This window comes from Streptomyces sp. NPDC057010, from assembly GCF_042673805.1.
In the GTDB taxonomy this organism is placed as follows: Bacteria; Actinomycetota; Actinomycetes; order Streptomycetales; family Streptomycetaceae; genus Streptomyces.
Window position 1 is genome coordinate 53925 of record NZ_JBHUSC010000026.1, and the last position, 41264, is coordinate 95188.

41 protein-coding genes (1 of these 41 only partly in view) are annotated in these 41264 nt (G+C 72.9%); 17 read left to right on the top strand and 24 right to left on the bottom strand.

The window, feature by feature from the left end:
- The 3 genes from ACFTXQ_RS21870 to ACFTXQ_RS21880 form a co-directional block, all read left to right on the top strand.
- A protein-coding gene (locus ACFTXQ_RS21870; RefSeq protein WP_382643162.1) for a YigZ family protein crosses the window boundary here: on the top strand, positions 1–425 show its 3' portion. 202 nt of this gene lie to the left of the window's left edge; the window shows 425 of its 627 coding nt (coding positions 203–627); the start codon falls outside the window, past its left edge; it ends in the stop codon at positions 423–425.
- An 81-nt stretch (positions 426–506) separates the two neighbouring features.
- On the top strand, positions 507–1685 hold the full coding sequence (locus ACFTXQ_RS21875; protein ID WP_382643163.1) for an exonuclease SbcCD subunit D: 1179 nt from the start codon (positions 507–509) through the stop codon (positions 1683–1685).
- On the top strand, positions 1682–4693 hold the full coding sequence (locus ACFTXQ_RS21880) for an AAA family ATPase (protein WP_382643165.1): 3012 nt from the start codon (positions 1682–1684) through the stop codon (positions 4691–4693). Before ACFTXQ_RS21875 ends, ACFTXQ_RS21880 begins: the two co-directional genes overlap by 4 nt.
- On the opposite strand, the gene ACFTXQ_RS21885 is transcribed toward ACFTXQ_RS21880, so the two are convergent.
- Complete coding sequence (locus ACFTXQ_RS21885; protein ID WP_382643167.1) at positions 4683–5129, bottom strand: Lrp/AsnC family transcriptional regulator; 447 nt, start codon at positions 5127–5129, stop codon at positions 4683–4685. The genes ACFTXQ_RS21880 and ACFTXQ_RS21885 overlap by 11 nt on opposite strands.
- A 94-nt stretch (positions 5130–5223) precedes the next feature.
- Here ACFTXQ_RS21885 and ACFTXQ_RS21890 point away from each other — a divergent pair, with 94 nt between their 5' ends.
- On the top strand, positions 5224–5736 hold the full coding sequence (locus ACFTXQ_RS21890) for a rhodanese-like domain-containing protein (RefSeq protein ID WP_382643169.1): 513 nt from the start codon (positions 5224–5226) through the stop codon (positions 5734–5736).
- A 75-nt stretch (positions 5737–5811) separates the two neighbouring features.
- On the opposite strand, the gene ACFTXQ_RS21895 is transcribed toward ACFTXQ_RS21890, so the two are convergent.
- The 4 genes from ACFTXQ_RS21895 to ACFTXQ_RS21910 form a co-directional block, all read right to left on the bottom strand.
- The gene (locus ACFTXQ_RS21895) at positions 5812–7515 is read right to left on the bottom strand and encodes a DUF885 domain-containing protein (protein WP_382643171.1); all 1704 of its coding nucleotides are present in this window, start codon (positions 7513–7515) and stop codon (positions 5812–5814) included.
- Positions 7516–7617: 102 nt separating this feature from the next.
- On the bottom strand, positions 7618–9069 hold the full coding sequence (locus ACFTXQ_RS21900; RefSeq protein ID WP_382643173.1) for a GNAT family N-acetyltransferase: 1452 nt from the start codon (positions 9067–9069) through the stop codon (positions 7618–7620).
- 108 nt (positions 9070–9177) lie between these two features.
- Positions 9178–10746 (bottom strand): alkaline phosphatase D family protein, encoded by a 1569-nt coding sequence (locus ACFTXQ_RS21905; RefSeq protein WP_382643175.1) that lies wholly within the window; start codon positions 10744–10746, stop codon positions 9178–9180.
- A 106-nt stretch (positions 10747–10852) separates the two neighbouring features.
- On the bottom strand, positions 10853–11704 hold the full coding sequence (locus ACFTXQ_RS21910; RefSeq protein WP_382643177.1) for an alpha/beta fold hydrolase: 852 nt from the start codon (positions 11702–11704) through the stop codon (positions 10853–10855).
- A 306-nt stretch (positions 11705–12010) separates the two neighbouring features.
- Between ACFTXQ_RS21910 and ACFTXQ_RS21915 the strand changes: the two genes are divergently transcribed.
- Positions 12011–12787, top strand: a complete 777-nt coding sequence (locus ACFTXQ_RS21915; protein ID WP_382643179.1) for a GntR family transcriptional regulator — start codon at positions 12011–12013, stop codon at positions 12785–12787.
- 100 nt (positions 12788–12887) lie between these two features.
- Here ACFTXQ_RS21915 and ACFTXQ_RS21920 read toward each other — a convergent pair whose 3' ends face one another.
- Positions 12888–14045: an ROK family transcriptional regulator gene (locus ACFTXQ_RS21920; RefSeq protein ID WP_382643181.1), complete on the bottom strand. Its 1158-nt coding sequence runs from the start codon at positions 14043–14045 to the stop codon at positions 12888–12890.
- A gap of 276 nt (positions 14046–14321) precedes the next feature.
- On the opposite strand from ACFTXQ_RS21920, the gene ACFTXQ_RS21925 reads away from it, so the two are divergent.
- On the top strand, positions 14322–14759 hold the full coding sequence (locus ACFTXQ_RS21925; RefSeq protein WP_382643183.1) for a hypothetical protein: 438 nt from the start codon (positions 14322–14324) through the stop codon (positions 14757–14759).
- Here the strand turns inward: ACFTXQ_RS21925 and mug are convergent.
- The 5 genes from mug to ACFTXQ_RS21950 all read right to left on the bottom strand — a co-directional run bounded on the left by mug (position 14756) and on the right by ACFTXQ_RS21950 (position 20008).
- On the bottom strand, positions 14756–15304 hold the full coding sequence (gene mug / locus ACFTXQ_RS21930; protein ID WP_382643245.1) for a G/U mismatch-specific DNA glycosylase: 549 nt from the start codon (positions 15302–15304) through the stop codon (positions 14756–14758). The genes ACFTXQ_RS21925 and mug overlap by 4 nt on opposite strands.
- Positions 15301–16734, bottom strand: coding sequence for an adenylosuccinate lyase (gene purB / locus ACFTXQ_RS21935; RefSeq protein WP_382643185.1), 1434 nt, complete (start codon positions 16732–16734; stop codon positions 15301–15303). The genes mug and purB overlap by 4 nt, the downstream gene beginning before the upstream one ends.
- Before the next feature lie 71 nt (positions 16735–16805).
- A complete protein-coding gene (locus tag ACFTXQ_RS21940; RefSeq protein WP_382643187.1) occupies positions 16806–17588 on the bottom strand; it encodes an SGNH/GDSL hydrolase family protein in 783 nt (260 codons plus the stop codon).
- Positions 17589–17645: 57 nt separating this feature from the next.
- Entirely contained in the window at positions 17646–18671 is a 1026-nt protein-coding gene (locus tag ACFTXQ_RS21945; protein ID WP_382643189.1) for a hemolysin family protein, read from the bottom strand.
- Positions 18668–20008: a hemolysin family protein gene (locus ACFTXQ_RS21950; protein WP_382643191.1), complete on the bottom strand. Its 1341-nt coding sequence runs from the start codon at positions 20006–20008 to the stop codon at positions 18668–18670. The genes ACFTXQ_RS21945 and ACFTXQ_RS21950 overlap by 4 nt, the downstream gene beginning before the upstream one ends.
- Before the next feature lie 241 nt (positions 20009–20249).
- Between ACFTXQ_RS21950 and ACFTXQ_RS21955 the strand changes: the two genes are divergently transcribed.
- Positions 20250–20708, top strand: coding sequence for a GNAT family N-acetyltransferase (locus ACFTXQ_RS21955; RefSeq protein WP_382643193.1), 459 nt, complete (start codon positions 20250–20252; stop codon positions 20706–20708).
- A 31-nt stretch (positions 20709–20739) separates the two neighbouring features.
- Here the strand turns inward: ACFTXQ_RS21955 and ACFTXQ_RS21960 are convergent, their stop codons facing one another.
- The 4 genes from ACFTXQ_RS21960 to bioB form a co-directional block, all read right to left on the bottom strand.
- Positions 20740–21396, bottom strand: a complete 657-nt coding sequence (locus ACFTXQ_RS21960; protein ID WP_382643195.1) for a class I SAM-dependent methyltransferase — start codon at positions 21394–21396, stop codon at positions 20740–20742.
- Between the two features lie 206 nt (positions 21397–21602).
- The gene (bioD, locus tag ACFTXQ_RS21965; RefSeq protein ID WP_382643197.1) at positions 21603–22364 is read right to left on the bottom strand and encodes a dethiobiotin synthase; all 762 of its coding nucleotides are present in this window, start codon (positions 22362–22364) and stop codon (positions 21603–21605) included.
- Between the two features lie 11 nt (positions 22365–22375).
- A complete protein-coding gene (locus ACFTXQ_RS21970) occupies positions 22376–23701 on the bottom strand; it encodes an adenosylmethionine--8-amino-7-oxononanoate transaminase (RefSeq protein WP_382643199.1) in 1326 nt (441 codons plus the stop codon).
- Positions 23694–24941 (bottom strand): biotin synthase BioB, encoded by a 1248-nt coding sequence (gene bioB, locus ACFTXQ_RS21975; RefSeq protein WP_382643201.1) that lies wholly within the window; start codon positions 24939–24941, stop codon positions 23694–23696. The genes ACFTXQ_RS21970 and bioB overlap by 8 nt, the downstream gene beginning before the upstream one ends.
- A 181-nt stretch (positions 24942–25122) precedes the next feature.
- On the opposite strand from bioB, the gene ACFTXQ_RS21980 reads away from it, so the two are divergent.
- Positions 25123–26295, top strand: a complete 1173-nt coding sequence (locus tag ACFTXQ_RS21980; protein WP_382643203.1) for an 8-amino-7-oxononanoate synthase — start codon at positions 25123–25125, stop codon at positions 26293–26295.
- 6 nt (positions 26296–26301) lie between these two features.
- On the opposite strand, the gene ACFTXQ_RS21985 is transcribed toward ACFTXQ_RS21980, so the two are convergent.
- Both ACFTXQ_RS21985 and ACFTXQ_RS21990 read right to left on the bottom strand, forming a co-directional pair.
- Positions 26302–26523: a DUF397 domain-containing protein gene (locus ACFTXQ_RS21985; RefSeq protein WP_382643205.1), complete on the bottom strand. Its 222-nt coding sequence runs from the start codon at positions 26521–26523 to the stop codon at positions 26302–26304.
- 12 nt (positions 26524–26535) lie between these two features.
- Positions 26536–27420, bottom strand: coding sequence for a helix-turn-helix domain-containing protein (locus ACFTXQ_RS21990; RefSeq protein ID WP_382643207.1), 885 nt, complete (start codon positions 27418–27420; stop codon positions 26536–26538).
- A gap of 197 nt (positions 27421–27617) precedes the next feature.
- Between ACFTXQ_RS21990 and ACFTXQ_RS21995 the strand changes: the two genes are divergently transcribed.
- Positions 27618–28070: an ATP-binding protein gene (locus ACFTXQ_RS21995; RefSeq protein WP_382643209.1), complete on the top strand. Its 453-nt coding sequence runs from the start codon at positions 27618–27620 to the stop codon at positions 28068–28070.
- Positions 28071–28078: 8 nt separating this feature from the next.
- Here the strand turns inward: ACFTXQ_RS21995 and ACFTXQ_RS22000 are convergent, their stop codons facing one another.
- Positions 28079–28471 carry a VOC family protein gene (locus ACFTXQ_RS22000; RefSeq protein WP_382643211.1) on the bottom strand — a complete coding sequence of 131 codons (393 nt, stop codon included), beginning with the start codon at positions 28469–28471 and terminating at the stop codon, positions 28079–28081.
- 314 nt (positions 28472–28785) lie between these two features.
- Here ACFTXQ_RS22000 and ACFTXQ_RS22005 point away from each other — a divergent pair, with 314 nt between their 5' ends.
- From ACFTXQ_RS22005 to ACFTXQ_RS22035, 7 genes are all read left to right on the top strand, one after another.
- Complete coding sequence (locus tag ACFTXQ_RS22005) at positions 28786–29088, top strand: urease subunit gamma (protein WP_382643213.1); 303 nt, start codon at positions 28786–28788, stop codon at positions 29086–29088.
- A 15-nt stretch (positions 29089–29103) separates the two neighbouring features.
- Positions 29104–29415 (top strand): urease subunit beta, encoded by a 312-nt coding sequence (locus ACFTXQ_RS22010; RefSeq protein ID WP_360869926.1) that lies wholly within the window; start codon positions 29104–29106, stop codon positions 29413–29415.
- Positions 29408–31129 (top strand): urease subunit alpha, encoded by a 1722-nt coding sequence (locus ACFTXQ_RS22015; protein WP_382643215.1) that lies wholly within the window; start codon positions 29408–29410, stop codon positions 31127–31129. The genes ACFTXQ_RS22010 and ACFTXQ_RS22015 overlap by 8 nt, the downstream gene beginning before the upstream one ends.
- On the top strand, positions 31129–31803 hold the full coding sequence (locus tag ACFTXQ_RS22020; RefSeq protein WP_382643217.1) for an urease accessory protein UreF: 675 nt from the start codon (positions 31129–31131) through the stop codon (positions 31801–31803). The genes ACFTXQ_RS22015 and ACFTXQ_RS22020 overlap by 1 nt, the downstream gene beginning before the upstream one ends.
- A gap of 44 nt (positions 31804–31847) precedes the next feature.
- Entirely contained in the window at positions 31848–32534 is a 687-nt protein-coding gene (gene ureG, locus ACFTXQ_RS22025) for an urease accessory protein UreG (RefSeq protein WP_382643219.1), read from the top strand.
- A complete protein-coding gene (locus tag ACFTXQ_RS22030) occupies positions 32531–33337 on the top strand; it encodes an urease accessory protein UreD (protein ID WP_382643221.1) in 807 nt (268 codons plus the stop codon). The genes ureG and ACFTXQ_RS22030 overlap by 4 nt, the downstream gene beginning before the upstream one ends.
- Before the next feature lie 247 nt (positions 33338–33584).
- A complete protein-coding gene (locus ACFTXQ_RS22035) occupies positions 33585–35186 on the top strand; it encodes an alpha/beta hydrolase (protein WP_382643247.1) in 1602 nt (533 codons plus the stop codon).
- A gap of 64 nt (positions 35187–35250) precedes the next feature.
- On the opposite strand, the gene ACFTXQ_RS22040 is transcribed toward ACFTXQ_RS22035, so the two are convergent.
- The 6 genes from ACFTXQ_RS22040 to ACFTXQ_RS22065 all read right to left on the bottom strand — a co-directional run bounded on the left by ACFTXQ_RS22040 (position 35251) and on the right by ACFTXQ_RS22065 (position 40521).
- Positions 35251–35961, bottom strand: coding sequence for a lysophospholipid acyltransferase family protein (locus ACFTXQ_RS22040; RefSeq protein WP_382643223.1), 711 nt, complete (start codon positions 35959–35961; stop codon positions 35251–35253).
- 87 nt (positions 35962–36048) lie between these two features.
- Complete coding sequence (locus ACFTXQ_RS22045; RefSeq protein WP_360898424.1) at positions 36049–36207, bottom strand: hypothetical protein; 159 nt, start codon at positions 36205–36207, stop codon at positions 36049–36051.
- Between the two features lie 32 nt (positions 36208–36239).
- Positions 36240–37196: a cytochrome c oxidase assembly protein gene (locus tag ACFTXQ_RS22050; RefSeq protein ID WP_382643225.1), complete on the bottom strand. Its 957-nt coding sequence runs from the start codon at positions 37194–37196 to the stop codon at positions 36240–36242.
- A gap of 89 nt (positions 37197–37285) precedes the next feature.
- Positions 37286–38311: a 6-phosphofructokinase gene (locus ACFTXQ_RS22055; RefSeq protein ID WP_382643227.1), complete on the bottom strand. Its 1026-nt coding sequence runs from the start codon at positions 38309–38311 to the stop codon at positions 37286–37288.
- A 214-nt stretch (positions 38312–38525) separates the two neighbouring features.
- Complete coding sequence (locus tag ACFTXQ_RS22060; RefSeq protein WP_382643229.1) at positions 38526–39254, bottom strand: type 1 glutamine amidotransferase; 729 nt, start codon at positions 39252–39254, stop codon at positions 38526–38528.
- A gap of 28 nt (positions 39255–39282) precedes the next feature.
- Positions 39283–40521 (bottom strand): MurT ligase domain-containing protein, encoded by a 1239-nt coding sequence (locus tag ACFTXQ_RS22065; RefSeq protein WP_382643231.1) that lies wholly within the window; start codon positions 40519–40521, stop codon positions 39283–39285.
- 123 nt (positions 40522–40644) lie between these two features.
- Between ACFTXQ_RS22065 and def the strand changes: the two genes are divergently transcribed.
- The gene (def, locus tag ACFTXQ_RS22070; RefSeq protein WP_382643233.1) at positions 40645–41199 is read left to right on the top strand and encodes a peptide deformylase; all 555 of its coding nucleotides are present in this window, start codon (positions 40645–40647) and stop codon (positions 41197–41199) included.
- Positions 41200–41264: the final 65 nt, after the last annotated feature.

Below are 41264 nucleotides of genomic sequence, written 5' to 3' on the forward strand. Positions count from 1 at the left end.
AGGCCAGCGACGACGGCGAGCCCGGCGGCACCGCCGGGGTCCCCATGCTCCAGATGCTCATGCGCCGGGACATCCGCTACGCCGTCGCCGTGGTCACCCGCTACTACGGCGGTGTGAAACTCGGCGCCGGCGGTCTGATCAGGGCCTACGGCGGGGTCGTCGGCGAGGCGCTCGACGCGCTCGGCACCGTCACCCGGCGCCGCTACCGGCTGGCCACCGTCACCGTCGACCACCAGCGGGCCGGCAAGACCCAGAACGACCTGCGCTCCACCGGCCGGACCGTGGTCGACCTGCGCTACGGCGCGCAGGTCGAGATCGAGGTGGCCCTCCCGGAGGCGGATCTGTCCGCCTTCGAGGCCTGGCTCGCCGACAGCACGGCCGGCAGCGCCACCCTCACCCTCGGCGGAGAGACCTACGCGCCCTGAGGGACGCGTTAGCGTAGAGGGGTTCAGGAACCAGCGAGCGGGGCGACCAGGGGGAGACGGCATGTGCGGCGGGGCCGGCGAGTGAAGTTCCTGCACACCTCCGACTGGCACCTCGGCCGTTCCTTCCACCGCGTGAACCTGCTCGGAGCCCAGGCCGCCTTCGTCGACCACCTCGTCGAGACCGTCCGCGAGCACGAGGTCGACGCCGTGCTCGTCGCCGGTGACATCTACGACCGGGCCGTGCCCCCGCTGCCCGCCGTCGAGCTCTACGACCGGGCCCTGCACCGGCTCGCCGAGCTCGGGGTGCCCACCGTGATGATCTCCGGGAACCACGACTCCGCCCGCCGTCTCGGCGTCGGGGCCGGGCTGATCGGCCGGGCCGGCATCCACCTCAGGACCGACCCGGCCGGCTGCGCCGACCCCGTGGTGCTGGCCGACGTACACGGCGATGTGGCGCTGTACGGGCTGCCGTACCTGGAACCGGCGCTGGTGAAGGACCAGTTCGACGCGGAGAAGGTCAGCCATGAGGCGGTGCTGGGCGCGGCCATGGACCGGATCCGGGCCGACCTGGCGACCCGCCCGCCCGGCACCCGCTCCGTCGTCCTCGCGCACGCCTTCGTCACCGGCGGACAGGCCAGCGACAGCGAACGCGACATCACCGTCGGAGGGGTCGAGGCCGTGCCCGCCGCCGTCTTCGACGGGGTGGACTACGCCGCCCTCGGCCACCTCCACGGCTGCCAGACGATCAACGAACGGGTCCGCTACTCCGGTTCCCCGCTCGCCTACTCCTTCTCGGAAGTCCACCACCGCAAGACCACGTGGCTGATCGAACTGGGCGGGGAAGGGGAGCTCGTGACCGCCGAACGGATCGACACCCCCGTACCCCGGGCCCTCGCACGGCTGCGCGGGAAGCTGGAGGACCTGCTGGAGGACCCGGCGCACACGGCGCACGAGGACGCCTGGGTCGAGGCCACCCTCACCGACGCCGTCCGCCCCGAGGACCCCATGGCCCGGCTCGCCGCCCGCTTCCCGCACACCCTCAGCCTCGCCTTCGACCCCGAGGGCCGCGAGGAGGGGACCGGCGCCTCCTACGCCCAGCGGCTCAAGGGCCGCACCGACCAGGAGATCGCCGAGGACTTCGTCGCCCACGTACGCGGCGGCGGCCTCGCGGACGAGGCCGAACGGGCCGTGCTCCAGGGCGCCTTCGACGACGTACGGGCCGAGGACGGCCGGCGGGAGACCGGGGAGGCCCGCCGATGAGGCTGCACCGGCTCCGGGTCACCGCGTTCGGGCCCTTCGCCGAACCCCAGGAGGTCGACTTCGACGCCCTGTCCGGCGCCGGGATCTTCCTCCTGCACGGGCCCACCGGCGCGGGCAAGACCTCCGTCCTCGACGCCGTCTGCTACGCCCTCTACGGCTCCGTGCCCGGCTCCCGACAGGCCCCCGGCACCAGCCTGCGCAGCGACCACGCGGCCGCCGACACCCCCACCGAGGTCACCCTCGAACTCACCGCGGGCGGCCGCCGCCTGGAGATCACCCGGCGCCCCGAACAGGACCGCCCGAAGAAGCGCGGCACGGGCACGACGAAGGACAAGGCCCAGAGCCGGCTGCGTGAGCACACCTCCGACGGCTGGCAGGCGCTCAGCCGCTCCCACCAGGAGATCGGCGAGGAGATCGAGCAGCTGCTCGGCATGAGCCGCGAGCAGTTCTGCCAGGTGGTGCTGCTGCCGCAGGGGGAGTTCGCGCGTTTCCTGCGGGCCGACGAGGCCGCCCGCGGCCGGCTGCTCGGCCGGCTCTTCGACACCCGCCGCTTCGCCGCCGTCGAGACGCTGCTCGGCGAACGCCGCCGCGCCGCCGAGGCCAAGGTGCGCGCCGGTGACGAGAAGGTGCTCCACACCGCCCAGCGGCTCGCCCAGGCCGCCGGGGACAGCGCCGACCTGCGGGCCTGGCCGCTGCCCGGGCACCAGCCCGGCGACCCCGGACTCGCCGGGGCCGTCCGGGCCTGGGCGGCCGTCGCCCGGTGCTCCGCCCGGGAGCGCCTCACCGTCGCCTCGTACGCGCTGGCCGCCGTCGAGGGCCGGTACGCCGCCGCCCGGCGGGCCGCCGAGGACGCGCGGGAGCTCGACCGCCTCCAGCGCCGCCACGCGGAGACCGCCCGCCGGGCCGCCGTGCTCGCCGGGGCGGAGCCCGAACGGGCACGCGTGCGGGAGCTGCTGGACCGGGCCCGGCGGGGCGCCCTCGTGGCCCCCGCCCTGGAACTGCGCGGCGCCGCCTCCGCGGCGCACCTGGCCGCCGCGCACGCGGAGGCCGCCGCCCGGGCCGAGCTGCCGCCCACCCTGCGGGAGGCGGGCACCGAGCAGCTGGCCGCCGTCGAGCAGCGGCTGCGCGAGGACCTCGGTGCCCTCGGCGCCGCCCACCGCTCCGAGCAGCGCAGCGCCGAGATCGGCCGCGAGCGGGCCGACCTGGAGCGCGAGGCCCGGGCCGCCGAGGAGCAGCACCGGGAATCCGCCGACTGGCTGGAGCGCTGGGACGCCACCCGGGCCGCCCTGACGGAGCGCGTCGACGCCGCCCAGCAGGCCGCGACCCTGGCCGAGCAGCTCGCGGGCAGGCTGGAACCGGCCCGGATGCACCTGAACGCCGCCCGCCGGCGAGACGAGCTGGCCGCCACCGCGGAGCGGACCGCCGGTGAACTGCTCACCGTCCGCGAGGAGTCGGCCGCCGCCCGCGAGCGGTGGCTGGAGCTCAAGGAGGCACGGCTGCGCGGCATCGCCGCCGAGCTCGCCGAGGCGCTCGTCGCGGGGGAGGCCTGCAGTGTCTGCGGTTCGGCGGAGCACCCCGCTCCGGCCCGCCCCGCGCCCGGCCACGTCGACCGCGCCGCCGAGGACGCCGCGCACGCCGTCTCCGAGCGGGCCGAGGCGGCCCGGGCCGCCGTCGAACGCCGGCTCGCCGCCGTCGAGGAGGCCCGCACCGAAGCCGCGGCCGCCGCCGGGGACGCCACCACCGCCGAACTGCTGGAACTGACCTCGGACCTCAGCTCCCGGCACGCCGCCGCCCACGCCGCCGCCGCCGGACTGCACGCCGCCCGGGAGCACCTCGCCCGCGCCGAACGGGAGCACGCCGCGCGCAGCGCCGACCGCCTCGCCGCCGCCGAGCGGGCCGCGGCCAGGGTCTCCCGCCGCGAGGCCCTGGACCGGGAACAGGCCTCGCTGGAAGCCGAGCTCGCCCTGGTCAGGGACGGCGCCCCCACCGTCGCTGCCCGCACCCGGACCCTGGAGGACCGGGTCCGGATGGTCACCGCGGCCGCCGCCTCGCTGCGCCGGGCCGAGACCACCGCCGCCCGCCTCAAGGAGGCCGACGACCAGCTCGCCGACGCCGCCTTCAGAGCCGGCTTCGACACCGTCGGGGCCGCGGCCGACGCGGTCCTGCCCGAGTACGAACGCACCGCGCTCCAACACCGGCTGGACGCCTGGCAGGCGGAGGAGGCCATGCTGGGGGACCGCCTCGCCGAGGCCGACGCCGCCGCGGCGGCAGCCCTGCCTCCGGCCGCGCCGGAGGAGGCCGAGGCGTACGCAGCCCAGGCCGCGGCGAAGCTTCGTACGGCAGGATCGGCCGTGGACGCCGCCCGGGTCCGGTGCAAGGACCTCGACGGGCTCTCCCGGCAGGCGGAGCAGGAACTGCGCGCCCTGGGCCCGCTGCGCGAGGCCTACGAGCGGGTGGCCCGGCTGGCCGGACTCACAGCCGGCACCTCCGCCGACAACGAGCGCAAGATGCGGCTGGAGGCGTACGTGCTGGCCGCGCGCCTGGAGCAGGTCGCCGCCGCGGCGACGGTACGGCTCCTGCGCATGTCCGGCGGCCGCTACACCCTGGTCCACTCCGACGCGCGGGCGAGCGGACGGGGCCGCTCCGGCCTCGGGCTGCACGTGGTCGACGCCTGGACCGGCAGCGAACGGGACACCGCCACGCTGTCGGGCGGCGAGACCTTCTTCGCCTCGCTCGCCCTCGCGCTGGGCCTGGCCGACGTGGTCACCGACGAGGCGGGCGGCATGCGGCTCGACACCCTCTTCATCGACGAGGGCTTCGGCAGCCTCGACGACCAGGCACTGGACGAGGTGCTCGACGTCCTGGACTCGCTGCGCGAGCGGGACCGCAGCGTCGGCATCGTCAGCCACGTCGCCGACCTGCGGACGCGCGTGCAGACCCAGCTGGAGATCGTCAAGCAGCGCGGTGGCTCGGTGGTGCGCCACCGCACGGCGGCGCTCACGGACTGAGCGGGCGCCGCGCGAGCGGGGAGGAGTAGACGATGCTGGTGGTCACCGGACCCAGCCCCGCGATCCGGCCCGTCACCTCCTCCAGGTGGGCCATCGAGCGGGCGGCCACCTTGAGGACGAAACAGTCGTCCCCCGTGACGTGATGGGCCTCCAGGATCTCGGAGGTGGCCTCCAGGAAGTCGTGGAACGGCTTGTAGTTGCCGTGCGGATAGCGCAGCCGCACCAGCGCCAGGATGGACTTCCCCAGCTTCTCGTGGTCGACCACGGCCGTGTAGCCGGTGATGATGCCGGCCTCCTCCAGCCGGCGGACCCGCTCGGTGACGGCGCTCGCGGACATGGACACGGTGCGGGCGAGTTCGGTGAAGCTGGCGCGGCCGTCCTGTTGGAGGGCCGCCAGGATGCGCCAGTCGGTGGCGTCGGGGGAATAACCGGTCATGGCGCAGGTCTAGCAGGGGATTCCCCGGGGGAACAAGACAAAGGCCGGGGAAAACCGCTTCACCGGGTGATCGGTAGATCGTAGATTTTGAGCCATGACGACGACGAACAACACGACCGCCCCCGCCACCGCCAACCCCGTGCTCCGCGTCCCGCCGGCCAGTCCGGCCGCGGCCGCCGCGTACTTCGGCGCCAGCCTCGCCTTCCACGCGGACGTGTCCGATGTCGCCGCCGCCTTCAAGGCCCACCGCGAGCAGGGCGCCGACCTCGGCTTCCAGCTGATCGACTCCCGCTCCACGCCCTCCTGGGACCAGGCCCACGTGCCCGGCGCCATCCACCTGCCCACCGCCCTCATCCCCGAGCAGGCCGAGCGGCTCCTCGACAAGAACGTCCCCGTGGTGACGTACTGCTGGGGCCCCGGCTGCAACGGCGGCACCCGCTCCGCCCTCGCCCTGGCCGAACTCGGCTTCCAGGTCAAGGAGATGCTCGGCGGCATCGAGTACTGGATCCGCGAGGGCTTCGAGGTCGAGACCTGGCAGGGCAGCCAGCAGCGCGCCGAGGCCGACCCGCTGACCGCGCCGACCGACTCGGACGACTGCGGCTGCTGACGTACGTACGGGCCGCTCGCTCCAGGGGAGTGCGAGCGGCCCGTCCGCTTGCCGTGAGCCGGCCGCCGGGGGCGGTCAGAGCTTCGACAGCTCGTCCACCAGGTCGTCCAGACCCAGCGAACCCTGCGACAGGGCCGCCATGTGCCAGGCCTTCAGGTCGAAGGAGTCGCCGTGCGCGGCCCGCGCGTTGTCCCGGCCCAGCAGCCAGGCGCGCTCGCCGAGCTTGTACCCGATCGCCTGCCCCGGCATCGACAGGTAGCGGGTCAGCTCACTCACCACGAAGTCCTCGGGGCGCCCGCTGTGCAGGCCGAAGAACTCCTGCGCGAGGTCCGGAGTCCACGTCTCGCCCGGGTGGAACGGCGAGTCCGCCGGGATCTCCAGGCCCAGGTGCATGCCGATGTCCACGATGACCCGCGCCGCGCGCATCATCTGGCAGTCCAGGTAACCCAGGCGCTGCTCCGCGTCCTTGAGGTAGCCCAGCTCGTCCATCAGCCGCTCCGCGTACAGGGCCCAGCCCTCGGCGTTGGCGCTGACGATGCCGACGGTGGCCTGGTAGCGCGAGAGCCGGTCCGCCACGTGCGTCCACTGCGCGAGCTGGAGGTGGTGGCCGGGAACGCCCTCGTGGTACCAGGTGGACACCAGGTCGTACACGGGGAAGCGGGTCTGCCCCATCGTGGGCAGCCAGGTGCGGCCCGGGCGGGTGAAGTCCTCCGAGGGGGAGGTGTAGTACGGGGCCGCGGCGCCGCCCGGCGGGGCGATCCGGGACTCCACCTTCCGGACGCGCTCGGCGAGTTCGAAGTGGGTGCCGTCGAGGTTCTCGATGGCCTCGTCCATGAGGCCCTGGAGCCAGGCCTGGACCTCCTCCACGCCCTCGATGTGGGTGCCGTGGTCGTCCAGGTGGCGCAGCGCCTCCCACGGGCCGGCGCCCGGCAGGATCTTCTCCGCCTCGGTCTTCATCTCGGCGAGCAGGCGGTGGTACTCCGACCAGCCGTAGGCGTACGCCTCGTCCAGGTCCAGGTCCGTACCGTTGAAGTAGCGCGACCAGCGGGCGTACCGCTCGCGGCCCACCGTGTCCGGCCTGCCCTCGACGGCCGGGGCGTAGACCGCGCTCATCCAGTCGCGCAGGGCCTTGACGGCGGCGGTGGCGCCGGCCGCAGCCTCATCCAGCTCGGAGCGCAGGGCGTCGGGGCCCGCGGAGGCGAAGTCCTGGAAGAAGGCGGGCTCTTCGTCGTCCTCGCCGGCCCAGGTGGTCAGCTGGCCGATCATGGTGGCGGTGGCGCGCGGTCCGCCGTGCAGACCGCGTTCCAGACCGAGGGAGAGGCTCTCGCGGTAGCCGTCGAACGCGGCCGGTACGGCGCGCAGCCGCTCGACGATCGCCGCCCAGTCCTCCTCGGTCTCGGCGGGGGTGAGCGTGAAGACCTCGCGGACGGAGTGCGCGGGGCTGTGGATGTTGCTGACCGCGCACAGGTCCTCGTCGGCCTCGTGGACGGCGAGTTCGGCCGTGAGGCGTTCGCGGAGCAGGCGGGCGCAGCGGCGCTCGGTGTCGCTGTCGGCGCCGGGCAGCAGCTCGGCGGCGTCGAGGCGGGCGAGGGTGGCGCGGGAGAGTTCGGCGACGGCCGCACGGCCGGCCGGTGAGAAGTCGGGGAGCTTGCCGGAGCTCTCGGCTACTCCGAGGTAGGTGCCCGTGATCGGGTCGAGGGCGATGAGGTCGTCGACGTACGCGTCGGCCACCTGGCGGGGCAGCCGGGAAGCGCTGCCGTTGTGGAGGATCTCTGACATGCGGCCATCTTCGTATGTGAGACGGGCTCGCGTCATTACTGTTTGGCGTCAGCCTGCTGACGTGGCAGGGATCGGCCCCCTCCGCCAGGTGGCCGGGCGTGTTCAGGGGCGGCGCCGCGGAGGCTGCTGGTCGAGCGGCAGCTCGTACGGGCTCTCGTAAGGGCGCTCGGCGGGGAGTTCGTACGGCAGCCGGGACCGGACCGGGGTGGCGTCCAGCCGGGCCGTGATCACCAGGGTGCCCTCCTCGATCTGGTAGTCGAGGGGCAGGCCCAGGCCGCGCATGGCCGCGACCATGCCGGTGTTGGAGGCCTGGGTGACGGCGTACACGCTGTCGCAGCCGGCCTCGACGGCCATCGAGACCAGCCGACGCAGGAGCTCGGAGCCGATGCCGCGGCGCTGCCAGTCGTCCTCGATGAGCAGCGCGACCTCGGTCTCGTCGCCGTCCCACAGCAGGTGGCCGAGGGCGACGAGCCTGCCGGAGGCGGTGGTCGCGGCGAGGGTGCGGCCGAAGCGGGGGCTCAGGAGGTGGCCGAGGTAGCGGTCGGCGTCGGCCACGGGCCCGTGGTAGCGCAGCGACAGGGTGCGCTCGGAGCAGCGGTCGTGCATCGCGCGGGCCGCGGCCTGGTCGGAGCCGTCGGCGCGGCGGACGGTGATCTCGTTGCCCTCGGGCAGTGTCAGCACGTCCTGGCTGCGCGGGACGCGGGGGCCGAGCCGCGCGTCGAGCTCCACGAGCGCGCGGGCGCGGGCGAACTCGGTCGGGGTGAAGGGCAGGTAGGGCCGCTCCACGGTGATCGCGCCGCCCGAGGGGTCGCGCAGACGCATGACGGTGGCCTCCAGGACCCCTTCGACGGGGGCGTCGGCACCGGCGTTGGGACGGCCGGAAAGAGTCGTCGCGGGGATCGAGTGGATGGTGCAGCGGCCGAGCAGCTGGCGCAGGGCGAGGGGGAGTTCGGCGGCGTCCAGGGCGGTGCGGGTGGCGAGGCCGAGGACGCGGGTCGGGGTGTCGACGAGGTCGTGGGCGTCGGCGCGCTCGATCCAGGTGCTGTGGCCGCCGGCCCCCGCGATGGCGCGGGTCAGCTCGGCGGAGGGCAGGTCCTGCGGGGCGCGGAGCAGGAACTCGTCGACGGTGCCGCCCTCCGGGAGGGGGTGGGTCTGGAGGGTGAGGATGTCGACGCCGCGGCGGGCGAGGGCGGTGCACAGCGCGGCCAGGGAGCCGGGCTCGTCACGGACGGTGGTGCGCATGCGCCACAGGGTGGTGGTCGCGGTGGCGGTGGCGGTCGCGGTGGCGCCGGTGGTGGTGGCGGCCGGGGGCGGTGTGCCCTCCGGCGGCGCATGGCTGTGGCGCCGCGCCCACCAGGTGTGGAAGGCGGCCGTGACCAGGAGTGCGACGGCCGAGGCGACCAGCAGGACCGGGCCCCTCGGACCGTGCACGACGAGATTGGCGATGCCGTCGGCGACCGCGACGGCGCAGAAGAGCGCGGCGAGTTCGACGACGTCGCGGCGCCAGTGGTGGCGGTGGGGGCGCTGGGCTGAGGCATGAATACGGTCAGTCATGCACACCACTGTGGCGCAGGGGTGTTGCGTGATCACGAACGATCTGTGACCGACTGGTTAAGTATCCATCTGGCCGGTTTCACCCGGTTTTCCGATTCGCCCCCCTGGTCACTGGCCGACTCGACCGGGCTGGAGGGTCCTGGTGAAGAGGACGCCGCCGCCCTGGCGGCGCAGCCGGACGGTGAGTTCCCCGCTGTCGCCGTCGATGTCGACCTCGCCGTAGTACGGGGGGTTCTCCGAGGGCGACATGTTGGCGACCGGGGCCGACTGGACGTACGCGGTCTGCGGGCCGAAGGTGGCGTCGAGCCGTCCGGCCGGGAAGCCGCCGGCGCCGATCGGGCCGGAGACGAACTCCCAGAACGGCGCGAAGTCGGTGAAGGCCGCCCGCTCGGGCGCGTAGTGGTTGGCTGCGGTGTAGTGGACGTCGGCAGTGAGCCAGAGGGTGCCGGTGATGCGCTGGTGCTTGATGTGGCGCAGGAGTTCGGCGATCTGGAGCTCGCGGCCCAGCGGGGCGCCGGGGTCCCCCTGGGCGACGGCCTCGAAGTTGGCCGCCCCGTCGGGGACGACGATTCCCAGCGGCATGTCGGAGGCGATCACCTTCCAGGTCGCGCGGGAACGGGAGAGCTCGCGCCTGAGCCAGGCCAGCTGCTCGGGGCCGAGGATGCCGATGGGGTCCTCGGTCCGGTCGTCCGGGGAGTTGGCGTTGCGGTAGGTGCGCATGTCGAGCACGAACACGTCGAGCAGCGGGCCGTGGCGCATCACCCGGTACATCCGGCCCTCGGCGCGGCCGCCGCGCAGGTCGGTGACGGGGAAGTACTCGCCGAAGGCCTGGCGGGCGCGGCGGGCGAGGGTGTCGACGTCCCGGACGGTGTAGCGGGGGTCGTCGATCAGCTGGCCCGGGTACCAGTTGTTGCGCACCTCGTGGTCGTCCCACTGGGCCAGGACCGGGACCTGGGCGTTGAAGTCGCGCAGGTTGCGATCGAGCAGGTTGTAGCGGAAGTTCCCGCGGAACCCGTCGAGGGTCTCGGCGACCTTCGACTTCTCCTCGGTGGTGACGTTGCGCCACAGGCTGCCGTCGAGCAGGGGCACGGAGGCCTTGATCGGGCCGTCGGCGTAGATCGTGTCCCCGCTGAAGAGGAAGAAGTCGGGGTCGCGCAGCCGCATTTCGTCGAAGACGCGGTAGCCGCCGAGGTCGGGGTTGATACCCCAGCCCTGGCCCGCCAGGTCGCCGGACCACAGGAAGCGCACGTCGCGGCGGCGGGAGACGGGCGTGGTGCGGAAGGTGCCGTGGACCGGCTCGCCCGTGCGGCGCGGGTCGTCGGGGTCGGCCAGGACGACCCGGTAGTGGATCTGCTGCCCCGGCGGGAGGTCGCGCAGGACGGTGGTGCCGGTGAAGTCGGTGGCCGGGCCGAGGAGGGGGCCGCCGTGGCGGCGTACGGCGTAGCGGAACGCCTCGCTCGGGGAGGTTTCCACGTACATCCGCGCGGGCCGGTCGGAGCGGGTCCACACCGTGGCCGCGTGGGCGCTGACCTCGCCGGACTGGACGCCCCAGAGCGCGCACGGCCGGCCGGAGCGGGCGAAGGCGGGGGCCGCGAACGCCGGAGCGGCGAGCAGCGCGGACGACAGGGCGAGGGAACCGCCGATGAGGGTCCGGCGGGTGTGCGGGTTCGATGCCATCGGTGTGTCTCCAGGGGCCGGCGAGGACGGGCCGGACCAGCGTGCAGCCGCACACCGGCCCGGCCGCGTCTGCCACGCGAACCCCGGATGAACACCCGTCAGCAGCTCATCCGGCCGGGTGGGTAGCGCTCCTCGCCGTGTCCAGGATCACCCGGGCGACGAGCGCGGGATCGTCGTTCATCGGTACGTGTCCGCAGCCCGGGAGCCGGATCAACCGGGCGCCGGGGACGGTGTGTTTGGCGCGTACGCCCTGACGGCGCAGCAGCAGCCGGTCGCGGGTTCCCCAGGCGATGGTGACCGGCAGGCCGGGCACGTCGTCGGTGAACCGTACGGAGCCGCCCGCGGCCAGGGTCTCCTCGAAGCCGGTGGCGTCGCGCAGGGCGAGGGTCTCGGCGACCACGGCGGCGGGCGAACGGCGGGCCGGGCGGGCGTAGATGGTGCCGGTGAGCGCGGTGCGGCCGGCGGCGCTGCGCGCGAGGCGGTCCACCGCGGGGCGGGGCAGTGCCTTGGCGCCGGCGCGCATCGCGAGGAGGGTGGCGAAGGCGTACCGGCGCTCGCCCTGCGTCCAGAACCCGGCGGGGGAGAGGGCGGTGACCGAGCGGACCAGGCCGCCGCGGCCCATTTCGAGCGCGAGCAGGCCGCCGAGGGAGTTGCCCGCGACGTGGGGGCGCTCGACGCCGAGCGCGGCGCAGAGCGCACCGAGCGCGGGGGCGAAGGTGCCCAGGCCGTACGGAACGCCTTCGGGCAGCGGCTCCGAGGCGCCGAAGCCGGGGAGGTCGACGGCGATCACGTCGTGCTCGGCGGCCAGGATGTCGGTCACCGGATGCCAGGCCTGGAGGTGGTGGCCGATGCCGTGCAGCAGGAGGAGCGGTTCGCCCGCGCCCTTGCGCTCGTAGGCGACGGTGGCGGTGCGCGGGCCCAGCGGCGAATCGATCGTGAAGGAGACCGTGGCGGTCATGCTGCTCCTCGTCGGGTGGACGCGTGTGAGACAGGCTGTCAGTAGTTCCCACCGTCATGATTACCGCCCGGTAGCCCTTGACTACAAGCCTTCTGGGCACGCGAGGTGCACGAGAACATCCTGTGAACGGCTTGATACGTATGCCCGATCTGCCCGACAAAGGCCCGAGCATTGGTCTTGACCAAGGGGGTGCGCCGTCCTATCGTCGCAGGGATAGTGCAGGAACCTTTAATAAACAAAGGCGCGGAACTGCCGCTGGAACACACGGCGAGTGCGGCGAGTGCAGCGATGGCAGGAGGAGTCAGGGTGGGGACCACGCAGCTCGAAACGGTGCCGGAGCCGAAGTACTGGCACCTGAAGACCGTCCTCAGCGAAGCGCTCGACCAGGACTTCGCCGTCGGTGAGGTCCTGCCCAACGAGCGTGAGCTCGCCGCCCGTTTCGGCGTCGCCCGCGCCACCCTGCGCCAGGCACTGGAGCAGTTGGAGCTCGAAGGCCGGCTCCAGCGCCGCCGCGGGGTCGGCACGACCGTCGCCCCGCCGCGCGTGGGTGTCGCCGTCGGCAGCACGCAGCACAGCTGGCCCGGCGAGGGCGTCGACGGCTGGGAGCCGGTGGACGCGGCCGAGGACCTGCCGCCGGCCGCGGTGCGCGCGCTCCTCGCCACCGGCGGCGCCGGTGCCTTCGCCGCCGACCAGCCCGTCCACATCGTGCGCCGGACCAGGATGACCCAGGGCCAGGCCGTGGCCGCCGAACTGCTCTACGTGCCCGCCGCCTCCGTGCCCGGGCTCACCGCCATCGAGGCCCCGGCCGGACCGGCCCGCGCCAAGGCCGTCCTGCGTGAACTCCAGCGGCTGGTCCTCGATGGCCAGGACCGCTCGGTGGAGCTCGGCTCCGCCCGCGCCGACGACGCCAAGGAGCTGGACCGGCTGCCCGGCGCCCCGGTCCTCCTGGTCACCACCCGGTACTTCACCGCCGCCGGCACGGCCGCGGTCTCGGTGGCCACCTACCGCGCCGACACCTGCCGCCTGACCTTCGGCGACTCCGGCGCCGTCGAGATCGCGCACGAGCCGCGCGTCGCCTCCTGACGCGGGGCGGAGCGGCCCTCCTGGTTCCGTAGTCCTTCCGGTACGGCCCGAGTCCGGCGTTCGCCGGGCGCGGGCCGTACGCGTTCGCGTTACGGTGCGGTCAGCGGCGGCGGGCCGTCACCGTCTTCTCCACCGCGAAGAGCTCTTCCTCGACGTGGTCCAGCGCCAGGCGGAGGGCGCCGGTGGCCACGGCCGCCTCGCCGAGCAGGGACAGGGCGACCTTCGGCGGGCGCAAGCAGTAGCGCTCCAGCTCCCGGCGCAGGGGATCCAGGACCCCGTCCAGCCCGGCCGCCCAGCCGCCGACCACCACCAGCTCCGGATCCATCGCCAGGACCAGCGCCGCGACGTCGTGCACCAGGCGCTGCAGGAACCGCTCCACGGCGGCCACCGCGTGCTCGTCCCCCCGCTTGGCCATGGCGAAGACCTCGGCGACCGCGGGCTCGTCCAGCGGATGCAGCGGCTCACCCGTCGTCGACAGCAGCTTCTCCGGGGTGACCTCACGGCCCAGCAGATGCAGGGCGCCGATCTCGCCGGCCGCCCCGCCGAAGCCCCGGTGCAGCCGGCCGCCGATCAGGGACCCGGCGCCGGGGCTGAGCCCGGCCATGACGAACACGATGTCGTCGGTGTCCCGCCCGGCCCCCTTCCAGTGCTCGGCGACCGCCGCGGCATTGGCGTCGTTCTCCACCTGCACCGGGCACCGGAACGAGCGCTGCAGCCGTTCCCCCAGCGGCAGTCCCGTCCAGCCGGGCAAGGCGGTACCGAGGCGGACCGTGCCGTCCGCCTCCACGATCCCCGGGCTGCCGACGCCGACCGCGCGCAGCGAGTCCCGGGGCACCCCGGCCCGGCGCAGCAGATCGGCCACGGCCGCACGGACCTTCTCCAGCCGCTCGTCGGCGGACGCCGATTCCGCCACGTCCTTCGTGCCCGCGCCGATGACCCGTCCGTCCAGCCCGGAGAGCAGCACGGCAACCCGGTGCGAGCCGATCTCGATGCCCAGCAGGTGGCCGGCCTCGGCCCGGAAACGGAACCGCCTCGCCGGTCGCCCTTGCCGCCTCGCGCCTTCCTCGGCCTCGGCCTCGACGACCAGCCCGGTCCCCATCAGACCCTCCACGACCCCCTCGACGGTCGGCCGGGAAAGCCCGGTGACCCGGGTCAGGTCGGTGAGGGTCGGCGATCCGGCCGCGCGCAGTGCCCGGAGCACCACGGCGGAGTTGATCCGCCTGAGCAGAGAGGGGTCCCCGCCGGTCAGCTGCCCCAACGTGTGTCCTCCCAGCTGGCGAGCCTGTCAGCCGGATCGTACTGTGCCCCCGTCGCAGCAGCGAGAACCAGCCCCCCATCGGCCGGAACACGCCGGTGCCCTGCGCACCACCCTCACCGCCGTGCCCGACCGCACTCGGTTACCTCGGTCCGTGGACCGGGCTGGGTGTGATGGCGCTCTGGGCCGTGGTCACGGTGGTCGGGGGCTGGATCGCGGTGCGCCGGCGGGACGCGTGACGGCGGGCCAGTTGTCAGTGGGGGTCGGGATACTGACGGCATGACCACGGCAGAGCATCTCGACACGATCGAACGGCTCCGGGCACGGGAGTTCCCGGCCGAGCCGGTCTGGTCCGGCGGGCTGAGCAGCGGCCCGGGTTACCACTTGGTGCAGGTCGCCCGGACCGCGGACTTCTGGGAGGACGACGGTTCGGGTCGGATCGAGGCGGCCGATCAGATCAACGCCGAGTACGGGGCGCTCACCCAGGCCCTGACGGACCGGTGGGGGGAGGCGCAGGTCTTCAGCCTCGTGTCGCTGCTGGAGCGGGGGCTCGACGGCGAGGAGATACCGGAGCCGTGGGACGAGGTGAGCAACACCACCGGCCATGTGCACCTGTGGCGCGCCGAGGAGCACTGGCTGGTGGCCTACGTGGCGCAGTGGGACTCCGAGGACCCCTACGTGCTGATGGCAGGGGTCACCGTGATCGACCCGCCCTAGGGTCCCTCGGGGGATTCGGCGGCGGCGCGCAGGCGGGCGTACTCCTGGGCCATGGATTCCGCGGTCCAGTGGGCGTTGAGGCCGCTGGGGTTGGGGAGGACCCAGATGCGGGTGGAGCCGATGGTCCGCTCCTGAGGGCCGATCTGAGCCTTTCGCTCGCCGAAGGCGGTGCGGTAGGCGGTGACGCCGACGACCGCCAGCCATTGGGGGCGCAGGCGTTCCACCTTGGCCGTCAGGAGGCGGCCGCCCTCGCGGAACTCCTCGGCGCTCAGCTCGTCGGCGCGGGCCGTGGCCCGGGCGACGACGTTGGTGATGCCGAGGCGGTAGGTCAGCAGCTCCTCCTGCTCCGCGGGGGCCAGCCGGCGCGGAGTGAAGCCCGACAGGTGCAGGACGGGCCAGAAACGATTGCCGGGGCGGGCGAAGTGGTGGCCCGTCGCGGCGGAGAGGAGACCGGGGTTGATGCCGCAGAAGAGCACACGCAGACCGCCCGCGACCACGTCCGGGATGACGCGGTCACGGGCGGCGTTCAGCTCGTCGGGGGTCAGAGGATCGACCCCGGCGTGTACCCGGCGGCCTCCGGGTGCTGCTTGGAGATCGCCTCGATGCGCGAGACCACCGCAGTGACCTGGTCGCCCGCGGCGCCGGTGAAGGACAGCTTGTCGGCCATCAGGGCGTCGAGCTGGGCACGGTCCAGCGGCATCCGCTCGTCGGCGGCCAGCTTGTCCAGCAGTTCGTTGCGCTCGGCACCCCGCTCGCGCATGGCGAGCGCGGATGCCACCGCGTGCTCCTTGATGACCTCGTGGGCGGCCTCGCGGCCGACCCCGGCCCGCACCGCGCCCATCAGGACCTTCGTGGTCGCGAGGAACGGCAGGTAGCGGTCCAGCTCGCGGGCCACGACCGCCGGGAAGGCGCCGAACTCGTCGAGGACGGTCAGGAAGGTCTCCAGCAGGCCGTCGAAGGCGAAGAACGCGTCCGGCAGGGCCACTCGGCGGACCACCGAGCAGGAGACGTCGCCCTCGTTCCACTGGTCGCCGGCCAGCTCGCCGGTCATCGAGGCGTAGCCGCGCAGGATGACCATCAGGCCGTTCACGCGCTCGCAGGAGCGGGTGTTCATCTTGTGCGGCATCGCGGAGGAGCCGACCTGGCCGGGCTTGAAGCCCTCGGTGACCAGCTCGTGGCCGGCCATCAGGCGGATGGTCTTGGCGATGGAGGAGGGTGCCGCGGCCAGCTGGACCAGGGCGGTGACCACGTCGTAGTCGAGGGAGCGAGGGTAGACCTGGCCGACCGAGGTGAAGGCCTGGGCGAAGCCGAGGTGGGCGGCGATCCGCTGCTCCAGGTCGGCCAGCTTCGCGGCGTCGCCGCCGAGCAGGTCGAGCATGTCCTGGGCGGTGCCGACCGGGCCCTTGATGCCGCGCAGCGGGTAGCGGGCGAGGAGGTTCTCCAGGCGGTCGTAGGCGACCAGCAGCTCGTCGGCCGCGGTCGCGAAGCGCTTGCCCAGCGTGGTGGCCTGCGCGGCCACGTTGTGGGAGCGGCCGGCCATGACCAGCTCCGCGTGCTCGCCGGCCAGCTTGCCGAGGCGGGCGAGGACGGCGACCGTGCGGTCGCGGGCCAGCTCCAGCGAGAGCCGGATCTGGAGCTGCTCGACGTTCTCGGTGAGGTCGCGCGAGGTCATGCCCTTGTGGACGTGCTCGTGACCGGCGAGGGCGTTGAACTCCTCGATGCGGGCCTTCACGTCGTGCCGGGTGACCTTCTCGCGCTCGGCGATGGAGGCGAGGTCGACCGTCTCCAGGACGCGCTCGTAGTCGGCGAGGGCCGCGTCGGGGACCTCGATGCCGAGGTCCTTCTGGGCGCGCAGCACGGCGAGCCACAGCCGCCGCTCCAGCGTCACCTTGTACTCGGGGGACCACAGGACGGCGAGCTCCGCGGAGGCGTAGCGGCCGGCCAGGACATTGGGGATGCGGGGCTTGGCAGTCACGTGGAGGGATTCTACTTGGGCATCCGCTGTGCGTTTACGCAGGTAGGGGCGCCACCGCCGATTGTGCCTTGCTACGAGAGCGGCGACTCCCCGTAGGGCAGCAGCTCGGGGCGCTTGGCGGGGCGACCGTCCCCGGAGGAGCGGCCCGTCAGACGGCGGCCGACCCAGGGGATCAGGTGCTGCCGGGCGAAGCTGAGATCCTGCGCCCGGCGGACCGCCCAGCCCGGGGGCACCGCGGCGGGCAGTTCCGCGCGCCAGTCCTGCTCGGCGGGCAGGCCCAGCGTCTGCCACACGGCCTCCGCCACCCGCCGGTGGCCCTCGGCCGTCAGGTGCAGCCGGTCGACGTCCCACATCCGCTGGTCCCCGAGGACGGGGGCGCCGTACAGGTCCACGACCAGGGCGCCGTGCCGTGCCGCGAGCTCCTCGACGAGGGCGAACAGCTCTTCCATCCGGGGCCGGAAGCGCTCCATGACCGGCCCGCTGCGTCCCGGGGAGCGCATCAGGACCAGCTGCTTGCAGGAGGGCGCGAGGAGCTCCACGGCCGACTCCAGATGGGCCCGGACCCGGCCCATGTCCACCTTGGGGCGGAGCGCGTCGTTCAGCCCGCCGACCAGGGTCACCACATCGGCGCCCATGGCCGCGGCCAGCGGTGCCTGGTCCTCGGCGATCTGCCCGATGAGCTTGCCGCGGACCGCGAGGTTCGCGTAGCGGAAGCCGGGCTCGCGCGCCGCGAGCCGGGCGGCCAGCAGATCGGCCCAGCCCCGGTAGGAGCCGTCCGGGAGCAGGTCGGACATCCCCTCGGTGAAGGAGTCGCCGACCGCGACAAAACTGGTGTAAGACGCATTCATCTCCATGGCGGAGCGATGCTACCGCGCGGTAGCCCGGCCCCGCAGGGCCGGGTACCGCACCGGTCAGGCGGAGGCGGGCCTTCCGAAGAGCTCCCGCAGCACGTCCTCCATCGTCACCAGGCCCGTCATGGTGCCGTCCGCCCCGAGGACCGCCGCCAGGTGCGTACGGCTGCGCCGCATCGCGGTCAGCACGTCGTCCAGCGGGGTCTCGGCGCGCACCTGCGCGATCGTGCGCAGCGCCGACACCGGGAAGGGCTCGTCCCGCGCCTCCACGTCCGCGTCCAGGGCGTCCTTGACGTGCAGGTAGCCCAGGATCCCGTGCTGCGCGTCGACCACCGGGAACCGGGAGTACCCGGACTCGGCCGACAGCCGCTCCAGCCCGGTCGGGGTGATGCCCTCCCGGGCGGAGACCACCCGGTCCGCCGGCAGCACCACATCGGTCACCGGCCGGCGGCCCAGCTCCAGGGCGTCGTGCAGGCGCTCGGTCGCCCGGTCGTCCAGGAGCCCCGCGTTGCTGGAGTCCTTGACCATCCGCGCCAGCTCGTCGTCGGAGAAGGTCGCCGCGACCTCGTCCTTCACCTCCACGCGCAGCAGGCGCAGCAGGGCGTTGGCGAAGGCGTTGATCGCGAAGATCACCGGCCGCAGCGCCCGCGTCAGGGTCACCAGCGGCGGCCCCAGCAGCAGTGCGGTGCGCACCGGCTCGGACAGCGCCACGTTCTTCGGCACCATCTCGCCGAAGAGCATGTGCAGGTACGTCGCCAGGGCCAGCGCCACCACGAAGGAGATCGCGTGCGTCACCCCTGAGGGCACCCCGACCGCGTCCAGCAGCGGGGACAGCAGGTGCGCGATCGCCGGTTCGGCGACCACACCCAGCACCAGGGTGCACAGGGTGATGCCGAGCTGGGCCGCCGCCATCAGCGCCGACACGTGCTCCAGACCCCACAGGACGGCGCGGGCCCGCCGGTCGCCCTGCTCGGCGTAGGGCTCGATCTGGCTGCGCCGGACCGAGATCAGCGCGAACTCGGCGCCGACGAAGAAGGCGTTGACGACCAGGGTCGCCAGGCCGATCAGCAACTGGACCGCGGTCATCGGCCCTCCTCCCCGTCCTTGCCGCCGGCCGTCCCGGCCGGCATGTGCAGCAGTACCCGGGCGGCGCGCCGCCCGCTCGCGTCGACGACGTCGAGCTGCCAGCCGTCCAGTTCCAGACGGTCGCCGACGGCCGGGATGCGGCCCAGCTCGGTCGCCAGGAGGCCGGCGAGCGTCTCGTACGGGCCGTCCGGCACGCGCAGTCCGATCCGCTCCAGCTGGTCGGTGCGGGCGGCTCCGTCGGCGGAGTAGAGCAGGCGCCCGGAGGCGTCCGTGCCGGCCGGGGCCAGGTCCGGGGTCTCGTGCGGGTCGTGCTCGTCGCGCACCTCGCCGACGACCTCCTCGACGATGTCCTCCAGCGTGGCCACCCCGGCCGTGCCCCCGTACTCGTCGATGACCACGGCCATCGTCTGCTTGCCGGACAGCCGGTCCAGCAGCCGGTCCACGGTCAGCGACTCCGGTACGAGGAGGGGCTCGCGCAGCAGCTGCGACACCGGGTGGCGGTGGCGCTCCTCCGCGGGCAGCGCCAGCACGTCCTTGATGTGGACGGTCCCGACGACGGTGTCGAGGCTGCCCCGGTAGACCGGGAAGCGGGACAGGCCGGTGGCCATCGTCGCGTTCGCCACGTCCTCGGCGGTGGTCTGCACGTCGAGGGCGGTGACCTGGACGCGCGGGGTCATCACGTTCTCGGCGGTCAGGTCGGCCAGGTTCAAGGTCCGCACGAACAGCTCGGCGGTGTCCTTCTCCAGGGCGCCCGCCTTCGCGGAGTGCCGCGCCAGGGCGACCAGCTCCTGCGGGGTGCGCGCGGAGGCCAGCTCCTCGGCCGGCTCCATGCCGAAGCGGCGCACCATGTGGTTCGCGGTGGTGTTGAGATGGCTGATCAGAGGCCTGAAGGCCCGGCTGAACACCCGCTGTGAGGTCGCCACGCGCTTGGCGATGGCCAGCGGGGAGGAGATCGCCCAGTTCTTGGGGACCAGCTCGCCGACGACCATCAGGACGACGGTCGACAGGACGGTGGCCAGGACCAGGGCGGTGGAGGAGGCGGCGCCCGCCGAAAACCCCATGGACTTGAACGGGCCTTCGAGCAGGGCGGCGATGGACGGCTTGGAGATCATGCCGATGACCAGGCCGGTCACGGTGATGCCGAGCTGGGCGCCGGACAGCTGGAACGTCAGGGTGCGGACGGCCGCGAGGGCACTGTCGGCCCCGCGCTCGCCGCGCTCGACGGCTTCTTCGAGCTCGCTGCGCTCGATGGTGGTCAGCGAGAACTCGGCCGCGACGAAGACTCCGCAGGCCAGACAGAGGAGCAGCGCCACGACGAGCAGGAGGACTTCGGTCATCGGTCGATCACCTCCGTCCCATGATCAGCCAGGAGGAGGGGTATCGCGCGGTGTCGGCTGCGGATGTGTCGTGGACTGGGAGGCTCGCCCATGGGCGGACGCTCACACCTTTCGGGGGAGAGGGAGGAACCGTTGCCTACAGGGTAAAGGACCGGCAAAGAGATCGGATCATTCTTTTGTCCAGTCTCGCAGGGCGGAAGTCGGTGGCGGGCCGTGGTGCGGGCGTGCTTGGCTCCCGATCATGAACCCGACTGAAACTGAACCCGAGCTTCAGCCCCGTCCCCGGTTCCGGATCCGGACCGCGGTGCCGGCCGATGCGGAGGGCGTGCTCGCCTTCTGGAAGGAAGCCGCCGAGGGCACGTCGATCACGGACGACGTGGACGGGGTGACCGGGCTCGTCACGCGCGATCCCGACGCGCTGATCCTCGCGGAGGCGGACGGGGTCCTCGTCGGGTCGGTGATCGCAGGCTACGACGGCTGGCGGTGCTCGCTGTACCGGCTGGCCGTACTGCCGTCCCGGCGCCGGCAGGGGATCGCCAGCGCGCTGCTGGAAGCGGCCGAGCGGCGCTTCCTGGCGGCGGGCGGGCGGCGCGGCGACGCGATGGTGCTGGAGGAGAACGAGCGGGCCCACCGGGCGTGGGCCGCCGCCGGGTACCGCAGGGAGGACCACTGGCGGCGGTGGGTGAAGCCGTTCGCGTAGGGCGCGCCGTGGCCCGCCGAGGCCCGCCGGCTCAGTCCAGGCGGCGGGCCTCGCCGATGACGCAGTACGAGGTGGGCAGGGCAGGGCCGCGCTCGGGCAGCCGGAAGCTGCGCTGGGAGACGATCCGGAAACCGGCGGCCTCGATCGAGGCGAGCGGGTCGCGGGCCGTGTGGCAGCCGCCGAAGAGGTGCGGCCAGACGGTCCGGTCCAGGGCGCGCTGGAAGGCGGCCATGCCGGGGCCGGGGGCGAGGCCGTGCTCGAAGAAGCGGAGTTCGGCGCCGGGGCGGAGCACGCGGTGCAGCTCGGCGAGGGAGCGCGGCAGGTCCCGTACGGTGCACAGCACCAGCGAGGCGACGGCCGCGTCGAAGGCCTCGCTCTTGACCGGGAGGGCTTCGGCGGCGCCGGGTACGACGTCCACGGGGACCTCGGCGTGGAGCGCGGCGGAGGCCGCGAGGCGGCGGAGGGTGCGTTCCGGTTCGACGGCGACGACCTCGGAGACGGCGCGGGGGTAATGGGCGAAGTTGAGGCCGTTGCCGGCGCCGATCTCGATGACGCGGCCGGAGACGCCGTGGAGGAGCTCGGTGCGGAGGGCGGCTACGCCGGCGCGGGTGTCGGCCGTTTCGCTGAAGCGGGCGTAGAAGCGGGCGAAGAGGGGGTGGTGGATGGGGTCGCGGGGGCGGCGCGGCATGACGGACCTCCGGGGGCGGCGGTGGGGGCCGGTACCTCCAGGGTGCCCGGTCGGCTGCGCCTCACGCCTGGCGGGCCCGGCGGCGCCCGGGCTCCACGGGGCTCCGCCCCGGACCCCGCGCCTCAAGCGCCGGCGCGGCTGGTTTTGGCTCGGCTGGGTGGGTTTGTGCCGCTCAAGGATCGGGGCTCCGCCCCGGGCCCCGCGCCTCAAGCGCCGGCGGGGCTGGATGTGCCGCCGGGCGGGGTGGGCCACGTGGTGAGGAAGTCGGTGGGGGACCAGGTGCCCGCGAGGGTGGGGGAGAGCCAGGTGGGGGCGTCGGTGCGGAAGAGGGCCGGGGGGAGCGTGCCGGCGGACTGGGGGACGGCGCCCAGGAGGGGGGTGTCCGAGACCTCGGGGAGGTCGGCCAGGTTGCAGAGGGAGGCCAGGTCCGGGGCGGCCGGCCAGCTGCCGACGACCACGCCGAGCGGGGTCAGGGACCGGGCCCGGAGGGCCTCCGCCGTCAGGGCGGTGGAGTTGAGGGTGCCGAGGCCCGCCGGGGCGACGATCAGGACCGGGGCCCCGAGCAGGCGCGCCGCGTCGGCCAGGGTGTTGCCCGCCTCGTCGAAGCGGACCAGGAGGCCGCCCGCGCCCTCCACCAGGACCAGGTCGTGGGAGAGGGCGAGGCGGCCCGCCGCCTCGGCGATCCGCGCGGGGGAGACCGTGGGCAGCCCCGCACGGCGGGCCGCCGTGTCCGGCGCCAACGGCTCCGGGTAGCGGGCCAGTTCCACCGCCGTGACGGCGGGGCCCGCCAGGCGGACCACCTCCGCGGCGTCCCCCGGCTCGTCCGGGCCGACCCCCGTCTGGGCGGGCTTGAGCACCGCGACCGAGCGGCCGGCCGCCACGGCGGCGGCCGCGATCGCAGACGTGACCACCGTCTTGCCGATCTCCGTGCCCGTTCCGGACACCATGAGGATGGATGGGGTGGACATGTCCGTTTTCCTTAGCCTTCCTGAGCCGCCGCGACCACCGCGCGGCAGATGCGGGCCACATCGTCGTCACCGGTGACGAACGGGGGCATCGTGTAGATCAGATCGCGGAACGGGCGCAGCCAGACGCCCTCCCGGACCGCAGCGCGGGTGGCCGCCGCCATGCCGACCTCGTGGTCCAGCTGGACCACGCCGATCGCGCCCAGGACGCGAACCTCCCGCACCCCGGGCAACTCCTCGGCGGCCGCCAGGCCTTCGCGCAGCCCCGCCTCGATGCGCTTGACCTCGGTCGGCCAGTCCTGGGCCAGGAGCAGGTCGATCGACGCGAGCGCCACGGCCGCGGCGAGCGGGTTGCCCATGAAGGTCGGGCCGTGCGCGAGCACGGGGACCGAGCCCTGCGAGATGCCGTCGGCCACCCGCTCCGTGCACAGGGTCGCGGCGAGGGTGAGGTAACCGCCCGTCAGGGACTTCCCCAGGCACAGCACGTCCGGGGTGATCCCCGCGTGGTCGGCCGCGAAGAGCGCGCCCGTACGGCCGAAGCCCGTCGCGATCTCGTCGAGGATCAGGAGGACGTCGTACTCGTCGCACAGCTCGCGCAGCACCCGCAGGTGGGCCGGGTTGTGGAAGCGCATGCCGCCCGCCCCCTGCACCACCGGTTCCACGATGACCGCGGCCAGTTCGTCCGCGTGCGCGGCGATCAGGGAGCGGAGGTGGTCGTGGTACGCCGGGTCCAGGGGCGTGTCGAAGCCGCCGGGCGGCGCGTCCGCGAAGACCTGCCGCGGCAGGTGGCCCTGCCACAGCTCGTGCATGCCGCCCTCGGGGTCGCAGACGGCCATCGGCTGCCAGGTGTCCCCGTGGTAGCCGCCGCGCCAGGTCAGCAGCCGGGTCTTGCCCGTCCGGCCGAGCGAACGCCAGTACTGGAGGCACATCTTGACCGCGACCTCGACCGAGACCGAGCCCGAGTCGCAGAGGAACACGTGCTCCAGCCCCGGCGGGGTGATCTCCACCAGCCGGGCCGCCAGCCGCACGGCGGGCTCATGGGTGAGCCCGCCGAACATCACGTGCGACATACGGCCCAGCTGCGCGCTCGCGGCCTCGTTCAGCACCGGGTGGTTGTAGCCGTGGATCGCCGACCACCAGGAGGACATGCCGTCGACCAGTTCGGCGTGGCCCTGCCCCTGCCCGGCCGGATCCGCGAGCCGCAGCCGCACCCCGGAGGCGGAGTCGACGACCAGCGGCTCCTGCCGCCCGGGCATCGGACCGTACGGGTGCCAGACGTGCTGCCGGTCCAGCGCGAGCAGTTCCGCGCAGTCCGACTCCGGCTGAAGCTGATCAGGCATTGGGGGCGAGGTCCGTCCCCGCGCCACGACGGCGCACCGCCACCAGATCGGAGCGCACCTCCCCGGCCTCCGCCTGCGCCGGTACGGGCGCCGTCTCCGCGTGCCCGGAGCAGCCACCACAGGCCGAACCGCACCCGGCTTCCGCCGCACTGTCGCCGGAGCCGGCCGAGCCGCACAGGGAGGCGCCGCCACCGTGCGAACCGCAGCCGCCCGCCGTGGCCGCCTCCGCCACGTCGGCCCGGTGGGCCGGGAGCGTGGTCGTACCGGCGCCCTCCACCTCGAAACCGGCGTCCGCGATCATGTCGAGGTCGGCCTGTCCGGCCTGGCCCTCACTGGTGAGGTAGTCGCCGAGGAAGATGGAGTTGGCGATGTTCAGCGCGAGCGGCTGCATCGAGCGCAGGTGCACCTCGCGGCCGCCCGCGATCCGGACCTCCACGTCGGGGCAGACGAAGCGGACCATCGCGAGGATCCGCAGGCAGCGCTGCGGGGTGAGGTTCCACTCCTTGGCGAGCGGGGTGCCCTCGAAGGGGATCAGGAAGTTGACCGGCACCGAGTCCGAGTCCAGCTCCCGCAGCGCGTAGACGACGTCGACCAGGTCCTCGTCGCTCTCGCCCATGCCGGCGATCAGGCCCGAGCACGCCGACAGGCCGGCGGCGTGCGCCTTCTGCACCGTGTCGACCCGGTCCTCGTAGGTGTGGGTCTTGGTGATCTGCCCGTACGTCGCCTCGGAGGTGTTGAGGTTGTGGTTGTACGCGTCGGCGCCCGCTTCGCGCAGCCGCTCCGCCTGGCCGTCCGAGAGCAGGCCGAGGCACGCGCAGACCTCGACGCCCTCGTTCTGCTCCTTGATCGCCGCGATCGTCTTGCCGACGCGCTCCACGTCCCGGTCCGTCGGCCCGCGGCCGCTCGCGACCAGGCAGACCCGCTTCGCGCCGCCCGCGACGCCGGCCGCGGCGGCCTGGGAGGCCTCGTCCGGCTTCAGCCACGTGTACTTGAGGATCTCGGCCTTCGAACCGAGCCGCTGGGAGCAGTAGGAGCAGTCCTCCGGGCACAGGCCCGACTTCAGGTTGACCAGGTAGTTCAGCTTGACCCGACGCCCGAACCACTGGCGGCGCACCTTGCCGGCCGCGGCCACCACGTCGAGCAGTTCGTCGTCGGACGTCGCCAGTACGGCGAGCGCCTCTTCACGGGTCGGCAGCTCGCGCCGCAGCCCCTTGTCCACCAGGGTGTTCAGCAGGTCCATATTGCCGATCCTGGACCACACCCCCACTCCCGGCCAAGGAGAGATCGCACAACATGGCCGGTTGGGAGTGTGTGTATCGCCACACCTGACACTCAAGCCCCGGCGGCTAGGGTCGTGCAAAGTCCCGGCGGTTAGGGTCGGGCAGGTCTGTGGACTGCCGACAAAACAAGAGGACGCGCCGATGCCCCAGCCCACTCCCGATCAGGTGGACGTCTTCTCCTGGATCGACGCCGCGGAGGGCGCCCGCGAACGGGCCGGGCTCGTCCGCACGCTGCGCCCGAGGCCGGCCGAGTCGCCGCTCCTGGACCTCGCGAGCAACGACTACCTCGGTCTGTCCCGGCATCCGCAGACCGTCCGCGGCGCGCGCGAGGCGGCCGAGCGGTGGGGGGCCGGAGCCACCGGATCGCGTCTCGTGACGGGCACGACGGAGCTGCACGCGCAGCTCGAACGCGAGCTCGCGGACTTCTGCGGATTCGAGGCCGCACTGGTCCTGTCCTCCGGATACGCGGCCAACCTGGCCGCCGTGACCGCGCTCAGCGACCGGGGCACGCTGGTCGTCTCCGACGCCGGGAACCACGCCTCGATCGTCGACGGCTGCCGCCTGTCCCGCGCCGAGACCGCCATCGTCCCGCACTCCGATCCGGAGGCCGCGCGCAAGACGCTCGCCGCGCACGAGGGGCGGGCCCTGCTGGTCAGCGACTCCGTGTTCTCCGTCGACGGGGACGCCGCCCCGCTCGCCGGGTACGCCGCCGCCTGCCGCGACGAGGGCGCGGCGCTGGTCGTGGACGACGCGCACGGGCTGGGCGTGCTGGGGGAGGGCGGCCGCGGCGCGCTGCACGCGGCCGGGCTCGCGGGCGCGCCCGACGTGGTCGCCACGCTGACGCTCTCGAAGTCCCTGGGCAGCCAGGGCGGGGCGGTGCTCGGTCCGGCCAAGGTCATCCGCCACCTGGTCAACACCGCGCGCACGTTCATCTTCGACACCGGGCTGGCCCCGGCCGCCGCGGGCGCGGCGCTGGCGAGCCTGCGCCTGCTCCGGCGGGAACCGGAACGCGCCGGCCGCGCCCGCGAGGTGGCCGCCCAGCTGTACGGGCGGCTCACCGCGTCCGGCCTGACCGCGGCCCGGCCGGACGCGGCCGTGGTGTCGGTTCGGGCCCCGTCGGCCCCGGCGGCACTGCAGTGGGCCGCCGACTGCCGCGAGGCAGGTCTGTCCGTGGGGTGCTTCCGGCCGCCGTCGGTGCCGGACGGCATCTCCCGACTGCGGCTGACCGCCCGGGGGGATCTCACGGGGGAGGAGATCACCCGGGCCGTGGCGACGATCCTGCGGACCGCCCCTGCCGGAGCCACGGACCGGTAGGCGGAGCTACGGGAGCACGTCCGCCCGTACGGAAGCGATGAAGCCGTTCCAGGCCGGCCCGGTGAAGAGCACGGCCGGGCCGTCCGTCCGCTTGGAGTCGCGGACGGCCAGCAGGCCGCCACCGAGGGCGGCCGCTTCCACACAGTTGTTCATTCCGGTGCTGCGGCTGCTCCGCCGCCACCGCGCGCTGATCAGAAGTCCGCTGATCGATAAGGGGGTTGCGGACACGGGGGTGCCTCCTTACGCGTCGTCAGCAAGTGAGCTGATGAGATCCGACGAGTCCTGGGGCGGGAGGGCGTGTTCCTGGATGGTGCGGAACGCGGCGCTGTACGCCTCTAGGTCTTCCTTCCGCTCCAGATAGAGGCTACTCGTCAAATGGTCGAGCACCACCACATCCAGATCGGCGATGTTCGGAAATGAGAAAATGACGAACGGTCCGGTGAGGCCGAGATGACCCCCCACGCTGAACGGCAGCACCTGTAGTCGCACTTGGGGCAGCCGCCCCACCTCCGCCAGGTGCCGCAGCTGCTCCGCCATCACGCCCGGCCCGCCGATCTGCCGGCGCAGCACCGCCTCGTCCAGTACGGCGCTCAGCTCCAGCGGCGGATCCGCCCGCAGCACCGACTGCCGGGCCAGCCGTACGTCGACCAGCGCGTCCACCTTCGGCTCGGGCAGCCCGCCCAGCGCGGCCCGGGTCACCGCCCGCGCGTACCCGGCGGTCTGCAGCAGTCCCGGGACCACGGACAGTTCCACGGTGCGCGCCGCGCTCGCCCCCGCCTCCAGACTGATGAAGTCCCGGTACTCCTGGGGCAGCAGCCCCCGGTAGTCGTGCCACCACTGGCGTCCCCGCCCGGTGTCGCCGCCCGGGCCGGGGCCCGCGGCCGAGGCCGACAGCGCCTCCAGCAGGGCGCGCTGCTCGGGGCTCACGATCTCCCCGTAGACGTCCAGGAGCAGCCGGATGTCCTCGGGTTTGACGCCGCTGCGCCCCGTCTCGATACGACTGATCTTCGACTGGTGCCATCCCGCGATCCGGGCGGCCTCACCACTGGTGAGTCCGGACCGGTCGCGCAGGGCACGCAGTTCCTCGCCGAGCTTGCGCCGACGCACCGCGGGACCGTGCTGCACACCCGCCTCCTTCCACCGGCACAGCTCGCACCAGTCTGCCGTCCAAATACGCTCTTCCGTAGCAGAGTTCACCGCATTGAGCGACAGATATATGCATATCTTGGGGGAACGGCGGATGCGGCGGCACGATGGGTGGCACTCTGGCGTCCAGCACAGATCCGGGGCCGTTCGGCCCCGGTGGGAAAGGGACCGTCGCCATGGCAGATCACCAGGAAGCATCCGTCACTCTGCCGAGCGATCCCGCCTCGGTCGCCGCCGCCCGACGCTACGTCGCGCAGGTGCTGGGCGAATGGGGGCTTCCCGATGACGCCGAGACCGCCGACAGTGTCCGGCTGATCGTCTCGGAGCTCGCCACCAACGCCGTGCAGCACACCTTCGGCCAGTCGCCGACCTTCACCGTAGACATCCGGCTGGAGCGCGAGGAGTGGCTGCGCGTCGGCGTCACGGACAGCCACCCGCGCTGGCCCAAGCGGCTCCCGGCCGCCGTCCAGCAGGACAACGGCCGGGGGATGGTCATCATCCGCTGGCTCGCCGCGGAGGCCGGCGGCCGCCTCTCGGTCAGCCCCACCGAGGACGGGGGCAAGACGGTCTGGATCGCGCTTCCCTGGACGGTCGCGGCGACGCCGGCCAGGACCGCCACCGGCTGCTGAGAACGGGCTCAGACGAGGCCGCGCTCCACCGCGCTGCGCTCGATGCACAGTTCGTTGCCCTCGGGGTCGGCGAGCACCACCCAGCCCAGGACGCCGTCCTCGGCCCGCTGGTCGTCCACGATCTTCGCGCCCAGCGCCACGAGGCGCTCGACGGTCTCGTCCCGCGTGCCGGTGGCGGGCTGGATGTCCAGGTGCACCCGGTTCTTGACGGACTTGGTGTCCGGCACCCGGATGAACAGCAGGCCCGGCACGTCCGGCCGGTCGGGGTCGAGCAGGACCTGGTCGTCCCCTTCGAGGTCATCGGGGTGGATCGGGAAGCCGGTCACGGCGGACCAGAATTCGGCGATCCTGTAGGGATCGTGGGCGTCGAAGGTGATGTGCCGGACGGGATTGACGAACATGCGTCTCCTTGATCGGTGTTCCGAGTGGTCCTCCGTATACGGAACGGGGCCAAGACGGCAACCGGATTGAACCGGGTACCTCCCCGAAACGTGGGTTAACGCGGCGGAAAACCACGGCGCATACCGTGGTCCAACGCGCTTCCGCCAATGATCACCCATGATCCGGTAAAGCCGCGGTGGTCGGGACGGAAAGCCTTTCTCTGCGTTGGGCAAGACACGCTTGGCTCGGATATGTGCAGGTCAACAAAGTGTTGACGGCCGATAGGGTCGCCCCGGCGCGATCTTGATCTTGTCCCGGAAACTTGGTGATACGTGTGCAACTGACACCGCACGAGCAGGAAAGACTGCTCATCCACGTGGCTGCGGACGTGGCCGAGAGGAGACGGGCGCGGGGGGTGCTCCTCAACCACCCCGAGGCCATCGCGCTCATCACCTGTCACATTCTCGAAGGCGCCCGCGACGGGCGGACCGTGGCCGAGCTGATGGCCTCCGGCCGTACCGTGCTCAGCCGTGAGGAGGTCATGGAGGGGATCCCCGAGATGATCCACGACGTCCAGGTCGAGGCGACCTTCCCGGACGGCACCAAGCTCGTCACCGTCCACGACCCGATCGTCTGAAGAGGAGCAATCCGCATGATCCCCGGCGAAATCGCCTACGGGGACGGGCCGGTGCTCCTCAACGAGGGCCGTCCCGTCACCCGCCTCACCGTGCTCAACGCCGCCGACCGGCCCGTCCAGGTCGGCTCCCACTACCACTTCGCCGAGGCCAACCCCGGCCTCGACTTCGACCGCTCCGCCGCCCGCGGGCTGCGGCTCAACATCGCGGCCGGCACCGCCGTCCGCTTCGAACCGGGCATCCCGGTCGCCGTGGAACTCGTACCGCTGGCCGGGCTGCGCACCGTACCGGGACTGCGCGGGGAGACCGGAGGGCCGCTCGATGGCTGAGATCTCCCGCCAGGTGTACGCCGACCTCTTCGGGCCGACCCGGGGCGACCGGATCCGGCTGGCCGACACCGACCTCTTCGTCGAGATCGAACAGGACCTCAGCGGCGGCCCCGGCCGGGCCGGCGACGAGGCCGTCTTCGGCGGCGGCAAGGTGATCCGCGAATCCATGGGCCAGTCCCGCACCACCCGCGCCGAGGGCGCTCCCGACACCGTGATCACCGGCGTCGTGATCCTCGACCACTGGGGCATCGTCAAGGCCGACATCGGCATCCGCGACGGCCGCATCTGCGGCATCGGCAAGGCCGGCAACCCCGACACCATGGACGGCGTGGACCCGGCGCTCGTCATCGGCCCCGAGACCGAGATCATCGCGGGCAACGGGAAGATCGTCACGGCCGGTGCCATCGACGCCCACGTCCACTTCATCTCCCCGACCGTCATCGAAGCGGCGCTCGCCTCCGGGATCACCACCCTGGTCGGCGGCGGCACCGGACCCGCCGAGGGCTCCAAGGCCACCACCGTCACCCCCGGACCCTGGCACCTGGCCCGGATGTTCGCGGCGCTGGAGGCCTACCCCGTCAACATCGGCCTGCTCGGCAAGGGCAACACGATGTCCCGCGAGGCCATGCACTCCCAGCTCCGCGGCGGCGCACTCGGCTTCAAGCTCCACGAGGACTGGGGGTCCACCCCCGCCGTCATCGACGCCTGCCTGAGCGTCTGCGAGGAGACCGGCGCCCAGGTCGCCATCCACACCGACACCCTCAACGAGGCCGGTTTCGTCGGCGACACCCTCGCCGCGATCGCGGGGCGGACCATCCACTCGTACCACACCGAGGGCGCGGGCGGCGGGCACGCGCCCGACATCATCACCGTGGTCTCCGAGCCCAACATCCTGCCCAGCTCCACCAACCCCACGCGGCCGCACACGGTCAACACCGTCGAGGAGCACCTCGACATGCTGATGGTGTGCCACCACCTCAACCCGGCCGTCCCCGAGGACCTCGCCTTCGCCGAATCCCGGATCCGGCCCTCCACCATCGCGGCCGAGGACGTCCTGCACGACCTCGGGGCCATCTCGATCATCTCCTCCGACTCCCAGGCCATGGGGCGCGTCGGCGAGGTCGTCCTGCGCACCTGGCAGACCGCCCACGTGATGAAGAAGCGGCGCGGCTTCCTCCCCGGCGACGGACCGGCCGACAACCACCGGGCCCGCCGCTACGTCGCCAAGTACACGATCAACCCCGCCGTCGCCCAGGGGCTCGCCCGGGAGATCGGCTCCGTCGAGACCGGCAAGCTCGCCGACCTCGTGCTGTGGAACCCGGCCTTCTTCGGGGTCAAACCCGAAGTGGTCGTCAAGGGCGGCCAGATCGCCTACGCGCAGATGGGCGATGCCAACGCCTCCATCCCCACCCCGCAGCCGGTCATGCCCCGCCCGATGTTCGGCAGCCACGGGCGCGCGCCCGCCCTCAACTCGCTCAACTTCACCGCGCAGGCCGCCCTCGACGACGGACTGCCCGAACGCCTCGGACTCGCCAAGCAGTTCACGGCGATCGAAAGCACCCGGAAGGTGGGCAAGGCGGACATGCGCAACAACGACGCCATGCCGCGGGTCGAGGTCGACGCCGACACCTTCACCGTCACCATCGACGGAGAGGCGGTGGAGCCCGCGCCCGCCGCCGAACTGCCCATGACACAGAGATACTTCCTCTTCTGATGAGCCTCGCCGCACTCCTCGTCCTCGCGGACGGCCGCTTCCCCGCCGGAGGCCACGCGCACTCCGGCGGGGCCGAGGCCGCCTGCAAGGCGGGCCGCATCCGCGACGCCGCCACCCTGGAGGACTACTGCCGGGGCCGGCTGCACACCGCCGGACTCACCGCCGCCGCGCTCGCCGCGGCCGGCGCCCTCGGACTCGACCCCGCGGAGCTCGACGCCGCGGCCGACGCCCGTACCCCCTCACCCGCCCTGCGCGCCGCGGCCCGGCGGCTCGGCCGGCAGCTGCTGCGCGCCGCCCGGGCCACCTGGCCCCACCCCGAGCTGGAGGCACTGGCCGCCGCGTTCCCGCGCGGCGCCCACCAGCCCGTGGTGCTCGGCCTCACCGCCCGGGCGGCCGGGCTCGGGCCGCTCGACGCCGCGCACGTGGCGGCGTACGAGAGCATCGGCGGCCCGGCCACCGCGACCGTGCGGCTGCTGGGCCTGGACCCCTTCGAGGCGAGCGGGGTCCTGGCCCGCCTCACCCCCGAACTCGACGCCGTGGCGGCCCGGGCGGCACAAGCCGCGCACCGGGCCCGCTGCGACGGCACGGACTGCCTGCCCGCGGCCTCCTCGCCCCTGCTGGAGATCGCGGCCGAGGTCCATGCCGACTGGCCGGTACGCCTCTTCGCCTCCTGAGCGCCCCGACCGGCCAGCCAGACCACCCCCCAAGGAGACCCCCCATGCACCTCGACCACGGTGTGACCTACCCCCACCGGCACACCCACAGCGCCGACCCGGTCCGCGCCGACGGCACCCGGCGCGCCCTGCGCATCGGACTCGGCGGACCGGTCGGCTCCGGCAAGACCGCCACCGTCGCCGCCCTGTGCCGCGCCCTGCGCGCCGAACTGTCCATGGCGGTCGTCACCAACGACATCTACACGCGGGAGGACGCCGAGTTCCTGCTCCGCGAGGCCGTGCTGCCGCCCGAGCGGATCAGCGCCGTCGAGACCGGCGCCTGCCCCCACACCGCCATCCGCGACGACATCTCCGCCAACCTGGAGGCCGTGGAGGAGCTGGAGGAGACGGTCGGCCCCCTCGACCTGATCCTCGTCGAATCCGGCGGCGACAACCTCACCGCCACGTTCTCCCGGGGCCTGGTCGACGCCCAGATCTTCGTCATCGACGTGGCCGGCGGCGACGACATCCCGCGCAAGGGCGGCCCCGGCGTCACCACCGCCGACCTGCTCGTCGTCAACAAGACCGACCTCGCCCCGCACGTCGGCTCCGACCTGGACCGGATGGCCCGCGACGCGGCCGAGCAGCGCGGTGAACTGCCCGTCGCCTTCCAGTCGCTGCGCGGCCCCGAAGGGGTGGCCCCGGTGGCCGCCTGGGTGCGCGAGCGGATCGCGGCCTGGACCGTACGGTGACCGCCCTACTCGGCACCGAAGCCGCGGCCCCGCCCGCGGCGGGCCTGCGGGCCACCGCCCGCATCCACGCGACCGCCGACGGGCGGGGCGGCACCGCCCTCCCGCTGCTGGCCGGCGAGGGCCCGCTCGCGCTGCGCCGCACCCGGGGCGCGGGACCCGAGGCCGGGGTCATGCTGGTCGGCGCGATGACCGCCCCGCTGGGCGGTGACCACCTGACCGTGGAGGCCACCGCCGGGCCCGGGGCGCACCTCGCCCTCGCCTCGGCGGCGGCCACCCTGGCCCTGCCAGGCCGGGGCGGCGAACCCGCGCGGTACGACGTACGCCTGACCGTGGAGGAGGGGGCGTCGGTGCGGTGGCTGCCGGAGCCGCTGGTCTCCGTGCGCGGCAGCGACCTGCGCGTGCACACCCAGGTCCAACTGGCACCCACCGCCCGGCTCCTGCTCCGCGAGGAGCAGGTGCTGGGCCGCTGCGGGGAAGCCCCGGGCCTGCTGCGCAGCCGGCTCACCGCCACCCGCGGCGGCCGCCCGCTGCTGGACCAGGAGCTCACCTGCGGCCCCGGCGCGCCCGGCGGCTGGGACGGCCCGGCCGGACTCGCGGGCCACCGGGCGCTGGGACAACTCCTGATCGTGGACCCGGCCTTCGAGCAGGACCCGCCCGCCGCGGGCGTGCTGGGGGAGTTCGCCGTGGTCACCCCGCTGGCCGGCCCCGCGGTGCTCGTCACGGCCCTCGCTCCCGACGCCCTGCGGCTGCGTGAACTCCTCGACGAGGCCGCCCGCGGCTACGGCCCGCCGCGGCAGGCGTAGTTACGGACGAAACAGACACCGCTCAGCGGTACACGCCTCTCCGGTTATCGGGTTGGCAAAGAACTGGACCCTGGTCTGTTCCCAGGTCCAGGTCAGGCGCAAGGATCCCCCTGCACGCGGACGACCACAACGACCGCATCCGGCCGCCGATGGCGGCACCTGACGCAGGGGGAACAACCACGTGATACGCACCGCGGCGCTGGGGAGCGCCGCCACACTGATCACCGGCACGCTGGCGGCGGGCCTGATGCTCGCGCCGTCCGCCTCGGCGGCCTCGGCCGGCCGTGACAACGGGGCCGCGGAGGCGGTCGGCGTCCAGATCGCCGCCGCCCGCGCCGCCCGCACCGGGATCGAGTGGAAGGACTGTCCCGCGGACTGGGGCTTCGAAAAGCCCATCCAGTGCGGCTGGGTGAAGGTTCCGCTCGACTACACCAAGCCGTTCGGCAAGACCATCGACCTCGCCGTCGACCGGATCGGCAGCACGGGCACCCCGGAGGAGCGCCAGGGCGCGCTCATCTACAACCCCGGCGGCCCCGGCGGTTCCGGCATGCGCTTCCCGCGCCGGGTCACCACCAAGAGCCCGCTGTGGGTCAACACCTCCAAGGCGTACGACTTCGTGGGCTTCGACCCCCGCGGCGTCGGCCACTCCGCGCCCATCTCCTGCATCGACCCGCAGGAGTTCGTCAAGGCGCCCAAGGCCGACCCGGTCCCGTCGAGCGAGGCCGACAAGCGCGCCCAGCGCAAGCTCGCCGCCGAATACGCGGACGGCTGCAAGGAGCGCAGCGGCGAGATGCTGCCGCACATGACCACGCCGAACACCGCGCGCGACCTCGACGTCATCCGCGCCGCCCTCGGCGAGAAGAAGCTGAACTTCCTCGGCGTCTCCTACGGCACCTACATCGGAGGGGTCTACGCGACCCTCTTCCCGACCCACGTGCGCCGCATGATCGTCGACAGCGTCGTCAACCCGGACCAGGACAACATCTGGTACGAGGCCAACCTCGGCCAGGACGTCGCCTTCCAGATGCGCTGGAACGACTGGCAGGACTGGGTCGCGAAGAACGACGCCGTCTTCCACATCGGCGACACCCGCGCCAAGGTCGAGGCCAAGTACCAGGAGCTGCGCGCCAAGGCCAAGGCCAACCCGCTCGGCGGCGTCGTCGGCCCGGCGGAGCTCATCGGGTTCTTCCAGGGCGCCCCGTACTACGACTCCTCCTGGGTCCCGGTCGCGCAGGCGTTCAGCGCGTACGTCGCCGGTGACGAGAAGCCGCTGATCGAGGCGATCGCCCCGGACATGTCCGACACCAAGGGCAACGCCACCTCGGAGAACGGCAACGCGGTCTACACCGCCGTCGAGTGCGCCGACGCCAAGTGGCCGACCAGCTGGGCCAAGTGGGACCGGGACAACAGCAAGCTGCACGAGAAGTACCCGTTCCTGACCTGGTCCAACGCGTGGATGAACCTGCCCTGCGCGACCTGGAAGTCCAAGCAGAGCAGCCCGATCGAGGTCGGCGCCAAGCGCCGTCTGCCGCCGGTCCTGATCGTCCAGTCGGAGCGCGACGCGGCCACGCCGTACGACGGTGCCGTCTCGCTGCACAAGCGGCTGGCCGGCTCGCGCCTGATCACCGAGCAGAACGCCGGCTCGCACGGTGTCACCAGCCTGGTGAACCCCTGCATCAACACCCGGGTCGACGCCTACCTGCTCACCGGCAAGGTCGACGCCCAGGACGTGAAGTGCGGTCCGCACGCCACTCCGGTCCCGCCGGCTCCGGCCGCCGCGAAGGCCCTGACGGCCGAGGCCCCCGCCTCGGACCTGCCGGCCCGTGAGGAGCTCCCGGCCGTCCGCTAGCCGGGAGCGTCCCCGACGCCGCAGTGACGGGAGCGTCCCCGACGCCGCAGTGACGGGAGAAGGCTCAGCGCCCCGAGCGCCGGGCCTTCTTCCGTTCGGCCTCTGCCTCGGCCTTGACCTCGGTCGCGTACCGGTCGACGTACTCCTGGCCCGACAGGCGGAGGATCGCGTACATGATCTCGTCGGTGACGGCCCGCAGGACGGCCCGCTCGCCCTCCATGCCCGCGTACCGCGAGAAGTCCAGCGGTTCGCCGAAGCGGATCGTCACCCGCCGGATCTTCGGGATCTTCTGCCCGGGCGGCTGGATCTCGAAGGTGCCGAGCATCGCGCACGGGATGACCGGCACCCCGGCGCCCAGGGCCATGGCGGCCACGCCCACCTTGCCCTTGTACAGCCGCCCGTCGTGCGAGCGCGTGCCCTCCGGATAGATGCCCAGCAGCTCGTCCTTGGCCAGCACCCCCAGCCCTTCGCGCAGCGCCGCCTGCCCGGCGTCCTTCCCGGAGCGGTCCACGGGGATCTGCCCGGCGCTGCGGAAGAACGCGGCGGTGAGCCGCCCCTTGACCCCCGGGCCGGTGAAGTACTCGGCCTTGGCGAGGAAGGTGATCCGCCGCTTGAGGATCGCGGGCATCAGGAAATGGTCGGAGAACGAGAGGTGATTGCCCGCGACGATCGCGGCGCCCTCCGCCGGGATGTTCTCCAGACCCTCGATCCGCGGCCTGAACAGCAGCCGCAGCAGCGGGCCGAGCAACACGTGCTTGAGCAAGTGGTAGAACACCAAGCCGCTCCCATCGATATCCCGTTGTCACGTCCAGCTTACGGACGGTGAGTCACGGGCCCGAGCGGTGGGCGGGCGCGATGTTCGTCAAACGTTGCGGGAAGCGGCCATCCCGGCGGTCAGCAGCCCCAGCACCACCCAGCCGAACCACAGCCAGCCGTTGCTGCCGAGGACCACGGAATACGTGGCGACGGCCACCAGAGCGGCGAAGGTCATGACGGCCATCGCCTTAACGGATCCGGTCATGCCCCATGGTTGCGCGCGAAGGCGGTCCTCCGCTACTGGCCACGCGCTTGGAGCGAGGCGAGATACGAGTTGTACGCCTCCAGCTCCTGGTCCCCGTCACGGTCCGCGGCCCGGTCGGAGCGCTTCGCCGCCCGCTGCTCCGAGTGGTACCACTGGTAGACCAGCGCGATCAGCACCAGCACCGAGGGGATCTCGCTGAACGCCCAGGCGATGCCGCCGCCCCACTGCTGGTCGAGCAGCGCGTCGATCCCCAGCGAGGCCGGCGGGTTCTCGTACGTCTTGATCATCGGCTCGCTCGCCATCATCAGCGCGATGCCGAAGAAGGCGTGGAAGGGCATGCCCGCGAAGAGCTCCAGCATCCGCATCACGTAGCCGGGGCGGTGCGGGCCCGGGTCGATGCCCATGATCGGCCAGAAGAAGATCAGGCCGACGGCGAGGAAGTGCACCATCATCGCGATGTGCCCGGTCCGGCTCTCCATGAGGAAGTCGAAGAGCGGGGTGAAGTACAGGGCGTACAGGCTCGCGATGAACATCGGGATCGTGAACGCCGGATGGGTCACCACGCGCATGTAGCGGCTGTGCAGCAGCACCAGCAGCAGTTCGCGCGGCCCCTTGTGGCCGCGCGCGGCGGGCGGCAGCGCGCGCAGCGCCAGCGTCACCGGGGTGCCGAGGAGCAGCAGGATCGGGGTGACCATGCTGATCACCATGTGCTGGACCATGTGCACGCTGAACATGACCATGCCGTAGTCGTTCAGCTTGGTGCACATCACCAGGACCACCGTCAGCACGCCGGTGGTGAAGGCGGCGGTCCGGCCCGCCGACCAGGAGTCCCCGCGGCGGCGCAGCCGCAGCACGCCCCATCCGTACAGCGCCAGCCCGATCAGGGACCCGAAGAGGAAGAAGGCGTCGAAGGAGAACTCCAGCCCGCGCCCGAGAGTGAACGGCGGCAGGTCCATGTTCATGTCCATGCCGTGCCCGCTGTGGTCCATCCATTCACTCCCTTGACTGTGGCGCCCCACCACAGTAGTGCCGCCCCCGTACGCTCGTGCGCGCGGGGGCGGCCGTAAGGGGCATACGGTTACAGAACCGTCTGCGCCTCGTCGTACCGCTCGGCCGGAACCGTCTTGAGGGTCGAGGTCGCCTCGGCGAGCGGCACCATCTCGATGTCCGTGCCGCGCAGCGCGGTCAGCATGCCGAACTCGCCGCGGTGCGCGGCCTCCACGGCGTGCCAGCCGAAGCGGGTGGCGAGCACCCGGTCGTACGCGGTCGGCGTGCCGCCGCGCTGGACGTGGCCCAGGATGACCGGCCGGGCCTCCTTGCCCAGGCGCCGCTCCAGCTCCACGGCGAGGATGTTGCCGATGCCGGCGAACCGCTCGTGGCCGTACTGGTCGGTGCCGCCCTCGTGGAACTCCATCGAGCCGGGGCGCGGCTTGGCGCCCTCGGCGACCACGACGATCGCGAACCGCTTGCCCGCGGAGAAGCGCTCGCCGACGATCGCCGTCAGCTCCTCGATGTCGAAGGGGCGTTCCGGCACGACGATCGCGTGCGCGCCGGCCGCCATGCCCGAGTGCAGGGCGATCCACCCGGTGTGGCGGCCCATGACCTCCACGACCATCACGCGCTGGTGGGACTCGGCGGTGGTCTTCAGCCGGTCCAGCGCCTCGGTGGCGACCCCGACGGCCGTGTCGAAGCCGAAGGTGACGTCGGTGGACGCGATGTCGTTGTCGATGGTCTTCGGGACGCCGACGATCGGCAGACCGGCCTGCGAGAGCAGGTTCGCGGCCTTCAGGGTGCCCTCGCCGCCGATCGGGATGATGGCGTCCAGGCCCAGGTCGGCGACATGGCCGCGGGCGCGCTCCACGCCGTCGCGCAGGTGCGCGGGCTGCACCCGGGAGGAGCCGAGGATGGTGCCGCCGCGGGCGAGGATGCCGCCGACGGCGTCGAGGTCGAGCTTGCGGTAGTCCGCCTCCAGCAGGCCCTTCCAGCCGTCGTGGAAGCCGATCACCTCGTCGCCGTGGTCGACGACGGCGCGGTGCACGACGGAGCGGATGACGGCATTGAGGCCGGGGCAGTCGCCACCGGAAGTGAGCACACCTATGCGCATGGCAGAACAGACCTTTGCAACGTGGGCCGACGACCGGACCACGTCGTCCGGTTGGAACTACGGCCACCCTACAAGCGGTGGAGCAGTGGACTGAACCATCCTCCACAAGCTGGTCGTACTCGTCGTACGAAACGACGTCGGCCCGGTTCCCCCAAGGGAAAACCGGGCCGAACAGATGATGGCGGGGCCGCCCCGATGAGCGGCCCGTGCGGTGCTAGGCGGGCTGCGTCGCCGCCGCGATGCGCTCGGCGCGCAGCGCCTCGTACCACCGGTCGTCTATGGCCGGCAGCGCGTTCACGTCGAGGGCCAGCTTCAGCAGCAGGTCCGCGATCTGCGGGTTGCGGGCCATCACGGGGCCGTGCATGTACGTGCCGAACACCGTGTCGTTGTACGCGCCTTCGGTGCCGTCCCCGGTGCCGTTGCCGCGGCCCATGGTCACCCGGGCGAACGGGCGGGCCGTCGGGCCGAGGTGGGTGACGCCCTGGTGGTTCTCGAAGCCCGTCAGCTGGGGCAGGCCGAGCCGCGGGTCGATGTCGGCGAGGACGTCGCCGACGCACCGCTCGCCCTCACCGCGCACGGTGACGACGTCCAGCAGGCCGAGGCCCTCCTGGCGCTCGCCCATGTCGTTGACGAACTCCTTGCCGAGGATCTGGTACCCGGCGCAGACGGAGAAGACGATCGCCCCGTTCGAGACGGCCCGCTGCAGGCCGCCGTCGCGCAGCAGGCGCTCCGCGGCCAGCCGCTGCGGCCGGTCCTCGCCGCCGCCGATCAGGTAGATGTCGCCGGAGGTGGGGATCGGCTGGTCGCTGCGCACGTCCACGCGCTGCACGTCCAGGCCGCGCTGGCGCGCCCGGCGCTCCACCACCAGGGCGTTGCCCTGGTCTCCGTACGTGCTCAGCAGGTCGGGGTAGACCCACACCAGACGCAGGCTGTTGTCGCTCATGCTCGTGTGTCCTCTGGAGGTATGAGTACTAGTTGCCGACGCGGCGGCGCACGTCCTGGAAGGCGGTGTAGTTGGCGATCAGCTCGATCTGCCCGGGCGGCGCCAGCTGCACGGCCTCGTCGAGGGTCTCGCACACCCGGAAGTCCAGGCCCGCGACCTCGAGGCGGACCGCGAGGTCCAGCTTGCGGTCGCCGATCACGAAGATCGGGTGGCCCACCAGGCGCGGGTAGTCCACGTCCCACAGCCAGGAGGTGTCGGTGCCGTCGGCGCCGCGCGCGTTCACCGAGAGGATCACCGGAGCCGGCGGCGGGTCGATCAGCGAAAACGTTTCGAGCCAGCCCGCCGGGTTCTTCGCGAGCAGCAGGCGCAGCTCACGGCCCTGGAAGTTGACCACGTCGTAGCGGCCGGCGACGGCCTGCACCTGGTACATGCGCTCCAGCGCGACCTGCGGCGGGACGCCGAAGACCGCGGCCACGGCGGCCGAGGTGGCGGCGTTGGCCTTGTTGGCGCGGCCCGGCAGCTGGAGGTGGATCGGCCAGGCCGAGCCGTGCGGGTCCAGGACGTGGTCGCCGGAGAGCACCCAGGTCGGGGTGGGGCGGCGGAAGCCGCACTCGCCGCAGAACCAGTCGTCGCCCGGGCGCTGCATGACACCGCCGCAGGAGGGGCACGACCAGGCGTCGTCCTTCCACTCCTGGCCGGCCGCGACCCACACCACGTTCTGGGAGGAGGAGGCGGACCAGACGATCAGCGGGTCGTCGCAGTTCGCGACGATGACCGCCTTGGAGCCCTGGAGGCCCTCGCGCCACTTCTCCGCGAGCATGCGGGTCTCGGCGGCGCGGTCCAGCTGGTCGCGGGAGAGGTTGAGCAGGGCGATCACCTTGGGGGTGACGTCCCGGGCCACCCCGGCCAGGTACTTCTCGTCGACCTCGATGACGCCGTACTTGGCGTCCGAGCCGCCGGCGAGGGCGGAGGTGATGCCGGCCGGCATGTTCGCGCCGAGCGCGTTCGAGACGACGGGGCCGCTGGCGCGCAGGGCCTCCGCGATCAGCCGGGTCGTCGTGGTCTTGCCGTTCGTCGCGGAGACGAGGACGACGTCGAGGTGCTGCGCCAGCGCGCCGAGAAGATCGGGGTCGAGTTTGAGTGCGACCTTGCCACCGATCACCGATCCGCTTCCGCGTCCCGCGGCCCGCGACACCGCCGCCGCGGCCTTGCCCGCCGTCACGGCCAGCTTGGCCCGCGGCGAAAGCGGCTCCGTGTTGCCTGCCATCGTCCCTTGTCCTCCTTGCGTCGGTCGGCCCCAGCCTATCCAGTACCTGCCGGAGCCTTGACCGCGGCGCCCCCACGCCACGGCAGATCTCCTCATATAGTCGCCCGTCGTACCCTTACCGCCATGCGACAGCGCCCCATTCCCGGTACCACCGGACTCGTCCGCACCATGAGCCTGCTGGGCGATCCGGTGCTCCATTCCGCTTGCGCGGAGGTCACCGAATTCGGCCCGGCGCTCGACCGGCTCATCGAGGACATGTTCGCGACGATGTACGCGGCCGAGGGGGTCGGCCTCGCGGCGAACCAGATCGGCGTCGGGCAGCGGGTGTTCGTGTACGACTGCCCCGATGACGAGGATGTCCGGCACGTGGGGCACGTAGTCAACCCGCGGCTGGTTTCCGCCGACGGAGACGAGTTCGTCGGGCCCGAGGGGTGTCTGTCCCTGCCGGGGCTGGAGGCCGGGACGGCTCGCTTCGACCAGGCGGTCGTCGAGGGCGTGACGTCGGACGGGGCGGCCGTGCGGATTTCCGGGAGCGGGTTCTTCGCGCGGTGCCTGCAGCACGAGTGCGATCACCTGGACGGTGTCGTCTATGCGGACCGGGTGACGGGCCTCCGGGCCCGCCGCCTGCGGCGGGCCATCCGGAAGACCCCCTGGGGCACCGCGTCGCTGCCCGGCTGACCGCTTGGTCTCGCCGGGGCAACTTCAGCCTTGCCGGCGTTTGAGGCGCGGGTCCGGGCGGAGCC

Excerpts from the sequence above, each read along its gene's own strand:
- ACFTXQ_RS21880 (WP_382643165.1), top strand. The coding sequence starts at position 1,682 with ATGAGGCTGCACCGGCTCCGGGTCACCGCGTTCGGGCCCTTCGCCGAA.
- ACFTXQ_RS21885 (WP_382643167.1), bottom strand. The coding sequence starts at position 5,129 with ATGACCGGTTATTCCCCCGACGCCACCGACTGGCGCATCCTGGCGGCC.
- ACFTXQ_RS21890 (WP_382643169.1), top strand. The coding sequence starts at position 5,224 with ATGACGACGACGAACAACACGACCGCCCCCGCCACCGCCAACCCCGTG.
- ACFTXQ_RS21895 (WP_382643171.1), bottom strand. The coding sequence starts at position 7,515 with ATGTCAGAGATCCTCCACAACGGCAGCGCTTCCCGGCTGCCCCGCCAG.
- ACFTXQ_RS21900 (WP_382643173.1), bottom strand. The coding sequence starts at position 9,069 with ATGACTGACCGTATTCATGCCTCAGCCCAGCGCCCCCACCGCCACCAC.
- ACFTXQ_RS21905 (WP_382643175.1), bottom strand. The coding sequence starts at position 10,746 with ATGGCATCGAACCCGCACACCCGCCGGACCCTCATCGGCGGTTCCCTC.
- ACFTXQ_RS21910 (WP_382643177.1), bottom strand. The coding sequence starts at position 11,704 with ATGACCGCCACGGTCTCCTTCACGATCGATTCGCCGCTGGGCCCGCGC.
- ACFTXQ_RS21925 (WP_382643183.1), top strand. The coding sequence starts at position 14,322 with ATGACCACGGCAGAGCATCTCGACACGATCGAACGGCTCCGGGCACGG.
- ACFTXQ_RS21940 (WP_382643187.1), bottom strand. The coding sequence starts at position 17,588 with ATGGAGATGAATGCGTCTTACACCAGTTTTGTCGCGGTCGGCGACTCC.
- ACFTXQ_RS21945 (WP_382643189.1), bottom strand. The coding sequence starts at position 18,671 with ATGACCGCGGTCCAGTTGCTGATCGGCCTGGCGACCCTGGTCGTCAAC.
- ACFTXQ_RS21950 (WP_382643191.1), bottom strand. The coding sequence starts at position 20,008 with ATGACCGAAGTCCTCCTGCTCGTCGTGGCGCTGCTCCTCTGTCTGGCC.
- ACFTXQ_RS21955 (WP_382643193.1), top strand. The coding sequence starts at position 20,250 with ATGAACCCGACTGAAACTGAACCCGAGCTTCAGCCCCGTCCCCGGTTC.
- ACFTXQ_RS21960 (WP_382643195.1), bottom strand. The coding sequence starts at position 21,396 with ATGCCGCGCCGCCCCCGCGACCCCATCCACCACCCCCTCTTCGCCCGC.
- bioD (WP_382643197.1), bottom strand. The coding sequence starts at position 22,364 with ATGTCCACCCCATCCATCCTCATGGTGTCCGGAACGGGCACGGAGATC.
- ACFTXQ_RS21970 (WP_382643199.1), bottom strand. The coding sequence starts at position 23,701 with ATGCCTGATCAGCTTCAGCCGGAGTCGGACTGCGCGGAACTGCTCGCG.
- bioB (WP_382643201.1), bottom strand. The coding sequence starts at position 24,941 with ATGGACCTGCTGAACACCCTGGTGGACAAGGGGCTGCGGCGCGAGCTG.
- ACFTXQ_RS21980 (WP_382643203.1), top strand. The coding sequence starts at position 25,123 with ATGCCCCAGCCCACTCCCGATCAGGTGGACGTCTTCTCCTGGATCGAC.
- ACFTXQ_RS21995 (WP_382643209.1), top strand. The coding sequence starts at position 27,618 with ATGGCAGATCACCAGGAAGCATCCGTCACTCTGCCGAGCGATCCCGCC.
- ACFTXQ_RS22000 (WP_382643211.1), bottom strand. The coding sequence starts at position 28,471 with ATGTTCGTCAATCCCGTCCGGCACATCACCTTCGACGCCCACGATCCC.
- ACFTXQ_RS22010 (WP_360869926.1), top strand. The coding sequence starts at position 29,104 with ATGATCCCCGGCGAAATCGCCTACGGGGACGGGCCGGTGCTCCTCAAC.
- ACFTXQ_RS22015 (WP_382643215.1), top strand. The coding sequence starts at position 29,408 with ATGGCTGAGATCTCCCGCCAGGTGTACGCCGACCTCTTCGGGCCGACC.
- ACFTXQ_RS22020 (WP_382643217.1), top strand. The coding sequence starts at position 31,129 with ATGAGCCTCGCCGCACTCCTCGTCCTCGCGGACGGCCGCTTCCCCGCC.
- ureG (WP_382643219.1), top strand. The coding sequence starts at position 31,848 with ATGCACCTCGACCACGGTGTGACCTACCCCCACCGGCACACCCACAGC.
- ACFTXQ_RS22035 (WP_382643247.1), top strand. The coding sequence starts at position 33,585 with ATGCTCGCGCCGTCCGCCTCGGCGGCCTCGGCCGGCCGTGACAACGGG.
- ACFTXQ_RS22045 (WP_360898424.1), bottom strand. The coding sequence starts at position 36,207 with ATGACCGGATCCGTTAAGGCGATGGCCGTCATGACCTTCGCCGCTCTG.
- ACFTXQ_RS22050 (WP_382643225.1), bottom strand. The coding sequence starts at position 37,196 with ATGGACCACAGCGGGCACGGCATGGACATGAACATGGACCTGCCGCCG.
- ACFTXQ_RS22055 (WP_382643227.1), bottom strand. The coding sequence starts at position 38,311 with ATGCGCATAGGTGTGCTCACTTCCGGTGGCGACTGCCCCGGCCTCAAT.
- ACFTXQ_RS22060 (WP_382643229.1), bottom strand. The coding sequence starts at position 39,254 with ATGAGCGACAACAGCCTGCGTCTGGTGTGGGTCTACCCCGACCTGCTG.
- ACFTXQ_RS22065 (WP_382643231.1), bottom strand. The coding sequence starts at position 40,521 with ATGGCAGGCAACACGGAGCCGCTTTCGCCGCGGGCCAAGCTGGCCGTG.
- def (WP_382643233.1), top strand. The coding sequence starts at position 40,645 with ATGCGACAGCGCCCCATTCCCGGTACCACCGGACTCGTCCGCACCATG.